The sequence below is a fragment of the Paraburkholderia steynii genome (assembly GCF_900100565.1).
Classification (GTDB): Bacteria; Pseudomonadota; Gammaproteobacteria; order Burkholderiales; family Burkholderiaceae; genus Paraburkholderia; species Paraburkholderia terrae.
Genome location: NZ_FNDI01000006.1, coordinates 300668 through 357061, shown reverse-complemented (window position 1 = coordinate 357061; position 56394 = coordinate 300668). Strand labels below are relative to the sequence as shown.

55 protein-coding genes and 1 tRNA gene (2 of these 56 only partly in view) are annotated in these 56394 nt (G+C 62.9%); 30 read left to right on the top strand and 26 right to left on the bottom strand.

Translation table 11 applies throughout. The features are described 5' to 3' along the window. A protein-coding gene (locus tag BLT65_RS14220) for an ABC transporter substrate-binding protein (protein WP_091778585.1) crosses the window boundary here: on the top strand, positions 1–203 show its 3' portion. The gene continues 832 nt to the left of window position 1, outside the view; only the last 203 of its 1035 coding nucleotides appear in the window; its start codon lies beyond the left edge, outside the window; its stop codon occupies positions 201–203. A gap of 33 nt (positions 204–236) precedes the next feature. On the opposite strand, the gene BLT65_RS14215 is transcribed toward BLT65_RS14220, so the two are convergent. Continuing rightward, on the bottom strand, positions 237–1082 hold the full coding sequence (locus tag BLT65_RS14215; protein WP_091778621.1) for a 23S rRNA (adenine(2030)-N(6))-methyltransferase RlmJ: 846 nt from the start codon (positions 1080–1082) through the stop codon (positions 237–239). 258 nt (positions 1083–1340) lie between these two features. Continuing rightward, positions 1341–2312, bottom strand: coding sequence for a potassium channel beta subunit family protein (locus BLT65_RS14210; protein ID WP_042311664.1), 972 nt, complete (start codon positions 2310–2312; stop codon positions 1341–1343). Positions 2313–2527: 215 nt separating this feature from the next. Between BLT65_RS14210 and BLT65_RS14205 the strand changes: the two genes are divergently transcribed. Together BLT65_RS14205 and BLT65_RS14200 are read left to right on the top strand one after the other, a co-directional pair. Then, on the top strand, positions 2528–3325 hold the full coding sequence (locus tag BLT65_RS14205; RefSeq protein ID WP_036004200.1) for a 3-hydroxybutyrate dehydrogenase: 798 nt from the start codon (positions 2528–2530) through the stop codon (positions 3323–3325). 37 nt (positions 3326–3362) lie between these two features. Beyond that, the gene (locus BLT65_RS14200) at positions 3363–4613 is read left to right on the top strand and encodes a DUF3734 domain-containing protein (RefSeq protein WP_091778539.1); all 1251 of its coding nucleotides are present in this window, start codon (positions 3363–3365) and stop codon (positions 4611–4613) included. A 104-nt stretch (positions 4614–4717) separates the two neighbouring features. Here the strand turns inward: BLT65_RS14200 and BLT65_RS14195 are convergent, their stop codons facing one another. Then, positions 4718–5917 (bottom strand): amino acid aminotransferase, encoded by a 1200-nt coding sequence (locus BLT65_RS14195; protein WP_091778536.1) that lies wholly within the window; start codon positions 5915–5917, stop codon positions 4718–4720. A gap of 379 nt (positions 5918–6296) precedes the next feature. On the opposite strand from BLT65_RS14195, the gene uvrB reads away from it, so the two are divergent. From uvrB to BLT65_RS14165, 6 genes are all read left to right on the top strand, one after another. Then, complete coding sequence (uvrB, locus tag BLT65_RS14190) at positions 6297–8390, top strand: excinuclease ABC subunit UvrB (RefSeq protein ID WP_091778534.1); 2094 nt, start codon at positions 6297–6299, stop codon at positions 8388–8390. A gap of 394 nt (positions 8391–8784) precedes the next feature. Continuing rightward, positions 8785–9333, top strand: coding sequence for an iron transporter (locus BLT65_RS14185; RefSeq protein WP_091778532.1), 549 nt, complete (start codon positions 8785–8787; stop codon positions 9331–9333). 88 nt (positions 9334–9421) lie between these two features. Further along, entirely contained in the window at positions 9422–9757 is a 336-nt protein-coding gene (locus BLT65_RS14180) for a cupredoxin domain-containing protein (protein WP_091778530.1), read from the top strand. 63 nt (positions 9758–9820) lie between these two features. Continuing rightward, on the top strand, positions 9821–10666 hold the full coding sequence (locus tag BLT65_RS14175; RefSeq protein WP_091778528.1) for an FTR1 family iron permease: 846 nt from the start codon (positions 9821–9823) through the stop codon (positions 10664–10666). Next, positions 10663–12072 (top strand): 4Fe-4S binding protein, encoded by a 1410-nt coding sequence (locus BLT65_RS14170; RefSeq protein WP_091778526.1) that lies wholly within the window; start codon positions 10663–10665, stop codon positions 12070–12072. The genes BLT65_RS14175 and BLT65_RS14170 overlap by 4 nt, the downstream gene beginning before the upstream one ends. A 34-nt stretch (positions 12073–12106) precedes the next feature. Then, positions 12107–12514: a GlcG/HbpS family heme-binding protein gene (locus BLT65_RS14165; RefSeq protein WP_091778524.1), complete on the top strand. Its 408-nt coding sequence runs from the start codon at positions 12107–12109 to the stop codon at positions 12512–12514. Positions 12515–12793: 279 nt separating this feature from the next. Here the strand turns inward: BLT65_RS14165 and hemP are convergent, their stop codons facing one another. From hemP to BLT65_RS14145, 4 genes are all read right to left on the bottom strand, one after another. Continuing rightward, positions 12794–13069 carry a hemin uptake protein HemP gene (hemP, locus tag BLT65_RS14160; RefSeq protein ID WP_091778522.1) on the bottom strand — a complete coding sequence of 92 codons (276 nt, stop codon included), beginning with the start codon at positions 13067–13069 and terminating at the stop codon, positions 12794–12796. A gap of 144 nt (positions 13070–13213) precedes the next feature. Next, complete coding sequence (locus BLT65_RS14155; RefSeq protein WP_042311644.1) at positions 13214–13705, bottom strand: SRPBCC family protein; 492 nt, start codon at positions 13703–13705, stop codon at positions 13214–13216. Between the two features lie 39 nt (positions 13706–13744). Then, the gene (locus BLT65_RS14150) at positions 13745–14143 is read right to left on the bottom strand and encodes an OsmC family protein (RefSeq protein WP_091778519.1); all 399 of its coding nucleotides are present in this window, start codon (positions 14141–14143) and stop codon (positions 13745–13747) included. Positions 14144–14282: 139 nt separating this feature from the next. After that, positions 14283–15155: a pirin family protein gene (locus BLT65_RS14145; RefSeq protein WP_091778517.1), complete on the bottom strand. Its 873-nt coding sequence runs from the start codon at positions 15153–15155 to the stop codon at positions 14283–14285. A 122-nt stretch (positions 15156–15277) separates the two neighbouring features. Between BLT65_RS14145 and BLT65_RS14140 the strand changes: the two genes are divergently transcribed. Next, entirely contained in the window at positions 15278–16258 is a 981-nt protein-coding gene (locus tag BLT65_RS14140) for a LysR family transcriptional regulator (RefSeq protein WP_042311639.1), read from the top strand. Between the two features lie 387 nt (positions 16259–16645). On the opposite strand, the gene BLT65_RS14135 is transcribed toward BLT65_RS14140, so the two are convergent. The 3 genes from BLT65_RS14135 to BLT65_RS14125 are packed head-to-tail and all read right to left on the bottom strand — an operon-like array spanning position 16646 to position 18582. Beyond that, entirely contained in the window at positions 16646–17065 is a 420-nt protein-coding gene (locus tag BLT65_RS14135; RefSeq protein WP_091778515.1) for an ExbD/TolR family protein, read from the bottom strand. A gap of 16 nt (positions 17066–17081) precedes the next feature. Then, a complete protein-coding gene (locus BLT65_RS14130) occupies positions 17082–17813 on the bottom strand; it encodes a MotA/TolQ/ExbB proton channel family protein (protein WP_042311636.1) in 732 nt (243 codons plus the stop codon). A gap of 43 nt (positions 17814–17856) precedes the next feature. Beyond that, the gene (locus BLT65_RS14125) at positions 17857–18582 is read right to left on the bottom strand and encodes an energy transducer TonB (RefSeq protein WP_042311689.1); all 726 of its coding nucleotides are present in this window, start codon (positions 18580–18582) and stop codon (positions 17857–17859) included. Here BLT65_RS14125 and BLT65_RS14120 point away from each other — a divergent pair. Next, positions 18491–18808 carry a hypothetical protein gene (locus BLT65_RS14120; protein WP_167306483.1) on the top strand — a complete coding sequence of 106 codons (318 nt, stop codon included), beginning with the start codon at positions 18491–18493 and terminating at the stop codon, positions 18806–18808. The two genes, BLT65_RS14125 and BLT65_RS14120, sit on opposite strands and share 92 nt — an antisense overlap. Positions 18809–18834: 26 nt before the next feature. Here BLT65_RS14120 and BLT65_RS14115 read toward each other — a convergent pair whose 3' ends face one another. From BLT65_RS14115 to BLT65_RS14090, 6 genes are all read right to left on the bottom strand, one after another. Further along, positions 18835–19071: a (2Fe-2S)-binding protein gene (locus BLT65_RS14115; protein ID WP_091778511.1), complete on the bottom strand. Its 237-nt coding sequence runs from the start codon at positions 19069–19071 to the stop codon at positions 18835–18837. Between the two features lie 239 nt (positions 19072–19310). Then, entirely contained in the window at positions 19311–20222 is a 912-nt protein-coding gene (gene murI, locus BLT65_RS14110; protein WP_091778509.1) for a glutamate racemase, read from the bottom strand. 95 nt (positions 20223–20317) lie between these two features. After that, a complete protein-coding gene (bfr, locus tag BLT65_RS14105) occupies positions 20318–20797 on the bottom strand; it encodes a bacterioferritin (protein ID WP_007590442.1) in 480 nt (159 codons plus the stop codon). 173 nt (positions 20798–20970) lie between these two features. Further along, a complete protein-coding gene (locus tag BLT65_RS14100) occupies positions 20971–22494 on the bottom strand; it encodes a fumarate hydratase (RefSeq protein ID WP_091778507.1) in 1524 nt (507 codons plus the stop codon). Between the two features lie 60 nt (positions 22495–22554). Next, a complete protein-coding gene (locus tag BLT65_RS14095) occupies positions 22555–23172 on the bottom strand; it encodes a TIGR00645 family protein (protein ID WP_042311632.1) in 618 nt (205 codons plus the stop codon). A 265-nt stretch (positions 23173–23437) separates the two neighbouring features. After that, complete coding sequence (locus BLT65_RS14090; RefSeq protein ID WP_042311630.1) at positions 23438–24337, bottom strand: DMT family transporter; 900 nt, start codon at positions 24335–24337, stop codon at positions 23438–23440. Positions 24338–24761: 424 nt separating this feature from the next. Here BLT65_RS14090 and acs point away from each other — a divergent pair, with 424 nt between their 5' ends. Further along, entirely contained in the window at positions 24762–26744 is a 1983-nt protein-coding gene (gene acs, locus BLT65_RS14085; RefSeq protein ID WP_091778505.1) for an acetate--CoA ligase, read from the top strand. On the opposite strand, the gene BLT65_RS47210 is transcribed toward acs, so the two are convergent. Continuing rightward, positions 26723–26941 carry a hypothetical protein gene (locus BLT65_RS47210; RefSeq protein WP_167306482.1) on the bottom strand — a complete coding sequence of 73 codons (219 nt, stop codon included), beginning with the start codon at positions 26939–26941 and terminating at the stop codon, positions 26723–26725. The genes acs and BLT65_RS47210 overlap by 22 nt on opposite strands. Here BLT65_RS47210 and BLT65_RS14080 point away from each other — a divergent pair. The 3 genes from BLT65_RS14080 (at position 26910) to BLT65_RS14070 (ending at position 29443) form a co-directional block, all read left to right on the top strand. Further along, positions 26910–27275 (top strand): DUF4212 domain-containing protein, encoded by a 366-nt coding sequence (locus BLT65_RS14080; protein ID WP_042311626.1) that lies wholly within the window; start codon positions 26910–26912, stop codon positions 27273–27275. The two genes, BLT65_RS47210 and BLT65_RS14080, sit on opposite strands and share 32 nt — an antisense overlap. Then, on the top strand, positions 27272–29290 hold the full coding sequence (locus tag BLT65_RS14075) for a sodium:solute symporter family protein (RefSeq protein WP_091778503.1): 2019 nt from the start codon (positions 27272–27274) through the stop codon (positions 29288–29290). The genes BLT65_RS14080 and BLT65_RS14075 overlap by 4 nt, the downstream gene beginning before the upstream one ends. A gap of 62 nt (positions 29291–29352) precedes the next feature. Beyond that, positions 29353–29443 (top strand) — tRNA-Ser (locus tag BLT65_RS14070). Positions 29444–29572: 129 nt separating this feature from the next. Here the strand turns inward: BLT65_RS14070 and BLT65_RS14065 are convergent. Further along, a complete protein-coding gene (locus tag BLT65_RS14065; RefSeq protein ID WP_091778501.1) occupies positions 29573–30493 on the bottom strand; it encodes a LysR family transcriptional regulator in 921 nt (306 codons plus the stop codon). Between the two features lie 102 nt (positions 30494–30595). Here BLT65_RS14065 and BLT65_RS14060 point away from each other — a divergent pair, with 102 nt between their 5' ends. The 5 genes from BLT65_RS14060 (at position 30596) to BLT65_RS14040 (ending at position 36468) form a co-directional block, all read left to right on the top strand. Then, positions 30596–31498, top strand: coding sequence for an HpcH/HpaI aldolase/citrate lyase family protein (locus tag BLT65_RS14060; RefSeq protein ID WP_091778499.1), 903 nt, complete (start codon positions 30596–30598; stop codon positions 31496–31498). 48 nt (positions 31499–31546) lie between these two features. Next, positions 31547–32752 carry a CaiB/BaiF CoA transferase family protein gene (locus BLT65_RS14055; RefSeq protein WP_091778497.1) on the top strand — a complete coding sequence of 402 codons (1206 nt, stop codon included), beginning with the start codon at positions 31547–31549 and terminating at the stop codon, positions 32750–32752. Between the two features lie 29 nt (positions 32753–32781). Further along, on the top strand, positions 32782–33618 hold the full coding sequence (locus BLT65_RS14050; RefSeq protein ID WP_091778495.1) for an amidohydrolase family protein: 837 nt from the start codon (positions 32782–32784) through the stop codon (positions 33616–33618). A 91-nt stretch (positions 33619–33709) separates the two neighbouring features. Next, entirely contained in the window at positions 33710–35074 is a 1365-nt protein-coding gene (locus tag BLT65_RS14045; RefSeq protein WP_091778493.1) for a short-chain fatty acid transporter, read from the top strand. A gap of 38 nt (positions 35075–35112) precedes the next feature. Next, positions 35113–36468 carry a 2-hydroxycarboxylate transporter family protein gene (locus tag BLT65_RS14040; protein ID WP_091778491.1) on the top strand — a complete coding sequence of 452 codons (1356 nt, stop codon included), beginning with the start codon at positions 35113–35115 and terminating at the stop codon, positions 36466–36468. A 97-nt stretch (positions 36469–36565) separates the two neighbouring features. Here BLT65_RS14040 and BLT65_RS14035 read toward each other — a convergent pair whose 3' ends face one another. After that, entirely contained in the window at positions 36566–37333 is a 768-nt protein-coding gene (locus tag BLT65_RS14035; RefSeq protein ID WP_091778489.1) for an SGNH/GDSL hydrolase family protein, read from the bottom strand. Between the two features lie 126 nt (positions 37334–37459). On the opposite strand from BLT65_RS14035, the gene BLT65_RS14030 reads away from it, so the two are divergent. Next, a complete protein-coding gene (locus BLT65_RS14030) occupies positions 37460–37831 on the top strand; it encodes a DUF2591 domain-containing protein (RefSeq protein WP_042311601.1) in 372 nt (123 codons plus the stop codon). 57 nt (positions 37832–37888) lie between these two features. Here BLT65_RS14030 and BLT65_RS14025 read toward each other — a convergent pair whose 3' ends face one another. Then, a complete protein-coding gene (locus BLT65_RS14025; protein WP_042311599.1) occupies positions 37889–38161 on the bottom strand; it encodes a hypothetical protein in 273 nt (90 codons plus the stop codon). Positions 38162–38334: 173 nt separating this feature from the next. Here BLT65_RS14025 and BLT65_RS14020 point away from each other — a divergent pair, with 173 nt between their 5' ends. Both BLT65_RS14020 and BLT65_RS14015 read left to right on the top strand, forming a co-directional pair. Next, positions 38335–38865, top strand: coding sequence for an MgtC/SapB family protein (locus BLT65_RS14020; RefSeq protein WP_091778487.1), 531 nt, complete (start codon positions 38335–38337; stop codon positions 38863–38865). A gap of 74 nt (positions 38866–38939) precedes the next feature. Continuing rightward, complete coding sequence (locus BLT65_RS14015) at positions 38940–40574, top strand: acyl-CoA synthetase (protein ID WP_091778485.1); 1635 nt, start codon at positions 38940–38942, stop codon at positions 40572–40574. Positions 40575–40600: 26 nt separating this feature from the next. Here the strand turns inward: BLT65_RS14015 and BLT65_RS14010 are convergent, their stop codons facing one another. Next, entirely contained in the window at positions 40601–41140 is a 540-nt protein-coding gene (locus BLT65_RS14010) for an Lrp/AsnC family transcriptional regulator (RefSeq protein ID WP_035539518.1), read from the bottom strand. Between the two features lie 158 nt (positions 41141–41298). Here BLT65_RS14010 and mdeB point away from each other — a divergent pair, with 158 nt between their 5' ends. Next, a complete protein-coding gene (mdeB, locus tag BLT65_RS14005) occupies positions 41299–44013 on the top strand; it encodes an alpha-ketoglutarate dehydrogenase (protein ID WP_091778483.1) in 2715 nt (904 codons plus the stop codon). Positions 44014–44778: 765 nt separating this feature from the next. On the opposite strand, the gene BLT65_RS14000 is transcribed toward mdeB, so the two are convergent. Next, positions 44779–45168 (bottom strand): YybH family protein, encoded by a 390-nt coding sequence (locus BLT65_RS14000; RefSeq protein ID WP_091778619.1) that lies wholly within the window; start codon positions 45166–45168, stop codon positions 44779–44781. Between the two features lie 83 nt (positions 45169–45251). Further along, positions 45252–46148: an EamA family transporter gene (locus BLT65_RS13995; RefSeq protein WP_091778481.1), complete on the bottom strand. Its 897-nt coding sequence runs from the start codon at positions 46146–46148 to the stop codon at positions 45252–45254. 98 nt (positions 46149–46246) lie between these two features. On the opposite strand from BLT65_RS13995, the gene BLT65_RS13990 reads away from it, so the two are divergent. From BLT65_RS13990 to BLT65_RS13980, 3 genes are all read left to right on the top strand, one after another. Beyond that, entirely contained in the window at positions 46247–47143 is an 897-nt protein-coding gene (locus BLT65_RS13990; protein ID WP_091778479.1) for a LysR substrate-binding domain-containing protein, read from the top strand. A 168-nt stretch (positions 47144–47311) separates the two neighbouring features. Then, the gene (locus BLT65_RS13985) at positions 47312–47983 is read left to right on the top strand and encodes a TetR/AcrR family transcriptional regulator (RefSeq protein WP_042311577.1); all 672 of its coding nucleotides are present in this window, start codon (positions 47312–47314) and stop codon (positions 47981–47983) included. Between the two features lie 221 nt (positions 47984–48204). Continuing rightward, on the top strand, positions 48205–48408 hold the full coding sequence (locus tag BLT65_RS13980) for a hypothetical protein (protein WP_091778477.1): 204 nt from the start codon (positions 48205–48207) through the stop codon (positions 48406–48408). A gap of 109 nt (positions 48409–48517) precedes the next feature. Here the strand turns inward: BLT65_RS13980 and BLT65_RS13975 are convergent, their stop codons facing one another. Beyond that, on the bottom strand, positions 48518–48679 hold the full coding sequence (locus BLT65_RS13975) for a DUF1328 family protein (protein WP_007590496.1): 162 nt from the start codon (positions 48677–48679) through the stop codon (positions 48518–48520). 166 nt (positions 48680–48845) lie between these two features. On the opposite strand from BLT65_RS13975, the gene BLT65_RS13970 reads away from it, so the two are divergent. Then, positions 48846–49337, top strand: a complete 492-nt coding sequence (locus BLT65_RS13970; protein ID WP_091778475.1) for a 2-thiouracil desulfurase family protein — start codon at positions 48846–48848, stop codon at positions 49335–49337. Between the two features lie 24 nt (positions 49338–49361). On the opposite strand, the gene BLT65_RS13965 is transcribed toward BLT65_RS13970, so the two are convergent. Together BLT65_RS13965 and BLT65_RS13960 are read right to left on the bottom strand one after the other, a co-directional pair. Continuing rightward, entirely contained in the window at positions 49362–50012 is a 651-nt protein-coding gene (locus BLT65_RS13965; RefSeq protein WP_091778473.1) for a LysE family translocator, read from the bottom strand. 86 nt (positions 50013–50098) lie between these two features. Beyond that, entirely contained in the window at positions 50099–50914 is an 816-nt protein-coding gene (locus BLT65_RS13960) for an AraC family transcriptional regulator (protein WP_091778617.1), read from the bottom strand. A 504-nt stretch (positions 50915–51418) separates the two neighbouring features. On the opposite strand from BLT65_RS13960, the gene BLT65_RS13955 reads away from it, so the two are divergent. Beyond that, positions 51419–54301, top strand: a complete 2883-nt coding sequence (locus BLT65_RS13955; RefSeq protein ID WP_091778471.1) for a bifunctional glycoside hydrolase/polysaccharide deacetylase family protein — start codon at positions 51419–51421, stop codon at positions 54299–54301. Continuing rightward, positions 54291–56394, top strand: the 5' portion of a protein-coding gene (locus tag BLT65_RS13950; RefSeq protein ID WP_091778469.1) for a tetratricopeptide repeat protein. 1877 nt of this gene lie beyond the right edge of the window; the window shows 2104 of its 3981 coding nt (coding positions 1–2104); it begins with the start codon at positions 54291–54293; its stop codon lies off the right edge, out of view. The genes BLT65_RS13955 and BLT65_RS13950 overlap by 11 nt, the downstream gene beginning before the upstream one ends.

The window sequence follows — 56394 nt, the reverse complement described above, 5'->3', positions numbered from 1 at the left end:
TCAACGACAAGGCGCTGTACATCGAGGCCTTCCACAACGTCCGTGAAGCCTATTCGCCCGATGGCCTGATGCCGGCCGACGGACCGCCAACGGCATTGCGCGCGCTTGCTTCATTCGATACAAGGCTCGATGCGTCGAAGGTCGATCTGAAGGCGACCTATACGAACGACTTCGCTCGCAAGGCGGCCGAGCAGGTCAAGTAGCCGCACGCCCGTTGGGCCGGCCCAACGGGCCGCTCAATCGCCGCGATGCTCGACCTTGAACTGCGCGGCCTTGTCCTGGCCCAGCACCTCGACGAGCCACGGCAGCGTTTCCTTCAGCATCTTCGCCAGCGTGTAGGGCGGATTCAGAATGAACATGCCGCTGCCGAAGAGCCCAAAGCCGTCGGTAGGCGGGCTGCTGACGGTCAGCGAAACATGCAGCCAGTTCTTGTCCTGCAGCCGCTTCAGCTGGTCGGGAAAGCGCTGCGATTCCGGTCGCGCGACTTGCGGATACCAGACGGCATACGTTCCCGTCGCAAACCGCTTCAGACTTTCTTCGACGCAATTCAGCGTGCGCCCGTAGTCGCGCTTGTCTTCATACGACGGATCGACGAGCACGAGCGCGCGACGCGGCGCCGGCGGCAGTAGCGGCTTGATGCCGTCGAACCCGTCGCCCGAGAAGAGCATCGCGCGACGGCCCGCGTCGCGGAAGTTGTGACGCAGCACGTCGATCTCGGTGCTGTGCAACTCGAACAGACGCATGCGGTCCTGCTCGCGCATCAGACGCCACGCGAGATAGGGCGAGCCCGGGTAGTAGCGCAATTCGCCATCGGCATTCAGCGCGGACACTTCATCGACATATTCCGCGAGCATGGGCGGCAAATCCTTGCGATTCCACAATTTCGCAATGCCCGTTTCGAACTCCCCGGTCTTGGTCGCGTAGCCTTCCTTCAGCGAATAGACACCTGCGCCCGCGTGCGTGTCGATGTACCAGTACGGCTTGTCCTTTTGTCCGAGGTAGCGCAGTAACTGCACGACGACAGCGTGTTTCAGGACGTCGGCGTGATTGCCTGCGTGGAAAGCGTGGCGGTAACTGAGCATGGCAATGAAGGCGCTAGTGAAGAAGCGAATTACGCGGTCGCCGTGCGGGACGAATGCCGATGAAAACACTGCGCAAAGCGCATTGCCTCGGCTTTCGGCCGCGCGGCCGCAGAGTCAAACGTTGGGGCTGCGTATTGTACGCGAGGTGCGCGAGCGGCCCGACCCGCCCGCCGCCGTCCGTTTGTCGCCAACTCGCCGCCCATTCGCCGCGACAGGCCGCATGCATCACTCGTACGGCCCGCGCAGCGTCTCCAACGGTCACTGATAAGCGTCGCCGACGATCGCTTCGATCTTCTCCTTGAGTTCCGGCGTAATCTGCGCGGCTACGTCCTGCGCCTTCATGTTTTCCGCGATCTGCTCGACACGCGACGCGCCAGTGATGATCGTGCTGACGTTCGGATTCGTCAGGATCCACGCGAGCGCCAGTTGCCCGATGGTGCAGCCGAGTTCGTCCGCGACCTCTCCAAGCTTGCCGACTACGCTGTTCTTGCCGGAGTCGGTCAGCTCCTTGCGCAGCCAGTCGTAGCCCTGCAGTTCCGCGCGGCTGCCGGCCGGCACGCCGTTGCGATACTTGCCCGTAAGCAGACCGGAAGCGAGCGGGCTCCAGGTCGTAAGGCCGAGACCGATGTCTTCGTAAAGCCGGCGATACTCCTGCTCGACACGCTTGCGATGGAACAGGTTGTATTGCGGCTGCTCCATCACGGGCTTGTGCAGATGATGCCGCTCGGCGATCTCGTATGCCGCGCGAATTTCATCGGCGCTCCATTCGGACGTGCCCCAGTAAAGTGCCTTGCCGCGCGTAATCATGTCGCTCATCGCCCACACGGTTTCTTCGACGGGCGTGTTCGGGTCAGGACGATGACAGAACACGAGATCGACATAATCGAGCTGTAGGCGCTTGAGCGAGTGATCGATCGCATTCAGCAGATACTTGCGATTGAGCGTGTGGTACTGGTTGGGCGCTTCGTTGAGCCCCCAGAAGAACTTGGTCGAGACGATGTAGCTCACGCGCGGCCAGTTCAGTTCTTTCAGCGCTTCGCCCATGATCTGCTCGGACTTGCCGCCCGCGTAGACTTCGGCGTTGTCGAAGAAATTCACGCCCGCGTCGCGCGCGGCCGCCAGCGATTCCCGCGCGGCGCGCCGGTCCACCTGATTGCCGTAAGTCACCCATGAGCCAATGGACAGCTCGCTGACTTGCAGGCCGGAACGGCCGAGACGTCGGTAGTTCATCCAGATCTCCTTTTGTGAATGTCGTAGCCGGAACCCCACACATTAATCCGAATCGGGAAGACGTGCCTTTGGGTGTGTAGTTCGCGTAGCTTCATGCACAATAGCGGAGTCGGCCGCAGTGCAACAATAGACCGGACGGCATATGCCATTCGGCCAGCTTTACGATGGCTGCGCGCCATGTTGTCATTGCTCAATCAACTGCATGGAGGTTCTGGATGTCGTCATCTAACGATAGTCTGAAAGGCAAGGTTGCCGTCGTCACGGGCGCGGCGAGCGGCATCGGCAAGCAGATCGCGTTGACGCTCTCGGCGGCGGGCGCGGCCGTCGCGATTGCGGACCTGAACCAGGACGGCGCGAACGCCGTCGCCGAAGAGATCAACAAGGCGGGCGGCAAGGCGCTCGGCGTCGCGATGGACGTCACGAACGAAGACGCCGTCAATCAGGGCATCGACAAGGTCGCGGCCGAACTCGGCTCAGTAGATATCCTGATTTCAAACGCCGGCATTCAGATCGTTAATCCGATCGAGAACTACTCGTTCTCGGACTGGAAGAAGATGCAGGCCATCCACGTCGACGGCGCCTTCCTCACCACGAAAGCCGCGCTCAAGCACATGTACAAGGACGATCGCGGCGGCATCGTGATCTACATGGGCTCCGTACACTCGCACGAAGCGTCGCCGCTGAAGTCGGCTTACGTGACGGCCAAGCATGCGCTGCTCGGCCTTTCGCGTGTGCTCGCGAAGGAAGGCGCGAAACATAACGTGCGCTCGCATGTCGTATGTCCGGGCTTTGTGCGTACGCCGCTCGTCGACAAGCAGATTCCCGAGCAGTCCAAGGAACTGGGCATCAGCGAGGAAGAAGTGGTCAAGCGCGTGATGCTCGGCGGCACGGTGGACGGCATCTTCACCACGGTCGAAGATGTCGCGCAGACGGTGCTGTTCCTGTCGTCGTTCCCGACGGCCGCGCTCACGGGGCAATCGTTCATCGTAAGCCACGGCTGGTATATGCAATGAACGCGCAATAAACGCGTAATAAGCGAGGAGGGTGATGATGGCGCAACGCGATTCACAACCGAGTGTGAAGCGGGCACGCGCCGGCGGTGCCGGCGCGGGAGAAAGCGAGCAGGCGGGCGCGGCGCCCAGCGTTCGCGCCAGTCATCACGCGGCGCTGCCTCAGTACGAGACCGTCGCGCTGATGCTGCAAGGCGGCGGCGCGCTGGGCGCGTATCAGGCTGGCGTGTATCAGGGGCTCGACGAGGCGGGCATTCTGCCCAACTGGTTAGCGGGCATTTCAATTGGTGCGCTGAACACGGCGATCATTGCGGGCAATGCGCCCGAGCATCGCGTCGAGAAACTGCGCGAGTTCTGGGAGACCATCTGCCAGCCGGCCTATGGTCCGCCCTTGCCGGCTGCCCTCGAGCAGGCTTTCTTCAATTCAAACGACACGGTGCGCAAGGCGTTCACTGCGATGCAGGCAGTCGGCGCGCTCGTCGACGGGCAGAAGGGCTTTTTCACGCCGCGTTTTCCACCGCCGTTGCCCGCCGTTTCTGTTCCGCCGCAACTCGCGAGCTATTACGACACGACGCCGCTCAAGGCGACGCTAGAGCGGCTATGCGATTTCGACCGGATCAACTCGAAGGAAGTGCATGTTTCGGTTGGCGCCGTGAATGTACACACGGGCAACTTCGCCTATTTCGACAATACCCATAAGACGCTGAGGCCGGAGCATTTCATGGCGTCGGGTGCGTTGCCACCGGGCTTCGGAGCCGTCGAAATCGACGGCGAGTATTACTGGGACGGCGGGCTGATGTCGAACACGCCGCTGTACGAGGTCGCGCAAGCCAGTCCGCGCCGCGATACGCTCGCGTTTCAGGTCGACTTGTGGAGCGCGCTGGGCCCCGTGCCGGACAACATCACGGATGTCCAAGGCCGGATGAAGGACATTCAGTATTCGAGTCGCACGCGCCTCGTCACGGACACGATGCAGCGCACGCAGCGCTTTCGGCATGTGCTGCGCGAAGTGCTCGATCGCGTGTCGCCTGAGCACCGCAATGATCCATGGTGCAAGCTTGCCGAAGAGCTATCGTGCTCGAAGCGCTACAACATCGTTCATCTGATCTACGGCAACAAGGAATACGAAGGGCACTACAAGGACTTTCAGTTCGGCTTGTCGACGATGCGTCAGCACTGGGAAAGCGGCCTCGAAGACATCCGCAATTCGCTTGCGCAGCCGGGCTGGCTCGATATGCCCGACAACGATGCAGCCTTCGTCACGCACGACATTCACCGCGACTTGCGTTGAGCGCGTTCCTCGCGTCAACGGCATGAAAAAAGGCGCTCGAAACGAGCGCCTTTTCAATTGCAAAGAGTAAGAGACAACGCCTCGCGCCGTCTCGCTCGCAATGGTTACTTCAGGACAGCGGCAACCGCGTTAGCCACCACGTCCAGGTTGCGCGTGTTCAGCGCGGCCACGCAGATACGGCCCGTGCTGACAGCATAGATGCCGAACTCTTCGCGCAGGCGGTCCACTTGCGCAGCCGTCAGACCCGAGTACGAGAACATGCCGCGTTGCGCGTTGACGAAGCTGAAGTCGCGGTCGATGCCCGCGGCCTTCAGGCGTTCGACGAGACCATTGCGCATCGCGCGAATGCGGTCGCGCATTTCACCCAGTTCCGTTTCCCACGTCGCGCGCAATTCCGGCGAGCCGAGCACGGCTGCGACGACGGCGCCGCCGTGCGTCGGCGGGTTCGAGTAGTTCGTGCGGATCACGCGCTTGAGTTGCGACAGCACGCGCGCCGCTTCTTCCTTGCTGCCCGTGATGATCGACAGTGCGCCGACGCGCTCGCCATACAGCGAGAACGACTTCGAGAAGGACGACGACACGAACACGTTCAGTTCCGATTGCGCGAACAGGCGCACCGCGGCTGCGTCGGCGTCGATGCCGTCGCCAAAGCCCTGATAGGCGATGTCGAGGAACGGCACGAGCGAGCGCGCCTTCACGACTTCGACCACCTGCTTCCATTGGTCGACCGTCAGATCGACGCCCGTCGGGTTGTGGCAGCACGCGTGCAGCACGACGACCGTGCCCGCTTCGTAGCTGTTAAGCGCGGACAGCATGCCCTCGAAGTTCACGCCTTGCGACTTCGCGTCGTAGTACGGATACGAGACGACTTCGAAGCCGGCGCTTTCGAACAGCGCGCGGTGGTTTTCCCAGCTCGGATCGCTGATCGCGACCTTCGATGCCGGATTGACGCGCTTCAGGAAGTCCGCGCCGATCTTCAGCGCGCCCGTGCCGCCCAGCGCCTGTGCCGTGACGACACGGCCAGCCGCGATCAGCGGCGAATCGTTGCCGAGCAGCAGTTTCTGCACGGCTGCGTCATAGACGCCGATACCTTCGATGGGCAGATAGCCACGCGGCAGTGCCGCTTCGATGCGTGCCTTTTCTGCTTCACGCACAGCGCGCAGCAGAGGAATCTTGCCTTCTTCATTGGTATACACGCCAACGCCAAGATTGACCTTGGTGGTGCGCGTATCTGCGTTGAAAGCTTCGTTCAGGCCCAGGATCGGGTCGCGGGGAGCGAGTTCGACAGCGGAGAACAGAGACATGATGATTCGGCAGTAGTGAAAAGAGGGACGACTTCGGATGCTGCTAGGAACCGTATGCACCGTATGGCGACCGGGTTCGGCAATTGCGGCGGAAAGTCCTGGTGCAGGTTCCGGCGACGCTTTCGACCGACGGCCGCGCTGGCGCGCAACGTGCCATTGTAACGAATCTCGCCGGGGTTTTTGACATCGGCAGGGCCCGCGGGTCGATTAATTTGCAATGAAAACAGCGATCTGGCGATGTTTTCATGCCGCGTTCGCATCAATCCGGACGCGCCAGCGGACGTGCGCCGGCTGCGTCCTGGGCGTCCGGCGAGGCGTCAGCCCGCCTGTTCGCAAAACGCTAGAATAGTCGTTTGCTCCCGGCCGAGGTGCCGCTTCCATGTCCGAACATCATCTGAGTGAAGTCCACGACGCTCTCGACGAATCCAAATTCGTGACGTTCGAGGGCTCCCCGTTCCGGCTCTATCAACCGTATCCGCCCGCAGGCGACCAGCCGACGGCCATCGACACGCTCGTCGAAGGCGTCGAGGACGGTCTGTCGTTCCAGACGCTGCTCGGCGTGACGGGTTCCGGCAAGACCTTCACGATGGCGAACACTATCGCGCGGCTGGGCCGGCCGGCCATCGTCTTCGCGCCGAACAAGACGCTCGCCGCGCAGCTGTACTCTGAGTTTCGCGAGTTTTTTCCGCGCAATGCCGTCGAATACTTCGTCTCGTACTACGACTATTACCAGCCGGAAGCGTACGTTCCGCAGCGCGATCTGTTCATCGAAAAGGACTCGTCGATCAACGAGCACATCGAGCAGATGCGGCTGTCCGCGACGAAGAGCCTGATGGAACGGCGCGACGTCGTGATCGTCGCAACTGTGTCGGCGATCTACGGTATCGGGAATCCGTCGGAATATCACCAGATGATTCTGACGCTGCGCACGGGCGACAAGATGGGGCAGCGCGACATCATCGCGCGTCTGATCGCGATGCAGTACAACCGCAATGAAGCCGACTTCGCGCGCGGTTCATTCCGCGTGCGCGGCGATACGATCGATATTTTCCCCGCCGAGCATGCGGAAATGGCGGTGCGCGTCGAGTTGTTCGACGACGAAATCGATACGTTGCAGCTCTTCGATCCGCTCACGGGCCGCGTGCGTCAGAAGATTCCGCGTTTCACCGTGTATCCGTCATCGCACTATGTGACGCCGCGTGAGACGGTCATGCGCGCCGTCGAGACGATCAAGTCCGAACTGCGCGACCGGCTCGAATTTTTCTACGGCGATGGCAAGCTCGTCGAAGCGCAACGGCTCGAGCAGCGCACGCGCTTCGATCTGGAAATGTTGCAGGAACTGGGTTTCTGCAAAGGCATCGAGAACTACTCGCGGCATTTCTCGGGCGCCGCGCCCGGCGAGCCGCCGCCGACGCTCGTCGACTACCTGCCCGCCGACGCGATGATGTTCCTCGACGAATCGCACGTGCTGATCGGCCAGTTGAACGGCATGTACAACGGCGACCGCGCGCGCAAGGAAAATCTCGTCGACTACGGCTTCCGGCTGCCGTCCGCGCTCGACAACCGGCCGCTCAAGTTCAACGAGTTCGAGCGCAAGATGCGCCAGGTCGTGTTCGTGTCGGCGACGCCCGCCGACTACGAGAAGAAGACGGCGGGGCAGGTGGCCGAGCAGGTCGTGCGCCCAACAGGCCTCGTCGATCCGGAAATCGAGGTGCGACCGGCGCGCACGCAGGTCGACGACGTGCTGGGCGAGATCAACGAGCGCGTGAAGGCGGGCGACCGCGTGCTCGTCACGGTGCTGACCAAGCGCATGGCCGAGCAACTGACGGAGTTTCTCGCCGATCATGGCGTGAAGGTGCGCTATCTGCACAGCGACATCGACACTGTCGAGCGCGTCGAAATCATTCGTGATTTGCGCCTGGGCACTTTCGACGTGCTGGTCGGGATCAACCTGTTGCGCGAAGGGTTGGACATTCCCGAAGTGTCGCTCGTCGCGATTCTCGATGCCGACAAGGAAGGTTTCCTGCGCGCCGAGCGCTCGCTGATCCAGACCATCGGCCGGGCCGCGCGTAACGTAAACGGCAAGGCGATTCTCTACGCGGACAAGACTACGGATTCAATGAAGCGCGCGATCGACGAAACCGAGCGGCGGCGCGCGAAGCAGATCGCGTTCAATACGGAGCGGGGCATCGTGCCGCGCGGCGTGGTCAAGCGGATCAAGGACATCATCGACGGCGTCTACAACGTCGATGAAGCGCGCGCCGAACTGAAGGAGCAGCAGGTTCGTGCGAAGTTCGAAGACATGTCCGAAAAGCAGATCTCCAAGGAGATCAAGCGGCTTGAGAAGCAGATGATGGAGCACGCGAAAAATCTCGAATTCGAAAAAGCGGCTCAGGTGCGAGACCAGCTGGCGTTGCTGCGCGAGCGGGTATTCGGCGCGAATGTCGGAGATCATCTGACGGGCACGGACTAGCTTCCGTCCACGTTTCCGCCGTTGCGGAAAGGCTACGAGGCGCGGCGCTTTGCCGCCGCGCATGTCGCTCCATGTCTCACTCCTTGTTCAGCCGCGACTCCATCGCGGCGCCTTGCCGCAAACACCACGAAAACTGCGCTTAAGCTTCGCGTAAGACCCTGTCGCAGCAAGGCTTTCGACGCTTTCGCATTTGTTTCTCCCTCCGAACAGTGATAAACTGGTTCAAGTATTGAGAATGGTTCGCATTACCGTTCGTTACTGCTTTCGCACTTGCGTTGGCGCATCGGACAATTCGCGAAAGACGTGAAGACCACGCGCTTGCGAGACCTCTTCAACGCGCCTTTCCGAGTACGGCTTTTCGTTGCTTCAGTCTAAAAAAACCAAAGGAGTTTCAATGCGCGTTTCGTCAATCTTTAGCGGCGGAGTAGCTGCCCTCGCTGCCGTTGCCGCGATGTCGGCGTCGGCCGCTGAATATCCGATCGGCAAGCAGCAGATCCGCGGCGGGATGGAAGTTGGCGCCGTCTATCTGCAACCGATCACGATGGACCCGGAAGGCATGATGCGCAAGGCGTCGGATTCCGACGTGCATCTGGAGGCCGACATCCATGCAGTCAAGAAGAATCCGACTGGGTTCGCAGAAGGTGACTGGATGCCTTATCTGCAAGTTCACTACGAACTGACGAAGCCGGGTTCGAGCTACGACCAGAAGGGCGACCTGATGGCGATGGTTGCCGACGACGGTCCGCACTACGGCGACAACGTCAAGCTCGCCGGCCCGGGCAAGTATCACCTGAAGCTGATCGTGGAACCGCCGATGCAGGAAGGCCACATGGCGTTCGGCCGTCACGTCGACAAGGAAACGGGCGTGGGCCCGTGGTTCAAGCCGTTCACGCTCGAATACGACTTCACGTTCGCGGGCATCGGCAAGAAGGGCGGTTACTGATCGGTATCGATCGCATCGCGATCCCTGATGCCGCGACGAGCGGCAATGAGCGGCGCGTGAGAGCGCGCCGCATTTTTAGGAAGGGTGCATGAGAGTCAATAAGAAGCTTGCCGTTCTCGCGATGGCGGCATCGTTCTTCGGCGTGGCGCACGCCGCCGAGGAAGCCGTGACGTTCAAGCTCGAAATGACGGACGGCAAGCTGACGCCGGCGCGTATCGAAGTGCCTGCGGGCAAGCGCATCCGGATCGAAGTGAAGAACACGGGTAAGGGCGCGGCGGAATTCGAAAGCGTCGAACTGCGCAAGGAAAAGGTTCTGGCGCCGGGCGCCGAATCGGTGGTCGTGATCGCTCCGCTCGATCCCGGCACCTACAAGTTCTTTGATGATTTCCATCAGCAGGCGCAGGGCGTGATCGTCGCCAAATGACGTCGCGGCAGCACGAGCCGTAACACGGACGCGCGGCGTCCACTGAAGTGGTTGGAGGTTTCGATGGGTCAGGTAGTGTTCATCGTTTGGCGAGAAAGCGTCGAGGCGCTGCTCGTCGTCGGCATTCTGTACGCGTGGCTGAAGAATGGCGACGAACAGGCGCGTCACGGTCTGCCGTATCTGTGGGCGGGCGTCGCAGCAGGCATTCTGGCCGCGATCGGCCTGGGCGCCGCGCTGGTCGGGTTCACCGAAGTGCTGTCGGGCGATGCGCAGGATTATTTCCAGACCGCGATGGTGCTGGTCGCCTGCGTGCTGATCGTGCAGATGGTGATCTGGATGAAGTCGCACGGGCGCACGCTCAAACGCGACATGGAACAGTCGCTAAAGAAGAGCACGCAGAGCGCGAACTGGTGGGGCGTTGCCGTGCTCGTGGCGCTGGCGATCGCACGCGAGGGCAGCGAGACGGTGATTTTTCTGTACGGCCTCGGTTTCGGCCAGTCGGGTCACGTGGGCATGAGCCAGATTCTTGCCGTGCTGCTGGGCCTCGGTCTCGCATTCGTCACGTTCTACCTGCTGCAACTGGGCGGCAAGATCTTCTCGTGGCGGCTGTTCTTCCGCGTCACGGAAATCATGCTGCTGTTCCTCGGCGCGGGCCTGTTCCAGACCGGCGTCGACAAGCTGATCGACAAGGAAATCCTGCCGACCATCGCTGACCGCATATGGAACACGTCGATGATTCTCGACGACTCCAGCACGTTCGGCTCGCTGGTCGCGACGCTGACGGGTTATCGCGCGCATCCGGCGTTGATGAACCTGATCACGTACGCGCTGTACTGGGTCGTCGTGTGGTATCTGATCCGCCGTTCGAAGCGCGTTCCCGCGCAACAGACGGCAGGGCGCGCGGCATGACGACGGCAGTCGCAAATCGCCGCAGCCGGCTTGCAGAAGCCGGCAACTGGATGCAGCGCCACGGCGCTGCCATCCGCGGTATTCAGTGGGTCGTCGTTGCCGTCTACGCTTTCCTGATTCTCGTGCCCGCGTTCACCGAACTGCCGGGCGACACCGCGCATCTGTGGAACAACCTGACGCTCGCGGCGCAGTTCGTGTTCTGGGGCATCTGGTGGCCGTTCGTGCTGCTGTCGATGGTGATGCTCGGACGCGTCTGGTGCGGCGTGCTGTGTCCCGAAGGCGCGCTCGCGGAGTTCGCGAGCAAATACGGACGAGGCTGGGCGATCCCGCGCTGGATGCGCTGGGGCGGTTGGCCTTTCGTCGCCTTCGGTTTGACGACGATCTACGGCCAGATGGTCAGCGTCTATCAGTATCCAAAAGCGGTCTTGCTGGTGTTAGGCGGATCGACCTTTGCCGCGATGATCATCGGGTTGCTATACGGTCGAGAGAAGCGCGTCTGGTGTAAATACCTGTGCCCCGTCAACGGGGTTTTTTCGCTTTTGGCGCGCCTCGCGCCGTTCCACTACAAAGTCGACGAAGACGCGTGGCGCCGGTCGTACAAGGAAGGCGAACACGGTCACCGCGTGATCCCGATCAACTGCGCGCCGCTCGTGCCGTTGCGCAACATGAAGGGCGCCTCTGCCTGCCATATGTGCGGCCGCTGCAGCGGGCATCGTGACGCGATCGAATTGACGTGGCGCAAGCCGTCGACGGAAGTGGTGAACCTCGGCGACAAGCAGGCGAGCGCCTGGGACACCGCGCTGATCCTCTACGGCCTGCTCGGCATCGCAATCGGCGCCTTTCACTGGACGGGCTCGCCGTGGTTCATCGACATCAAGCAGTCGCTCGCGACATGGCTCGTCGATCACGACATCATGTGGCCGCTCGACACGAACGCGCCGTGGTTCCTGTTTACACACTATCCGGAACAGAACGACGTGTTCTCGTGGCTCGATGGCACGATGATCATCGCCTACATCCTTGCGACGGGCGTGGTCTACGGCACGGTGCTGCTCGCGTTGCTGGCGGGCGCGACGCGCACGCTGGGACGCTTCGACATGACGCGCCTGCATCATCTTGCGCAAGCGCTGATTCCGATTGCGGGCACGGGCGTGTTCCTCGGCCTGTCGGCGACGACGCTGTCGCTGCTGAAGGCCGAGCATGTGCCGCTCGACTGGGCGTCGGACGTGCGCATCGCGATTCTCGTGATCGCGAATGCATGGAGCGCGTGGCTCGCGTGGCTCGTGACGCGCCGCTACACGGCGCGGGTTTTCCAGCGCGCGCTGTCGGTGGTATGGTTCATGGCAGCACTGGCCGTCGTCGATAGCGCGTGGTGGCTGATGTTCTGGTACTGGCCGGCACATTGATCGGCGGCGCGCCGCGTACCCGAGCGAGGCGCCCGTGAGAACCAAACCCGTATTGACCGACGAAGACGTCAGCAAGATGGCCGCCGCAGCGCAAGCGCATGCGGCGGCGAATCACTGGACCGTAACGATCGCGATTCTCGACGACGGCGGTCATCTCCTTCACCTGCACCGAATGGATGGCGCGGCACCCGGCACGGTCGACATGGCGACCGCGAAAGGGCGCACGGCCGCGCTCGGACGCCGCGAAACCAAGGTCTACGAAGACATCATCAAGCAGGGGCGCATCGCGTTTCTGAGTGCGCCGCTCGCCGCATTCGTGGAAGGCGGCGTGCCTATCGTCGTGGAAGGCGAGACGGTGGGCGCGATCGGCGTGTCGGGCGTGAAATCGGAGCAGGATACGGCGATTGCACGCGCGGGCATTGCCGCGCTCGAACTGCGCTGAAGGTTCTGCGCGGGCCGCAAAAGACAAAAGCCGTGCAGATGTAGTCATCTGCACGGCTTCTCGCTTCTGTCATTGATGAACGTTGCGCGATTCATACACGCACACGTCGCGGTGAGAACCAAAAAAACGGCCTGGCTTGCTTCGACGGCTGGCTTGGTGTCTGCACGAAGGGGTCTAGATCTCGCGTGCAAGCCGTCGTGGCTGGCTAGTGCCCAACACCTCTCTGGGAGGTGGTCCCCACAATACCCTGTACTAAAACAATCTTTACTGCGGCATTCGTTACTTCGTCAGAATCAGTTTGCCCAGTCGCGTTGCGCGCAACTGATACGTCTCACCGTTGTGCATGATGCTCACATGGCTGCGGCCCTGAAGCAGCGCATCGCTACGCAGCACGCGCTCGGACGTTTCTGCCGTCGTCGGCGCTGCGTCATTGCCATTGGCCGCATGGCGTTCTGCAGGCGCCGTCGTCACGGATTTGGCGGGACGACTGGTCGTCAGTGCCGCTGCCGCGGGGCGGCGCAGGCTAAGCGTGGAAGAGCGTGTCATGTTCGTCATGCTTGCCGTTGGTGTTCGTCGATTCGTTAGATTGATTCTAAATGATAACCATTCCCATTTACAAGGTTTCCAAATTAATCGGTTTGACGTTTCGATAGGCGAGGGGATTTTGCGCCGCCTGAAGGCTTTGGCGGCGCGCGGGATTTAGTGCAACTGGTCAGGCGTATTGCGCGCGCTGACGTACTGGCGGATCAGGCGGACCGTATCGATGTCCGACTCGCGATAGGCCGATTTCACGATCTCTTCCGTTTGATGCGCGTCCGGGTCGACGTTTTCGTCGGCGGACGGCAGGCTCGTCCTGTACTCGAAGCGCAGGAAGAGTTGCAGCTCGTCGGGCTGCTCGATGGTCATCGTCAGCGAGCCGCCGACGTAATCGGCCGTCGCGCTGATGTCGTAGCGCACGCTTTTTTGCGGCGTGAGCGTGACGTGATCGCGCACGGTCGCATGGCCGTAATGCAGCTCGCGCTCCATCGTGCTTTCCGTGCGCGACAGGATCGCGCAGCTGTCGAGGCCCATCACGAACAGCTGCGGCTGCTCCGCGCGCAGCACGAGCCCTTCCCACAGCTGTTCGCGCGTCAGCGATTCGACGAGCGGGTTGAGCGGATCGTTGATCTGAATGAGATGTTCGAAGTTCAAGACGACAGCTTCCTCTTAAAGCTCAATATTCACGCAATGTCACGCAACGGCCAGGCCCGTGCGGATCGAGATCGGATTGCTCAGGATCTTATGCACGGGACATGCATTGGCTATTTGCAGGAGTCGTTCCTGCTGTTCGTCCGACAGATTGCCCGTCAGGACGATCTGGCGGTCGATCGCCGTGCCGTCACATTCTTTCTGCATCGACAGTGTCACGCGCACTTCTTCGAGCGGCCAGCCTTTACGCTGCGCGTACATCTTCAGCGTAATCGACGTGCATGCGCCGAGGCTCGACAGCAGCAGGGAGTTCGGCGTCGGGCCGCGATCGCCGCCGCCCAGCGACTCGGGCTCGTCGGCGAGCCATGTGTGTGTGCCGTCGTCGAACAGCACCTGGAAATCCGTCGAGCCGATGTGTGCGGTGACCTTCGTGTCTGCCATGCGCGCTCCTGTGCGGGACGTTGAGTTGGAACAATAGCGCCGCGCGACGCATGACGCGGCGCGCGGCTCGAACCGCTATTGTGAACGAATTTGCTGCGATTCGCGGTTGAGTGCCTGCCGCGAAAAGCCGTATGGACGACTAGTGCGTGATCTGTCCCATGCGGCCGGCCTGATAGTCGATGACAGCCTGACGGATTTCGTCTTCCGTATTCATCACAAACGGGCCGTAACGGACGACAGGCTCGTTCAGCGGCACGCCGCCGAACAGCAGCACCTCGAGCGGTTCAGTGCCGGCGGCGATCGTCACCGTGTCGCCGTCGTTGTCGAACACGATCATCTGCTGCGCGTCGATTTCGAGCCGCTCGTCGCTATACAGGCCTTTTCCCGACAGCCCGTAAGCGAACACGCGATAGTCGCGCGGAACGGGATGCACAAGCTGCGCGCCAGGCTGCAGCGTGAAATGCTGATAGAGGATCGGCGTGCGCGTTTCGATCGCGGCCTTCACGCCGAGCGCCTCGCCGGCAATCACTTTCACGCGCACCTTGCCGTCGGCGGATGTCGCGACGGGAATCCCCGCCGACGGCATTTCCTGATAGCGCGGCGCGATCATCTTGTCGCGCTTGGGCAAGTTCACCCACAGCTGCAGGCCATGCACGCGGCCTCCTGTCGCGATGAAAGAAGGGTCGGGCATTTCGCTATGCACGACGCCCGCGCCCGCCGTCATCCATTGCACATCGCCCGCGCGCAGCGTGCCCGAGTGGCCCGCCGAATCCTTGTGACCAAACTGCCCTTCGAGCACGTACGTGACCGTCTCGAAGCCGCGATGCGGATGATCTGGCGCGCCTTTCGCCTCGCCGGGCGCGTAGTCGACGGGGCCCATTTCGTCGAGCAGCAGAAACGGGTCGAAATCCATCAGCATGCGGGTCGGAAACGGGCGGTGGACGACGAAACCGCCGCCTTCAACCGTGCGTACGGAAGGATACGTGCGTTCGATCGTGCGGGTCGCGCTCATCAAAATCACCTCGAAAATTGGGGAATAGCGTTATTTCTGAAACATAGGGCTATTATATGGACCGTTTTGGGCCGTGATAGGCCGTCTATCGCAATGGATTGTTCTGCTAGTGAAACGATGACATGAAGATCGATTCGCATAACCTGAATGACCTGATGTATTTTTCGCAGGTCGTCGAACACGGCGGGTTCTCCGCCGCCGAACGCGTGCTCGGCATTTCGAAGTCGCGCCTGTCGCGCCGGCTGACGGAGCTGGAGGCGTCGCTGGGCGTGCGTCTCTTGCAGCGCTCGACGCGCAAGCTCGCGCTGACGGAAGCAGGGCAACTGTTCTACCAGCACTGTCAGGCGATGCTCTCCGAGGCGCAGGCGGCCGTCAACGTCGTGCAGCAGTTGCGCTCGTCGCCGCGCGGCACGGTGCGCGTGAGCGTCCCCGTGACGATCTCGCAGACCATCATGTCGCAGATCATGCCGGAGTTCATGCACCGTTTTCCGGAAGTGCGGGTCGTGATGCGCGTAACGAATCGCGTGGTCGATCTGTTCGAGGATTCGATCGACGTCGCGCTGCGCGTGCGCTCGGAGCCGCCCGAAAACGCGAATATCGTCGTGCGGCCGTTGTGGCGCACACAGCAGATGCTGGTCGGCGCGCCGAGCCTCCTGAGCCAGAACGCGCCGCCGCTCGAGCCCGCGGACCTGAAGCGCTTCGAAACGCTCGATACGCCCACAGGCGACGGCCGCCACGTCTACAACCTGATCGCGCCCGACGGCACGCGCCACGCGCACGACCATGAACCACGCCTCGTCACTGCCGACCTGATGATGATCCTGGAAGCGGCGCTCGCGGGCGTCGGCATCGCGGCGCTGCCGGAAATGATGTATGGCGCGGCGCTGCGCAGTGGCCGCCTGTCGCCCGTGATGGCGGGCTGGACGCTACCGTCCCCGCAGTTGTACGCCGTCTTTCTGTCGCGGCAGGGCATGGTGCCCGCCGTGCGGACCTTCGTCGACTATCTCGTCGAGATGCTCGATCCCGACGTCGGCAAGCATATTCAGCAGGAATGCCCGGAGCGCGATGCGAAAAATCTGCGGCTGAAAGCGGCTGTTGCATGACCCGCCAGGCGCGTACTTTCACGCACACGCAGGAAGTGAAATACCTTTTCGCCATGCAAGCGCGGCCGGCGATGGATACTTTCAATGGCCGCGGGCTTGAATGGAAAAGCCCACGGGCTTATATTGAAATCCCTTCGCTAAGGAGTGTCCTATGCGAAAAATCACGGCCGCTTTGATAGCGAGCCTGATAGGGCTGACAGCGTTGTCCGTGTCGACCACGGCTTTCGCATGTGGTGATCAGGTCCAAAGCACAAGCAATGGTAAATGATCCCACCGCCCGAAGGCGCCGAGTGCGCATGAAAAAAGGCCTTCATCCGACGATGAAGGCCTTTTACTTTTAGCCCTCGGAAAACAGGGCTCTCGTTCGAACGGAAGAGGGCGGCACGCTCAGTGTGCCTTCGGTTCCGTGACGAAACCGATCTTCGTCAGGCCGCCCGCCTGGGCCGCCGACATCACCTGCGCCACCTTCTCGTACGCGACCTTGCGGTCCGCGCTCAGATGCAGTTCCGGTTGCGGCTCCTGCTGCGCAGCAGCGGCGATCTTCGCCTGCAGCATGTCGTCGGAGATCTTCTGTTCGTCCCACATCAGGTTGCCGTCGGCATCGATCGCAATCGTCACCTGCGCGGGTTTTGTGTCTTCCTTCTGGCTGCTCGCGTGCGGCAGATCGATCTTCACCGCATGGCGGATCACGGGGATCGTCACCATGAACACGATCAGGAGAACCAGCATGACGTCGACGAGCGGCGTCATGTTGATTTCATTCATGAGGCCGTCGTCATCGTCGCCGGCGAAAGGGCTCATTGCCATCGCTATGTCTCGCTATTTAGTTGGCGCGGGTCGCGAGCCGAAGACCGTCTCCGCGCTTCGACGACGACAGGCGGGCGCCCGTGACGAAGAACGCATGGAGGCCGTGTGCAAAGCGGCTCAGCTTGCTGACGATGCCCTTGTTGGCACGCGTCAGCGCGTTGTAGCCGAGCACGGCGGGAATCGCGACGAACAGACCGAAGGCCGTCATGATGAGCGCTTCGCCTACGGGGCCGGCGACCTGATCGATCGACGATTGACCCGCTGCGCCGATCGACAGCAACGCGTGATAAATGCCCCACACCGTGCCGAACAGGCCGACGAACGGCGCGGTGCTGCCGATCGACGCCAGCACCGCAAGGCCGCTCTGCATACGCGCGACGCTTTCGTCCATCGTGTCTTTCAGGCAGCGCGTGACCCAGTCCGACACGTCCATACGGTCGTGCAGATGCGGCTGCGTCTGATGATGGTGATCGGCGGCTTCCTGGCCCGACAGCGCGAGCGCGAGGAACGGGTTCTCGGCCGGCGACGACGTGTCGCGGCCGAGCTTCTTCATGCCGTCGGCGAAATCGTCCGAATGCCAGAATGCCTTTTCGGCGTTCTTCGTCAGGCGGTTCAGGCGCATCACGTTCCAGCTCTTGACGACGATCACGCTCCACGACAGCACCGACATGATCAGCAACGCCACCGCGATGCCGCGTGTGACGAAATCCCCTTGTGCCCAGACGTGGGCAATACCGTAGTTCTGCATGGCAATTCCTTTTTTCTTTGAAATTCTGGTCAGCTGATCAAGGTCAATTGTTCAGGCTGAAGTCGAACGGCTGGACGGCGGGCACGCGAGTCGGCTCGCCGTCCACCAGATACGGTTTGCACGAACTGGAACGAATCGCGTCGAGCGCGGCCTGATCCAGGCGATCGGAGCCGCTGCTCTTCTTCAGTTCGATGTTTTCGATCCGGCCCGACGCCGACAGAATGAACTGCACGACCGCGCGGCCCGTTTCGCCGCGGCGACGCGACATCGCCGGATAAGTCGGCTCGACGATGCTGCAGTTCAGATGCGACGCGTCCTTGGGCGCGGTGATCGACATCACCGTTTTCGCCGCGGGAGCGGCCGGCGCGGGTGCAGCAGGTGCCGGCGGCGCGGGCGGAGCCGGCTCGGGCGCGCTGATTTCGTGCTGCGATGGCGCTTGCGCGACGGGCATCGGAGTCGGCGTGGGCTTCGGAGTCGGGCGCGGCTGCACCTTCGGCTTGACCTTCTGGATGGGCACGGGCTTCGGCGGCGGCGGGGCCGATTCGATCGCGACAGGCGCAGCGGCAGGGGCCGGCGGCGGCAGCAGCTCCGCTGTGATCGTACGCGGCGTTTCGACCGGCAACGGTGTAACCGTACGCACCGTGAACGCAATAGCGAGCGCGATGACGTGAAGTCCGATGACGATCCCCGTCACCGTGGCGATACGCGGGTTGATTCGGGCGGAAGCGTCCGGCGCGAAGCCGGTTGGGAGAGAAGGCGTGGCCTGCATGGTTAGCGTGGCGGCGCGCCGGCAATGCAGCACGTCATGCAAAACAGCGTCATGTTCGGAATATCAGCAACGAAATACAAACGGTGGTCAGAAAACCGATCAGCAATTCCATCTCGAACTCCTCGAAGAATGGCGTCGCTGGCTGGTGTCGGACTGGCTTGCTGACGGCGGAAACGAAAGAATTACAGCGCCCGATAATGGCACGCTTTTCGAAGCACTTTCTTGAAATGCGTCAAAGGCCGGGAATGGACTTCAGGCGGCCTTGCGTTCGTAGAACGTCAGCGGCGCCGTTTGCGTGTGATGCTCGACGCCGCAGCGGCTCGCGCAGACGCCGCATTGCGCCATCACGTCCCGAACGGACTCCTCGCACTTGCCGCAGCACATGGCGACGCCTAGCTCGAACTGAAGCTCGTCGAATGAATCGACGCCTTCGGCGATCGTTGCACGGATTTTCCGGTCGGACACTGACTTGCACACGCAGACAATCATGACAGCTCGCGATAGCTAACGTTAATGCGAATTATTATCATTTTGTTTGGGCGGTTTGGCAAGCCTCCCAGGCAAAATTTTGTAACAAAACCAGCCTGTTAGAAGGGTTTCGTCCGGCGCCGCGCGATCGTTCAAGTGGCGGTGGGGCGTTGTGGGGGCGGGTTTCCGTCGCTCGGCGGCGTATTTGATGCGGTGGCGACGCATGGAAACCGTCGGCGGCACGGCATCGTCCGCCAGCCTCAGGCGGCGTGCGAATCCGGCGTGATCGTACGGCGCGACGGAATATGCACGCGCTCGACGGGCGCATCGATGTCGAGTAGCGTCGCCGCGAGCTGTTTGAGGTGCGCGCCGTCGCTGGTCGAGCAGAAGCGCGGCTGCGGCACGGCGTCGCGCGCAGGCGCACGCAGCCCTTGCTGGTCGAGCACGCGCTCCAGTTGCCGGGCGATCGCGACGCTCGTGTCGATCAGCGTCAGCCGGTCGCCGGCGATATCGCGGATCGCCGCATCGAGAAACGGGTAGTGCGTGCAGCCGAGCACCAGCGTATCGGCGCCGGCGTCGAGCATCGGCTGAAGGTAGCTTTCGATCAGCGCGCGCAATTCGGGCGAGCCGATGTCGCAGCGCTCGACCGCCTCGACGAGGCCGTGGCCCGGCTGGCACAGAAAACGGCAGTCACTGGCGTAGCGTTCGAGCAACCCTTGGAAGCGGGCGCTGCGCAGCGTCACGCGGGTCGCCAGCACGCCCGCCACGCGCGATTTCGACTGCAACGCCGCGGGCTTCACGCCCGGTTCGACGCCGATCAACTGGATAGGCAATTTTTCGCGCACAAGCGCGATCGACTGCGCGGTCGCCGTGTTGCAAGCGACCACCAGCGCCTTCGCGCCCTGCGCGACGAGCCATTCGCCGATCGCAAGCGTGCGGTCGGCGATGAAATCGTCGTCGCGCTCGCCGTAGGGCGCATAGAGCGAATCCGCGACGTAGATCAGCGCTTCGTCCGGCAGTTGCGAGCGGACCGCGCGCAGCACCGACAATCCACCGAGACCCGAGTCGAAGATGCCGACGGGCGCGCGCGGATCGAGCGAGGTGAGGGGCCGAATCGAAGCGGAAGTAGCGGAGGCGGGGGACGAAGCGGTCATGGTTTCGACGGAAGCCATATAAGAGAATCCGCGCAGCGCGTGTGAACGAACGTTGCGCGGATCGGACCGCAGAAGTGTATCAGGAGTGGGGACGCTCCCAGTTGGGTGTCGTCTTATTCTTCCTGCGAGCCCATTGCCGACTGCTGGTAGTTCTGGATGCCGACCTTGTCGATCAGGTCGATCTGCGTTTCGAGCCAGTCGATATGTTCTTCGGTGTCGTCGAGAATCGTCGTGAAGATTTCGCGCGAGATGAAATCACGCACCGACTCGCAATAAGCGATGGCTTCCTTGCACGTACCCTGCGAGATGGTTTCGAGCTTCAAATCGCATTCGAGAATTTCTTTGGTTTCTTCGCCGATCAGCAGCTTGTGCAGATCCTGGAGATTCGGCAGGCCATCGAGCATGAAAATGCGTTCGATCAGCAAGTCGGCGTGCTTCATTTCACCGATCGATTCGTCGTACTCATGCTTGCCCAGCTTCTCGAGACCCCAGTGCTTGTACATCCGCGCGTGCAGGAAATACTGGTTGATTGCGGTCAGTTCGTTCTTCAACTGGGCGTTCAGATATTCGATGACTTTTTTATCGCCTTGCATGACGTTTCCTCTTCAAGAGCTGGGTTTTCCAACAACAATAAACGTCTGAAAACTAAAAGCCAAGGACGAATATGGTTGTTGAGAATCATTCACGCAATTTAATTTGTATTTCGCGTGAATAATAAAAAAGCCGGGACTATAACGTCCCGGCTTCGGTAAAACAAAGAAAATCGTTAAGCAGTGGCGACGGGAATCTTACCGATCTTCGCTTGCCATTCCTTCGGTCCCGTTTGATGAACCGACGTGCCGTTCGAATCGACGGCGACCGTCACGGGCATGTCCTGCACGTCGAATTCGTAGATGGCTTCCATGCCGAGATCTTCGAACGCGAGCACCTTCGCGCTGCGGATCGCCTTCGACACGAGATACGCCGCGCCACCCACAGCCATCAGATATGCAGCCTTGTGCTTCTTGATCGCCTCGATCGCGACGGGGCCGCGCTCGGCCTTGCCGATCATCGAGATCAGGCCGGTTTGCGCGAGCATCGTTTCCGTGAACTTGTCCATGCGCGTCGCGGTGGTCGGGCCTGCCGGGCCGACCGCCTCGTCGCGGACAGGGTCGACGGGGCCGACGTAGTAGATCACGCGGTTGGTGAAATCGACGGGCAGCTTTTCACCCTTCGCGAGCATGTCGGCGATGCGCTTGTGCGCGGCGTCGCGGCCCGTCAACATCTTGCCCGACAGCAGCAGCGTCTGGCCCGGCTTCCACGATGCGACTTCTTCCGGCGTCAGCGTGTTCAGGTCGACGCGCTGGCTCTTCTCGGTGTCCGGTTCCCACTGCACCTTCGGCCATGCGTCGAGCGACGGCGCTTCGAGCTTCGCGACGCCCGAGCCGTCCAGCGTGAAGTGCGCGTGGCGCGTGGCCGCGCAGTTCGGGATGATCGCGATCGGCTTGGATGCCGCGTGCGTCGGCGCGGCCATGATCTTCACGTCGAGCACGGTGGCGAGACCGCCGAGACCTTGCGCGCCGATGCCGAGCGCGTTGACCTTCTCGTGCAGTTCGACGCGCAGTTCTTCGATCCAGCCCTGCGGGCCGCGCGCGATGACGTCCTGAATGTCGATCGGGTCCATCAGCGATTCCTTCGCCATCAGCATCGCCTTTTCAGCCGTGCCGCCGATACCGATGCCGAGCATGCCGGGCGGGCACCAGCCAGCGCCCATCGTCGGCACGGTCTTCAGGATCCAGTCGACGATCGAATCCGACGGGTTCAGCATCGCGAACTTCGACTTGTTCTCCGAGCCGCCGCCCTTGGCCGCGACTTGCACGTCGACCTTGTCGCCCGGCACGATCTCGTAGTGGATCACAGCCGGCGTGTTGTCCTTCGTGTTCTTGCGCGCGCCTTCGGGCGGGCTCACGATCGACGCGCGCAGCACGTTGTCCGGGTTCAGGTAACCGCGGCGCACGCCTTCGTTGATCATGTCGGTGACGGACATCGTCGCGCCATCCCAGCGCACGTCCATGCCGACCTTCACGAACACTGTGACGATGCCAGTGTCCTGGCAGATCGGGCGCTTGCCTTCGGCGCACATGCGGCTGTTCGTCAGGATCTGCGCAATCGCGTCCTTCGCGGCCGGGCTCTCTTCGAGTTCGTACGCGCGGCCAAGCGCTTCGATGTAGTCGAGCGGATGGTAGTAGCTGATGTACTGCAGCGAGTCCGCAATACTCTGGATCAGGTCTTCCTGTTTGATGACGGTCATGGCTAGGCTCAGTGGGGCAGTGTCGCGTTCGTTATCGCGGCCGCTTGACGACGCGGCCGGTCAGACGCGTTCATGGGAGTGGGAAATCGTTGTGTTGTTGCCGTGCGCAGCGGCGCCGCGCGCCGCGGGCTCATGAAAATGCTCCGGGTGCGTGTGCGTGGTCAACCGGTCGACGAACGCCATCACCAGCGCCGACACGAGGAACGTGACGTGGATGATGACCTGCCACATCACGGCCTGCTGCGTGTGCTTGTCCGGGTCGATGAAGGTCTTCAGCAGATGAATCGACGAGATGCCGATCAGCGCCATCGACAGCTTCACCTTCAGCACGCCCGCGTTCACGTGGTCGAGCCATTCGGGCTCGTCGGGATGACCTTCCAGGCCGAGGCGCGAGACAAAGGTTTCATACCCGCCGACGATCACCATGATCAGCAGGTTCGAGATCATCACCACGTCGATCAGGCCGAGCACGACCAGCATGATGTTGGTTTCGTCGAGCGTCATCGCGTGCGTGACGAGGTGCCACACTTCCTTCGCGAACAATACGACGTAGACGCCTTGAGCGACGATCAGGCCGAGATACAGCGGCACCTGCAGCCAGCGGCTCATGAAGATCACGGAGGGCAGAAGGCGCATGCGGCGCGGCTGGCCGGACAGAGTGGGGCGCGGAGCGGTCATGTATGGTCGACGTAGTGTTGGCGCTTCTTGGTGACGGATACGGCGGGCAAGGGCGCGCTCGCTTCGACGGCGGCGGATCACGTGAAAAGCGAACGACCGGCAGTCGGCGGCACGGCGGTGAAACCGGCCGGCAAGGCGCGCTGGGCGCGATATTGTACAGCGTGATCCGTGACAGCCATGTCGAAGCGGGCACCCGGGCACTTATGCAGGCGCAAGGCAGCACGGCGCCGCGGCGCGCCATGTCTCGCTTCCTTTTGATTTCATGTCACGAAGCGACGGGCGGCACGCGCCGTGCCTTCAGGCTCGCCAGAGCGATGCCCGCGACCACGCAGGCGAGCGCGATGCCATGCGCGAGCGTCGGCCGCTCGTCGAGGAACACGATCCCGTAGATCGCGGCGGCGACGGGCAGCACCGCGCTGAACACGCCGGCGAGACTGCCCGGCACATGGCGGATGCCCTTCATCCACAGCCAGAACGAGAAGATGCTGGCCGACAGGCCGTACCAGAGCACCAGCGCCCAGATGCCGACGTGTACGCTCGTGTAATGGAAGGCGAACAGCGACGACACGCCGAGTGGCAGCATCAGCAACAGGCCGAACAGATGCGTGTACGCGCAGATGTCGATGGGCGCGAGGGTCTGCGTGAGCCGGCGCGACAGGATCACATAGAGCGATTCGCAGCAAACCGCGCCGAGCACCATCAGGTTGCCGGCGAACGAACTTTCACTCGATGCGCCCGGGGCGGCGCCCGCATGCGCGAGATTGATGACGACCACGCCGGCGATCGCCAGCGCAATCGACGCCAGCGCGCGGCGATCCGGCTTTTCCTTGAGGAAGATCCACGAGAACAGCGCGACCACGGCGGGAATCGTGCTCGTGATGACGCCCGCCGCGACGGCGCTGGTCCGATGCACGCCGTTGAGCATCAGCAGCGTAAACCCGAATGTGCCGAACAGAGCCTGCAGGAAGAGATTGAGCCATTCGCCCGCTTTCACGCGGCGCAGCTTGTTCACGCGCAGGAGCGGCCATAGCACGGCCATGGCGATCACAAAGCGCAGCAGGGCAAAGAGGGGAACGGGAACGAACGCGACAATCGACTTGCCGATGCCGACGTTGCTGCCGACGAGTAGCATCGCGGCGATGAGGAACAGTGAGTAGCGGTTCAAGCTGGAATCCGGACGACTAGATCAGTTAGCATTGTAAAAGGGCGCTAACATCGCCGCATAGTGAGCCTTGCACTCCGCTTGCAGCGCCGCACTCCGAGTCGCCGCACCTGGTGTTTAGCCTGACACACGCTCGACCCGCACGTAAGAACGCGGTAAGTTGCAACGCTTATCGTGGGAAGTGATCGAAGCTGATGAAAACATGTGGCGCGCCCGACGTGCGACGCCGCAGTTGTCATTCGCCGAATCGCTGTGTGCTCATCGCTGCCGATGCGCACGAGGGTGGGAGACACGCCGCGACCATGATGCGCGGCGCCACGATGACGGGTATGACGATATGGAGCGACGCGCTGCGCCGGCCACGGCTGGCACGCATCGCGCGCGCACCCGCAAGGATTGACGTTTCATCTTCACCAAGGGGTAGTCGATGTCTGCGATTGAATCGGTTCTTCAAGAACGCCGCGTGTTTCCGCCTTCCGCCGAAGTGACGGCGCAGGCTACTGTGTCCGGCATGGACGCGTACAAGGCGCTCGTCGCCGAGGCCGAGCGCGATTACGAAGGCTTCTGGGGCAGGCTGGCGCGCGAGACGCTCAGCTGGAAAAAGCCCTTCACGAAGGTGCTCGACGAATCGAACGCGCCTTTTTACAAGTGGTATGAAGACGGCGAACTGAACGCGTCGTACAACAGCATCGACCGTCACGTCGAAGCGGGCAACGGCGAGCGTGTCGCGATCATCTTCGAAGCCGACGACGGCACCGTCACCAACGTCACGTACAACGACATGCTGCAACGCGTGTCGCGCTTCGCGAACGCGCTGAAGAAGCGCGGCATCAAGAAGGGCGATCGCGTCGTCATCTACATGCCGATGTCGATTGAAGGCATCGTCGCGATGCAGGCATGCGCGCGGATTGGCGCGACTCACTCGGTCGTGTTCGGCGGGTTCTCGTCGAAGTCGCTGAACGAACGTCTGGTCGATGTCGGCGCGGTCGCGCTGATTACGTCCGACGAGCAGATGCGCGGCGGCAAGGCGCTGCCGTTGAAGAACATCGCCGACGAAGCACTCGCGATGGGCGGCTGCGAGGCCGTCAAGAGCGTGGTCGTCTATAAGCGCACGGGCGGCAAGATCGGCTGGGACGACCAGCGCGATCTGTGGATGCACGAGATCACCGCGAGCGAATCGGATCAATGCGCGCCGGAATGGGTCAGTGCGGAGCATCCCCTCTTTATTCTTTACACGTCCGGTTCGACGGGCAAGCCGAAGGGCGTGCAGCACAGCACGGGCGGCTATCTGCTGTGGGCCGCGCAGACGATGAAGTGGACCTTTGACTGGAAGCCCACGGATGTCTTCTGGTGTACGGCCGATATCGGCTGGGTCACGGGTCACAGCTACATCACGTATGGGCCGCTTGCGCTCGGCGGCACGCAGGTCGTGTTCGAAGGCGTGCCGACGTATCCGAACGCGGGCCGATTCTGGGACATGATCCAGAAGCACAAGGTCACCGTGTTCTACACCGCGCCGACTGCAATTCGTTCGCTGATCAAGGCAGCCGAAGCCGACGCGAAGGTGCATCCGAAGAGCTACGACCTGTCGACGCTGCGCATCATCGGCACGGTCGGCGAGCCGATCAATCCGGAAGCGTGGGTGTGGTACTACGAGAACGTGGGCGGCTCGCGTTGCCCGATCGTCGATACGTGGTGGCAGACGGAAACGGGTGGCCACATGATCACGCCGCTGCCGGGCGCGACGCCGCTCGTGCCGGGTTCGTGCACGCTGCCGCTGCCGGGCATCATGGCCGCGATCGTCGATGAAACGGGTCAGGACGTACCGAACGGGCAGGGCGGCATTCTCGTCGTCAAGCGTCCGTGGCCGGCGATGATCCGCGCGATCTGGGGCGACCCGGAGCGCTTCAAGAAGAGCTATTTCCCCGAAGAGCTCGGTGGCACGCTTTACCTCGCGGGCGACGGCTCGGTGCGCGACAAGGACACCGGCTACTTCACGATCATGGGCCGTATCGACGACGTGCTGAACGTGTCGGGCCACCGTCTCGGTACGATGGAGATCGAGTCGGCGCTGGTGGCGAATCCGCTGGTGGCGGAAGCGGCCGTGGTCGGCCGCCCCGACGAGACGACGGGCGAAGCGGTGTGTGCCTTCGTCGTGTTGAAGCGCTCGCGTCCTGAAGGCGAAGAGGCCGCGAAGATCGCGGCGGAACTGCGCAACTGGGTCGGCAAGGAAATCGGTCCGATCGCGAAACCGAAGGACATCCGTTTCGGCGACAACTTGCCGAAGACGCGTTCGGGCAAGATCATGCGTCGCCTGTTGCGCTCGCTCGCGAAGGGCGAGGAGATCACGCAGGATGTGTCGACGCTGGAGAATCCGGCCATTCTGGATCAGTTGGGCGAATCGCGCTGATCGCGCGCAAGCGCGACGACGTAAAGACTTGAAGCAGCAAACGGCGCATCCGATAAGGGTGCGCCGTTTTTTCGTACGCTTGAGATGTCGTCTTGAACCATCGCGCGAAATCGTTGCGCGGACAACCCCGATTGTCGATGCAACACCTTTTTGATAAATAGGCGCATGGCCGCGCCACACCACACATCGCGATTCACGATCAACCCCGTGCCCGAGCCTCCGCCCGTGACGGCGGCGATGGCGCGCGCGCACGCGCGCTACTGGCGCTTCAACGTCATGCTGATCGTCGCGTTGATGCTGATCGGCTTCTTCGTGTCGTTCATCGTGCCGCTTATTGCGCGAAACCTCGAGCACGCACGCTTTGCGGGCTTCAGCCTGCCGTTCTACATGGGCGCGCAAGGCGCGATTCTCGTGTACCTGCTGTTGATCGTCGTGTACATCGTGCTGATGCAACGCGCCGACGCGGCGCTTCTGCGCGCGCTCGCAGCCAGCGCGGCCGACGACTTCGCCGAGCGCGCAGCCGACCGATGAAGCTCGCGCATCGGCTGATCCGCTCGTATTCGCTCTACACGATCGGCTTTTTGATCTTCATCTATCTGCTCTGGCGCATCGAGGCGGCCAACGGGCCGGGCACGTGGATCGGTTACGTGTTCCTGTTCGTGCCGATTGCGGTGTACGCAGTGATCGGCCTGCTGTCGCGGACTTCCGATCTCGTCGAATACTACGTGGCGGGGCGGCGCGTGCCGTCCGCGTTCAACGGCATGGCGACGGCGGCGGACTGGCTGTCGGCGGCGTCGTTCATCGGGCTGGCGGGCACCTTGTACGCAACGGGCTACGACGGTCTCGCGTACATGATGGGCTGGACGGGCGGCTATTGCCTCGTCGCGTTTCTGCTCGCGCCGTACGTGCGCAAGCTCGCGCGCTACACGATTCCCGATTTTCTCGGCACGCGCTTTTCGAGTAATGCAGTGCGCGGTCTCGCGGCGTTATCGGCGATCCTGTGCTCGTTCGTTTATCTCGTTGCGCAGATCCAGGGCGTCGGGCTGATCGCGACGCGCTTTATCGGCGTCGACTTTGCGATCGGCATTTTCTGCGGGCTCGCGGGCATTCTGGTGTGCTCGTTTCTCGGCGGCATGCGCGCGGTGACGTGGACGCAGGTTGCGCAGTACATCATCCTGATCGTGGCGTTCCTGATTCCTGTGTCGATGATTGCGCACAAGGACGGGCTCGGGTGGGTGCCGCAACTCAACTACGGACGCCTGATGGAGCGCGTCGAGTCGCTCGAGCGCCAGGTGCGCGATGCGCCGTCGGAGCAGTCGGTACGCGACGACTACCGGATGCGCGCCGCGCTGATCCAGACGCAGATCGACAGCCTGCCGCAGTCGTATATCGACGAGAAGGGCCGCCTCACCGTGCAGCTCGACGATTTGCGGCGGCATAACGGACCGTTGCGCGAGATCGCCGATCTGGAGCGGCGCATCGCCCGCTTTCCGCGTGATCCGGCGACGGCGCAGATCGTGTGGGCGCAGCAACGCGACGAGATGATGCAGCGCGCGGCGCCACCCGTGCCGATGCATGAGCCGTTTCCCGCCGTGAACGAAGAAGAGCGACGGTTGCATCTGCGCAATTTCCTGTCGCTGCTGTTGTGCCTTTCGCTGGGGACGGCGAGCTTGCCGCATATCCTCACGCGCTACAACACGACGACGTCGGTCGCGTCGGCGCGGCGCTCGGTTGGCTGGACGCTGTTTTTCGTCGCGCTGTTCTATCTGACGGTGCCCGTGCTCGCCGTGCTGATCAAGTACGAGATTCTGTCGAATCTGGTCGGGCATCGGTTTTCCGACCTGCCGCAATGGGTGATGCAGTGGCGGCATGTCGAGCCGTACCTGCTGAGCATCGCCGATGTGAATGGCGACGGCATCGTGCGCTGGAGCGAGATCCAGATGCAGCCGGACATGGTCGTGCTCGCCGCGCCGGAGATAGCGGGGTTGCCGTATGTGATGTCGGGGCTGATTGCGGCGGGTGCGCTGGCGGCGGCGCTTTCAACCGCCGATGGCCTGCTGCTGACGATCGCCAATGCGCTTTCGCACGATGTGTACTACCACATGGTCGATCCCGAGGCGTCGAGCCAGAAGCGGGTGACGATCTCGAAGATCCTGTTGCTTGGGGTGGCGCTGTTTGCTTCTTATGTGGCGTCGCTGAATACGGGGAATATCCTGTTTCTGGTGGGGGCGGCGTTTTCGCTGGCGGCGTCGAGTCTTTTTCCTGTGCTCGTGCTTGGGGTGTTCTGGAAGCGGACGACGCGCCTGGGCGCGGTGGCAGGCATGGTGGCGGGGCTGGTGGTGTGCATCTGGTACATCGTGTCGACGTATCCGTTCTTCACGCAGCTGACGGGCTTTGTCGGGCCGCGCTGGTTCGGTATCGAGCCGATCAGCTCGGGCGTGTTCGGCGTGCCGGCGGGGTTCCTGGTGACCGTGCTCGTGAGCCTGGTGGACCGGAAGCCGGATGCGTATACGCGAGCGCTGGTGGACTACATCCGCCATCCGTGATGGCTGGCCTTTCGGACGGGGTGGCAATGGCGGCGGAATCTGCTATAATGCGCCTCCCCGCCGGAGAGATGGATGAGCGGTTTAAGTCGCACGCCTGGAAAGCGTGTATAGGTTAATAACCTATCCGGGGTTCGAATCCCCGTCTCTCCGCCACAATTCAATACTGAAACCCTGTTAAGCCGATGGCTTGCGGGGTTTTTGTTTTTTGGCTCATGTCGCTGGACCGTATGTCCCGTCGAACCCGTCACGAGAGCCAACAGCCCGTTCGCGACGGCAAGATCTTCAACTTACCGAACGACGCCGCGTCTTCCTCCCAACGCCTCCGCTATCCCCATACCCCAGCACCCCATCGGCACACTGCAAAAACCCCTTGATCAACCGCCCACGCGGCGACGTCTTATGCCACAGCACACCGAACCGCCTCGGCTCCGTCGGAGTCGGCAGCGCGAGCCTCGCGACCTTTAGTGTCGTCGTCAGCGGCGACACGATATCGGGCACCAGCGACACGCCGAGTCCCCGATCGACCATCATCGCAATCGCCATCAGCGAATTCAGTTCGAACACCTCACGCGGAACGATCCGAGCCGACCGCAGATATTGATCCGCCTGCTTGCCGCCGCCGAGTGAGCGGTCATAGCGGATAAACGGCTCGCGCCGCAGCAGTTCATGCGGCTCCTCATCCTTCAACCGCGCCGGCGCGAGCACGACAATCGGTTCCTCGCGTAGCAGATGCCAGTCATACGCCTTCGGCAGCGCAAACGCAGGATGCAGACAGACAGCAACGTCGAGGTCGCCACGTTGCAAGGTCTCATACAGTTCCATCGACGTCCCCGCGCGTATCAGCACGTTCGCCTGCGGAAACGCGCGCGCGAACGCGGCCAGCACGTCCGGTAACAACGACAGCAGCGCCGTCGTGATCGTACCGATGCGCAATTCGCCCGCAGCTTCGTCTTCAAGCGCGAACGCCTTCAACTCCGCGAATTCACGCACAAGGTTCCTCGCGCGCGCGATCACGCGATGACCCGCTTCCGTCGGAATCACCGTGCGCCCCGCGCGCACGAGCAGGGGCACGCCGAGTTCGCGTTCGAGCGCCTGCACCTGCTGCGCGATCGCCGCAGGCGTCACGCCGACGCGACGCGCCGCCTCAGCCATCGATCCTGTATCCACGACCAGCAGCAGATTGCCGAGAAAGTTGAAGTCCATGACGATAGATATTCTATGGTTTGAAGATAGGCACAGATAGTTTATCTAAAACCTGTCTCTCCGTAGACTGGTTGCCAGCCAATAAGCAACTGGAACGGAGACATGAGAAGCAAGCTGTTCGTGCCGGCATCGCGCCCGGAACTGTTCGCCAAGGCACTCGCGAGCGCGGCCGATGCCCTCTCGTTCGATCTCGAAGATGCCGTCTCACCGGAGCGCAAGCCGCAAGCGCGCCTCGCGCTGCGCGAGCTGTTGCGCGACAGTGCGGTACGCGAGCATCGCAAGGTGCTGATCGTGCGCGTCAATGCGCTCGATACGCCGTTCTTCTCTGCCGATCTCGACGCCGTCGTGCAGCCCGGTCTCGACTACCTGAATCTCCCGAAACCCGAAAGCGCGGACGACGTGCGCGCCGCTGCCGCCGCGCTCGAACAGGCCGAGCAGGCAAATGGCGTGAGCGTGCCCGTGCGCTTGCTGCTCAACATCGAATCGCCGAAAGCGTTGCGCCACGCCGCGGAACTCGCCGCCGCGCATCCGCGCGTCGCCGGTTTGCAACTCGGGCTGGGCGATCTGTTCGAGCCGCTTGGCATTGCGCGTCGCGAGCAGGCGGCCATTCAGCAGGCGATGTTCACGCTACGCATCGCAGCAGGCGAGGCGAACGTCTTCGCGTACGACTCGGCGTTCGCCAACATCAAGGACGAAGCGGGCTTCCGCGCCGAAGCGCAGCTTGCGCACGCGATGGGCTTCCTCGGCAAAAGCTGCATCCACCCGAGCCAGATCGCGCTGGCCAACGACGTCTTCCGTCCGTCCGACGCGGACATCGCGCATGCGGTGCGCGTCGTCGAAGCAGCACGCGATGCACAGAGCAAAGGCCTGGGCGCATACGTCGTCGACGGCAGGATGATCGATCCGCCGTTTTTCGAACGGGCACGCGCGCTCGTGCAGCACGCCGCGCGTCTCGAACTGCTGACGGGCGAGCAGCGTGCCGTTGTCGGCAGCACGGCTTTGTAAAGCAACGCACTCTCGTTGCACACACATCGAATCGAGTTGGAGAAACAGATGCAACAACCATCGCAATCAGCCGACGCACGACAGCAGGGACCGCTCGCCGGCTTGCGCGTGCTAGACCTGAGCGCCTATATCGCGGGGCCGTACGGTTGCACGCTGCTCGCCGATCAGGGCGCCGAGGTCATCAAGATCGAGCCGCCTTCGGGCGACAACCTGCGCAAGTATCCTTCGACGCTCGAAGCCGAAAGCCGCGCCTTTCTCGGCGTGAACCGCAGCAAGCGCGGCCTTGCGCTGGACCTGAAGCAGCCCGAAGCGCTCGACGTGATGATGCGTCTCGTGAAGACGGCCGACGTGCTCGTACACAACTTCCGGCCGGGCGTGCCGGAGCGTCTCGGGATTGGTTACGAGCAGTTGCGCGAGGTCAATCCGCGGCTGATTTATTGCGCGGTGACAGGGTATGGCGAAACGGGCCCCAACCGCGACAAGGCGGGCTACGACCAGGTCCTGCAAACGATGACAGGCATCTGCTCGCTGCAAGGCCATCATGGCGGTCCGCCTGAAATCGTCTATGGCTCGGTGGTCGACTACTATGCGGCCGCGCTGGTCGCGGCGGGCGTGTCGTCCGCGCTGTTCGATCGCGAGCGCAGCGGCGCGGGTCAGTACGTGGGCGTGTCGTTGCTGCGCAGCGCACTGGCGATGCAGTCGGCCCGCATGATCTGGGCAGACGACGAGCCGAAAGAGACGGGCCGCGACATGCGCTCGGGCGGCATCACGGGTATTCATCCGACGCGTCAGGGCTATCTGTATCTGTCGGCGAACACGCCGCATTTCTGGCAGGCGCTGTGCGAGAAAACGGACCTCGAGGAGCTTGCGGAGAATGAACGCTACGACACGGTGCGCAAGCGCGCACTGCATTGCGACGAAATCGTTCCGAAGCTCCGCGCAGCGTTGCAGGTTCGCTCGGCGCTCGAATGGGAAGCGCATTTCGGCGACGCCGTTCCGTGTGCCGCGGCTCGCGGCATCGAAGACATGTTCGACCATCCGCAGGTGCTCGCCGAAGACATGGTGACTGACTTCGCGTATCCGGGTGTGGGCCGGTATCGCGGCTTCAAGCATCCGATCCGTTTTGGCGCGACGCCGTTGCCCGAACCGTTCGCGGCTCCCGCGTTCGGCGAGCATTCGGACGCGGTGCTGCGCGACGCGGGATGCTCCGACGCGGACATCGAAAGTCTGCGCGAGAAGCGCGCGGTGCTGTAGAGATCCGCAAAAAGAAGAAGGAGACACGCATGGACTTACATCGGCACACGCCACCAGGCGCTTGCGATTCGCACATTCACATCTATAACCGCGCGTTCCTCGCGCATCGCGACGCAGCAGGTTTTGTCGATGCAGCGGATGTCGCCGCGTATCGCGAAGTGCAGGCGCGGATCGGCACGCAGCGCGTGGTGATCGTGACGCCGCGCATCTATGGCACCGACAACGCCGTGACGCTCGATGCGATTCGCCAGTTCGGCATCGCGAATGCGCGCGGCGTCGCCGTCGTGCGCCCCGATGTGACGGACGCCGAGCTTGAAACGCTGCACGCGGGCGGCATTCGCGGCATCCGCTTCACGCTCTATACGCCGGCAAACGCCGTGGTCGGCTTCGACATGGTCGAGCCGCTGGCAGCACGCGTGGCGGAACTCGGCTGGCAGGTGCAACTGCATTGGACGGCTGCGCAGATCGTCGAGCACGAAGCGCTGCTCGCGCGTCTCCCATCGACGATCGTGTTCGATCATTGCGCGCGCCTTCCATTGCCCGATGGCGCGGCGCACGCGGCGTTTCCCATCGTGCGCCGTCTCGCCGATGCAGGGCGCGCGTGGATCAAGCTGTCCGGCCCATACCTCGATTCGATCGAAGGGCTCGACCGTCGCTATGCCGATGCAGCGCCGACAACACGTGCATGGATCTCGGCCGTGCCGGACAGGCTGGTGTGGGGCAGCGACTGGCCGCACGTGACGGAGAAGCACAAGCCCGACGATCCCTTGCTGCTCGATCTGCTCGGCGAATGGACCAACGATACGGCCACGCGCGATCGCATCCTCGTCGACAACGCGGCAACGCTATACGGATTCGGCAACTGAGCACCTTGCACTGAAAAGTCCTGAAGAGACGACCCGCCGATCACACAAAGCCCAAACGACGCGCGGGCACATTCAAAACCGGAGACACGTGATGAAATCCACCGTTGCGCCATCGTCAGTGCGCAAGACCCGCTTCACCGAGGCGACGATCGGCCTGTTCGAGCGCACCATCCCCGATCCATTCGTGCTCGCGATCCTCATCACAGCGATCGTCGCAGCGTTGTCGGCGATGTTTGCGCCACATGCGTCGTTGGGCAAGCTGGTCGGCGGCTGGTACAAGGGCTTCTTCGACATCCTCACGTTCGCGTTTCAGATCACGCTGGTGCTCGTCACGGGTCACGCATTCGCTCACGCGCCCATCGTGCAACGCGTGTTCAAGGCACTCGTTTCCGTTGCTCGCACGCCCGTGCAAGCCGCCACGCTGACGTTCGTGCTCGTGGCCGTTGCGTCGTTTTGCAACTGGGGTCTGGGGCTGGTCGTTAGCGCATTGCTGGCGCGTGAAGTCGCGAAGCGCATGCGCGTCGACTTCGCGTGGATCGTCGCGGCGGGCTTCTCGGGATGGGTCGTGTGGGCAAGCGGCATCTCCAGTTCGATTGCGCTTGCGCAGTCGACACCGGGCAGCGCGATGAACGTCGTGCAGAAGATCACGGGCGAGGTGCTGCCGTTCAGCGCGACGGTATTCACGGGTTTCAATCTGGTGCCGACCATCGCGATGCTGCTCGCGATGCCGTTTGTTCTCGCATGGCTCAAGCCGCGCGACGAAGATGCCGTGCTGCTCGATACGCAGAAGCATCCCGATGCGCCACCGCGTGAGAAGCCCACAGGCAAGCTGAGTTTCGCGCGCTGGATCGAATATTCGTGGCTCGGCTCGGCGTTCATCGGTGCGACGGGGATTGCGCTGCTGGTGCTCGCGCAGTCAGAACACATCGCGTTTTCCGGCGTCAACGCGGTGATCTTCGTGATGTTCATTGCGGGCGTGATCCTGCACGGCTATCCGCTAGCGTACGCCGATGCCGTCAAAAACGCCGCCCGGCAGACGGGTTCGATGATGCTGCAATACCCGCTGTACGGCGGAATCATGGGCATGATGGATGCGACCGGTTTGCCGAACGTCATTTCCCATTTCTTTATCGCTATTTCCAACGCGCATACGCTGCCGTTCTGGAGTTACGTCTGCTCGCTGATCGTCACGTTCTTCATTCCGAGCGGCGGCGGCCACTGGGCAGTGCAAGGGCCGTTCGTCGTGCCTGCCGCCGTCGCGCTGCATGCGTCCGTCCCCGCGACGACGATGGCCGTCGCAATGGGCGAGCAGGTGTCGAACATGATGCAGCCGTTCTGGGCCGCGCCCGTCGTCGCGATGGCGGGCATCGGCGTGCAGCGCGTGCTCGGCTTTACCGTGATGACGTTTATCGTCGGCGCGCTCGTGTATGGCGCCGCATTGCTGCTGCTCGTATGAGCGGGGCACCCGTCGAAACAATGAACGGAGACCATCCAATGAAATCATCGACGCAAGCCGCGTTGGGCGCTGCTTCGAGCAGCGAGGGGCAAGCGCCGCATGCCGTCATCGAATGGTGGTGGCGCGTGTTCGACCTACGCATCGGTTCGTTGCCATTGCCCGTCTATGTGCTGATGCTGGGCGTGCTCGGCGCGATGGCGGCGAAAGGCAAGCTCGCAGCGGATCTGCCGACGGGCATCGCACTCGTCGCGGTCGGCGGCTTCACCTGCGCCGAACTGGCGAAGCGCATTCCGTGGATTCGCCACATCGGGGCCACGTCGATTTTTGCGGCCTTCATTCCGTCGATGCTGGTGTACTACAAGCTGATGCCCGAGCCCGTCGTCAAGGCAGTGACGACCTTCACGAAGACTTCGAATTTTCTGTATCTGTTCATCGCGGCGATCATCGTCGGCAGTGTGCTCAGCATGGACCGTCAGATGCTGATCAAAGGCTTCGTGCGCATCTTCATTCCCGTTGCGGCGGGCTCCGTCGCCGCGGCGCTGGTCGGCACCGCAGTGGGGACCGCGCTCGGGCTCGATGCGCGCCACGCGTTGTTCATGGTCGTCGTGCCGATCATGGCGGGCGGCGTCGGCGAGGGCGCGCTGCCGTTGTCGGCGGGTTACGCGCAGATTCTGGGCGTCGAGCAGGGGCCGCTGTTCGCGCAGGTTCTGTCGGCGGTGATGCTCGGCAATATCGCGGCGATCTGTTGCGCGGGCTTGCTGAGCTATCTCGGCACGCGCCGGCCCGAATGGACGGGCAACGGACGTTTGACCAAAGCAGACGGCAGCGATGAAGACATCACGCAACGCCCGGCGTCGTTCGAATTCGACGTCGGCTCTGTCGCGGCGGCGGGTTCGACGGCCATCGCGTTCTATCTGCTTGGTGTGCTCAGTCATCAACTGTTCGGCTGGCCCGCGCCCGTCGTGATGCTCGTGCTGGTCGTCGCGGCGCAGCTGTTCCAGGTCGTGTCGCCGCGCGTGCGAGGCGGCGCGCGTTTCATGTACGGCTTTTTCTCGACGGCCGTGACGTATCCGCTGATGTTCGCGATCAGCGTCGCCATGACGCCGTGGGGCGAAATCGTCACGGCGTTTCATTGGGTCAATATCGTCACGGCGGTTTCGACTGTGCTCACGCTGACGGTGACGGGCTTCCTGGTTGGCAGGCTGGTCGGCATGTATCCCGTCGAAGCCGCTATCGTCAATGCAACGCATAGCGGGCTCGGCGGGACGGGGGACGTGGCGATTCTCACGGCAGCCAACCGGATGGAGCTGATGCCGTTTGCGCAGATTGCGACGCGTATTGGCGGCGCGTTGACGGTGATGGCAGCGTTGGGGGTGTTTGCGTACTGGCGATGATCCCGTGCTTCGCGTTTATCGAGCCGTCGAATTCAGCACGATTCGACGGCTTTTTATTGTGGTCGTATCAAAGCACGAGAAGATTGGTCGAATGCGATCACTCGACCAGCTTCGCTACGATCGGCTCGACGACTTCTCGCTGCCGCTCGGCCTTGAGCCGATACAGCGCATCGGTTGGATGCACGCCGTCGATCAGCAGCGAACGCCAGTCATGCATCGCGCCGATATACGCGTACTGCCGGATCAGCGCGAGCCGGTAATGCTTCGCCATTTCATCGACGACAGCGACATAACGCGGCACGATCTTCTTGTTCACGGAATAGTCGACCGGGTTCGGTTCTTCGAGTACGACGATCCGGCCCGCGCCCTGCGACTCTTCGATGAAGCGCATCAGGTGCGCGCGAAACGCGGAAGGCGGCTCCTTGACGTGATTGTCGGCGTCGTTGAGCGCGAAATTGACGATCACGATATGCGCCGGCGACGTCGCGACCCATCGCGCGTACGGCTGGCTATATCCGTTGAGGCCTTTCTCGCGATCGACGAGCGTCGCGCCCGGCACGCCGTTGTTCTGCACAATCACATGCGGGCCGAAGCGGGCCCGCAACGCGGCCTGAAGCAGGGCGGGCGGATTATCCGGCGTTTGCCAAGACTTGTTGAAACCGTCCGACGTTTGATAGCCGAACATCGTCGAATCGCCTTGCGCGTCGATGATGATCGGCCGGTCCGCCGTGGCCGCCCTGTGCGCCGGGCCAGCGGCGGCATCGGCCTGGATCGCGGCGATGCCGAGCAGCACGGCCGCCAGCGCGTGCGAGCGCCTATGCGACGGTTTTGCGCGCAGACTTGCCTGTCGATAGTCGAACGTCATGGTGCTCCGCAATTGAGTTGGACGTCAGTCGCCGCGAACGGATCTTGCGGCGTCACAAAGCGCAACACGAACTTGATGCACAATCGATGCTGCGTTCAGCACATACGATCTCCACGAGGAGCAGAGATGAGAGTTTCAGAGCTGGAAGGCGCGTTACTCGATTACTGGGTCGCCCGGGCCGACAATCTGCCGAAGCCGCGCGTCGACGACGGCTTCTGCTGGATCGAGGAGCCCGCCTGCGACGGCGATCCCGCTGGCGCGCTCGAAGCCGCGTTCGCGCCGTCCTCGGACTGGGCGCAATGCGGCCCGATCATCGAACGGGCGAGAATCCATCTCGTGCCGGCCGCGGCGGGCGATCGCGTGTCATGGACGGGGTCGGTTCCGGCCGGCGCGAGCACCATCGAGCAAGTGGGCGAATCGCCGCTGATTGCCGCGATGCGCGCGTTCGTCGCGAGCCATTTCGGCGACACGGTCGCGGACGAAGCCGGCACGCACTGAGCGGCGCCTTGATGTTCACCATATGGCGCACCACGCGGCGCGCCATTCAACGCTTCATCAGACGCACTCGAACACCACTTCGACGCTCTGAGTGCCTGCGCCGCGCACACCGGTCGTGTGGATCTCGACGGTGTGTAATTCCTTGTTCTGTTCGCGGCAATACGCCTTTGCATGCTTGATCCCCGCGTTGCGGACGCTATTCCACGAAATCAGGCTGATGCGCCCGTGACTCGTGATCGAGAGGTAGCCATTCTGCTTTCTGTCCACGCCCGATACCGCGGTACACGCGGCAAGCACGCCAATTCCGGCGAGCAGAATGCACTTCTTCATAGTCCTCCCTCGGTTGGCGCATTGTCGCGGGCGAGGGCCGCAACAGGCAACTGAAAAAAACGTTAGTGGGGTTCAGTGTGTCGGGCCCGCTATCCGGCGCCATGCGATGACATTACATTATGCTTTCTCGCTACGGCGTAGCGCGAGCGTTGCTGTGTCGAAAGGAGGAGGGCATGGGCGGATGGTGGCATGAAGTCTGGTTGACCGTAGCCCGGGAATTCTCGGATCTGGACGACGTCAAGGCGATCACGCAAGTTGTGATACGCCTTGGACTCGCGTTGCTGCTGGGCGGCGCGCTGGGCTTCGAGCGCGAAATGGCGGGGCGCGACGCGGGCTTGCGCACGCACATGCTGGTCGCGACGGGTTCGGCGCTGTTCGTGCTCGTACCGTTGCAGGCGGGGTTTTCGCAGGACAACATGAGCCGCGTGTTGCAGGGCCTCGTATCGGGTATCGGCTTTCTGGGCGCGGGCGCCATCATCAAGCTCAGCGCGGAGCGGGAGGTGCGCGGACTGACGACGGCCGCGAGTCTCTGGCTTGCTGCGGGCGTCGGCGTCGCGACGGGACTCGGGCGCGAAGCGACCGCGATTCTCAGCACGGTGATCGCGCTCGTGATCCTCGGCGGCGTGCGGATGTTCAAGCCGCTCGTGCCGCCCCACACGGATAACAAGCCTGAACAGGACGAGCCGTCGAAGCGTGTCGAGTGAGGCGAGCACGCGCCGTAGGCTTTGCTTGCGGAGTAGCATGAGCGGGCACGTACCCAATACTTAGGAGACACCGGATGCTTCCCGCCGCTGACAGCTACGACGCCCTCGTCGCCGCGTTTGAATGGCGCATTCCGCCGCAGTACAACATCGGCATCGATGCGTGCGACAAATGGGCCGACGGCAGCGGCCGCCTTGCGTTGATCTGCGAGACGCGCGACGGGCAAGCAACGCGCTACACATTCGACGAACTCAAGTCGCTGTCCGACCGTTTCGCCAACGCGCTGCGCAGAAGCGGCGTGAAGAAGGGCGATCGTGTCGGCATCTTTCTCGCGCAATCGGTGGAAACGGCGCTCGCGCATCTCGCCGTCTACAAGTGCGGCGCGATCGCCGTGCCGCTCTTCGCGCTGTTCGGTCCCGACGCGCTGCAATACCGCTTGTCCGACAGTGGCGCCGTTGCGCTCGTCACGGACCTCGGCGGCGCGCAGAAAATCGCCTCGGTGCGTTCGAGCCTGCCCGAATTGCGTTCGATCTTCTGCGTCGACACCGACCATACGGATACCGCCTTGCAGGTCGAATCGTTCTGGTCGGCGTTGAACGAATCGCCCGCCGCCTTCGACGCGGAGCCGACCTTAGCCGACGATCCCGCCGTCATCATCTACACGTCCGGCACGACGGGCAAGCCGAAGGGCGCGTTGCATGCGCATCGCGTGCTGCTCGGCCATCTGCCCGGCGTCGAGATGCCGCAAGCGTTCTTCCCGAACGACGCGCGCCTGATGTGGACGCCCGCCGACTGGGCGTGGATCGGCGGGCTGTTCGATGTGCTGCTGCCGTCGTGGCATCACGGCGTCGCCGTGCTGGCGCGGCGCTTCGAGAAGTTCGACGGCGAGGCCGCGTTCGACCTGATGCAGCGTCACGCCGTCACGCATGCGTTCCTGCCGCCGACGGCATTGAAGATGATGCGCGCCGTCGAACATCCCGAGCGCTGGGCACTGTCGCTGCGCGCGGTGGCGAGCGGCGGCGAATCGCTTGGCGCGGAGCTGATCGAATGGGGACGGCGCGCGCTCGGCGTGACGATCAACGAGTTCTACGGGCAGACGGAGTGCAACGTGGTCGTGGCATCGTGCGCGACGTTGTTCGAGCCATGCTTCGGTTCGATCGGCAAGGTGGTGCCGGGCCATCGCGTAGCGATCGTCGATGACACGGGGCACACGGTGCCGCGAGGCGAGCCCGGTAACATCGCGATCCACGCGCCCGACCCGGTGATGTTCCTCGGCTACTGGCGCAACGAAAGCGCCACGCGCGACAAGTTTCGTGGCGACTGGCTGCTGACGGGCGACATGGGACTGATGGACGCGGATGGCTTTATCCGCTTCGTTGGCCGCGACGACGATGTGATCACGAGCGCCGGTTACCGGATCGGTCCCGCGCCGATCGAAGACTGTCTGCTGCGTCATCCCGCCGTGCGGATGGCGGCTGTGGTCGGCGCACCCGATGCGCAGCGCACGGAGATCGTCACCGCGTTCGTCGTGCTGAACCCCGGCTATCAGCCGAGCGACGCGCTCGTGCAGACGCTGCAGGAGCACGTGAAGACGCATCTCGCCGCGCACGAGTATCCGCGCGCGATCCATTTCGTCGACGCGTTGCCGATGACGGCGACGGGCAAGGTCATCCGGCGCGAGTTGCGCGAGCGCGTGACGCCGCCGCGCTAATCAATCCGGCGCGCGGGTGGTCCAGATCACGCCCACTCACGCGGCGCATCGTCCTCCGTCGACAGCGTCAGGCCCGCGACGGGCAGCGGCAACGCCGTCTTGTAGCGCACCTGCTTGAGCGCGAAGCTCGAGCGGATGTTCGACACGCCCGGAATCTTCGTGAGCCACTGCACGATGAACCGTTCCAGGCTCTGCATATCGGGCACGACGACGCGCAGCAGATAGTCGGCGTCGCCCGTCATCAGATAGCACTCCATCACCTCGGGGCGTTCGCCGACTTCCTGCTCGAAGCGGCGCAGCGCGTCTTCGACCTGCTTTTCGAGGCTCACCTGAATGAACACGTTGATGCGCAGGCCGAGCGCCCCGGCGTCGAGAAGCGTGACCTGCTGACGGAACAGGCCGAGCTTTTCGAGCGCGCGCACGCGGTTGAAGCAGGGCGTCGGCGACAGATTGACGGCGCGCGCCAGCTCCGCGTTGGTGATGCGCGCGTTCTGCTGCAACTGCTGCAGGATCGCGATGTCGATGCGGTCCAGCCGCCGCGCGGCCGGTTTTGCGTCTGAACTCATGGTGTAAATATTCCGCGTAAGGTCGACTTGCCAGAATAAATACACTATCTGAAAGCGCTGACGCAAGCAAAAGAGACGCACATTTTGCGGATGCATGGGTAAGCTGATTACACGTTTTCGAGTCGTCTTCACGTACGTTTTTCAGCCGGAGTTGTGCCATGACGGACTTATCGAGCGGTGCCCGCCCCGTTCTTGCCCTCACTCAAGCTCGCATCGACAGCGATCCGCAGGAGACGGCCGAATGGCTGGCTGCGCTCGATGGCGTCGTCCAGCACGTCGGCCTTGAACGTGCGCAATATCTGTTCGACCGGCTGGCCGCGCATGCGCTGGGCAACGGCGTCGCGACGGCGCGCGCGAATGTCACGCCGTACGCGAATACGATTCCCGTCGATCAGCAATCACCGTATCCGGGCGATCTCGACACTGAAGAAAAACTCGCCGCTGCATTGCGCTGGAACGCGCTCGCGATGGTGGTGCGGGCCAATCGCGCGTATGGGGAACTGGGCGGCCATATCGCGAGCTATGCGTCGGCGGCTGATCTGTTCGAAGTCGGCTTCAATCATTTTTTCCGCGCTTCGAATGAGCTGCATGGCGGCGATCTCGTCTACTTCCAGCCGCATTCGTCGCCGGGCGTGTATGCGCGCGCGTTCCTCGAAGGCTTTCTCGACGAGACGCATCTCGAACACTATCGCCGCGAGATCGCGGGGCCGGGCTTGTGTTCGTATCCGCATCCGTGGCTGATGCCGGACTTCTGGCAGTTCCCGACGGGCTCGATGGGCATCGGTCCCATCAACTCGATTTACCAGGCGCGCTTCATGCGCTACCTGCAAAACCGCGGCCTGCAGAAGACGGAAGGCCGCAAGGTATGGGGCTTCTTCGGCGACGGCGAGATGGACGAGCCGGAATCGATTGGTGCGTTGTCGCTGGCGGCGCGCGAAGGGCTCGACAACCTCGTGTTCGTGATCAACTGCAATCTGCAGCGGCTCGACGGCCCAGTGCGCAGCAACGGCCGCATCATCGACGAACTTGAAGCGCAGTTCACGGGCGCGGGCTGGAACGTCATCAAGGTCGTGTGGGGCTCGGACTGGGATGCCCTGTTTGCGCGCGACCGCACGGGCGCCTTGCTGCGCGCATTCGCGCACACGGTGGACGGCCAGTTCCAGACCTTCTCGGCCAACGACGGCGCCTACAACCGCGAGCGCTTCTTCGGGCAAAACCCGGAGCTTGCCGCGCTCGCCGCGCATCTGAGCAACGATGATATCGACCGCTTGCGGCGCGGCGGCCACGACGTGCGCAAGCTGCACGCTGCGTATGACCGCGCGTTGAAGCACAGCGGCCAGCCCACGGTGATTCTCGCGAAGACGATGAAGGGCTTCGGCATGGGCGCGATCGGCCAGGGGCGCATGACGACGCACCAGCAGAAGAAGCTCGACGTCGAGCAGTTGAAGGCGTTTCGCGATCGCTTTCGCCTGCCGTTGTCCGATAGCGACGTCGAGCAACTCAAGTTCTACAAACCAGCGGAAAACAGCCCGGAAATGCAGTACCTGCATGCACGCCGGGCTGCCTTGGGAGGCTATCTGCCCAGAAGGCGGAAAGCGGCATCGCAGACACCGACCGTGCCTGCGATGTCTTCCTGGGGACAATTCGCGCTGGACGCGAACGGCAAGGAGATGTCGACGACGATGGCGATCGTGCGGATGCTCGGCAGCCTGTTGAAGGATGCGTCGCTTGGGTCGCGCGTCGTGCCCGTCGTCGCCGACGAGGCGCGCACCTTCGGCATGGCCAACCTGTTCCGCCAGGTCGGCATCTATTCGCCGCTCGGCCAGTTGTACGAGCCGGAAGACATGGGCTCGATGCTCTACTACCGCGAAGACACGGGCGGGCAGATTCTCGAAGAGGGCATTTCGGAGGCGGGCGCGGTGTCGTCGTGGATCGCGGCGGCGACGTCGTACAGCGTGCATGATCTGCCCATGCTGCCGTTCTATATCTACTACTCGATGTTCGGCTTCCAGCGTATCGGCGACCTGATCTGGGCCGCAGCCGATCAGCGCGCGCGAGGCTTCCTGATCGGCGCGACGGCGGGCAAGACGACGCTCGGCGGCGAGGGCTTGCAGCATCAGGACGGCACGAGCCATCTGGCGGCATCGACGGTGCCTAACTGCCGGGCGTACGATCCCGCGTTTGCCTATGAAGTGGCGATGATCGTCGACGAAGGCATGCGCGAGATGATCGGGCGACAGCGCGACGTGTTCTATTACCTGACCGTCACGAACGAGAACTACGCGCAGCCTTCATTGCCTGCGGCTTCTTTTGATCGCGTGCGCGAAGGCGTGCTGAAGGGTATGTATCCGCTGGATGTTTCTTCGCTGGAGACCGCGCAGGTCCAGTTGCTGGGCTCGGGCGCGATACTCGGCGAAGTGCAGGCGGCCGCTCGCATGTTGAAGGACGACTGGAACATTGACGCCGCCGTGTGGAGCGTGACGAGCTTTACCGAGCTGCATCGCGATGGCGTCGCGTCGGAGCGCGCGGAGCGTCTGTTCAGCGATGCAGACACCGCGATGCCGTATGTGACCTCTGCGCTTGCTGCATCGCGCGGTCCGGTGATTGCCGCAACCGACTATGTGCGAGCCGTGCCCGAACTGATTCGCGCGTACGTGGCGCGTCGTTACGTGACGCTCGGCACCGATGGGTTTGGGCGCAGTGATACGCGCGCGGCGCTGCGGGCGTTCTTTGAAGTGGATCGCGCGTCGATTGTGATTGCTGCGTTGAAGGCTCTCGCCGATGAAGGCGCGATTGCGCGTGAGATTGTTGAGAAGGCGCTGGCGCAGTACAACTGTCATGGCGGTGATAGGGCGGCGCCTTGGGAAAGATGATGTTTCTTGAGTAGCGGACTCGTTCGATGTGCCTCTGCGCTGGATTAGTTGGTCTGGCTTTTGCGCTGGCATCCGCGATTACGTTAGCGTGCTTCACGCGTCGCCCCTGTGCGGGGCGGCACCTACTTTTCTTTGCCGCCGCAAAGAAAAGTAGGCAAAAGAAAGCGGCTCACACCGCCAATTCTTGTTTTTGCCTGAGGGCCCCCACAGGGTCTTACGCTTCACACGGCAGCATTTCTGTTCGCGTTCGTTGCCAACGCTTCGAATGATCACCTCACCCACTTCAAATACCCGCACACGTGCTAGCGGCAGCAAATGGTTTCTGCAGCCTAGGTGGCAAACTGTGTGTAGGTTGTTGCGTCGTATAGCTCGGCGCTCTTACATGGAGGCGCGCGCTATCGGTCCGAAGTGAGGCATGTGGAGTACTACGGCCTACACACAGTTTGCCACCTGGGCGGCGGTCGACTATCTGACAAGGCATGCTGTAACGCGGGAGCGTGAAGCGGGTGAGGCGCAGTGCAAGAGCGCTGGCAACAAACATGAGTCACGTGATTGCCGTGTGAAGCGTAAGACCCTGTAGGGGCCCTCAGGCAAACACAAGAACTGGCGGTGTGAGCCGCTTTCTTTTGCCTACTTTTCTTTGCGGCGGCAAAGAAAAGTAGGTGCCGCCCCGCACAGGGGCGACGCTTGAAGCACGCAGGCAATACGCGGATGCCAGCGCAACAGCAAAATCCGAAAATCAAAAAATGAAAAACCAAAAAACGCTTATCCCTGCACCACAAGCAAATTCGCATCCCGCGCAAGCAACCAGCGGCCATCGGTCTCCTTGCGCAGAATCGTGAGCGTATTACCGGCGTGCCGCACGGGCGGCGCAGAGCCATCCTTCTGCGTAATCGAAACTTCGAGTTGCGACCGCAGAAAAGCCCAGTCCCCCAGCACCTGAAGCTCCAGAATCTCGCTCTTACCGTCGACATCGACATTCTTCTGTCCTTCGGACGCCGCCATGAACGCGGCCTTTCCGAACGGCTTCTGCCCTGGCACCATGAAAATCGCGTCGTCGGTCATCAGGCTCAGCACGGTTGCCGTGTCGCCCGCCTTGCTGGCGGCGAGCCAGGTATCGATCAGTTGGCGAATGGCGCGTTCGTCGTCGGTCATGATGTGTTCCTTGCAGGTCGGCATACGATCCGTCGATTGTAGACGGCTCACATGTCGCATCATTCGGACCCGACCCGCGCGGTTCACTTCGACGTGACGATCACGCCAACGCTAGCGCTCACGACGAACAGCGTGCCTGCCAGTTGCAGCGCTGTCATCGGCTGATTCAGCACGATAAAGCCCGCCGCCGCACCGATGGCCGGCTCGACGCTCATCAGAATTCCGAACGACGCCGCAGGCATGTGGCGCAGCGCGATCATTTCAAGCGCGTACGGCAGCAGCGGAACGAGCACCGCAAGGCCCGCGGTGGCGGCCAACTGCATCGGCGCAATGTGCAGGCCGTGCTCGATGAGGCCGAAGGGCGTCGCGACGAGCGCTGCCGCGATCAGCGACACGGAGAGCCCTTCCAGCCCAGCGAACAGCGCGCCCGTCTTCTTCATCAACACGATATAGCTGCCCCAGCCGCACGCTGCGCCCACCGCGAGCAGCATGCCAACAGGCTCGCCGATCCATCCCGAACGATCATGCGCGAGCAGCAGCACGCCCGCGACGGCGAGCAGCGGCCACAGCAGCGCGCGCAGGCGCCGCACGCCGAGCGTCGCGACGGTCAGCGGGCCGAGAAAGTCGATCGCGACGGCAAGGCCGAGTGGAATGCGCTCGATCGCCGAAAAGAAACATAGCGTCATGCCCGCCATCGCCACGCCGAGCACGCCCGCCGCAATCCAGTGCGCACGCGAGTAGCTGCGCAGCTTCGGACGCACGACCAGCGCAAGGATCACAGCGGCCCACGCGAGCCGCAACCATGTCGTGCTGAACGCGCCGAATGCGGCCATGGTCGGCGCGGAGAGGGCGGCGCCGAACTGCACGCACGACATCGACAGCAGGCCGAGCAGCGCAGCCATGCCGACATGGCGTTTCGGCGCGGTAGATGGCGGCGCGGTGTCAAAGGAAATCGGTTCGGCAAGCGTGGAATTTTTCATGGGTTTGAGCGGGCACACTACAGACAGGCCCATCATATCGACGAAACGAGGGTTAAGATAAGCTGATATTTCTTATGCCGCTATCACGGACGCTAATAATGCGCGACTTCGACAGCAGCCTTCTCAGAGCCTTCGTGACGGTCGCCGAAACGGGCGGGATCAGCGCGGCCGCCGTGCGTCTCGCGCGCACGCAGGCGGCTGTCAGCATGCAGTTGCGCCGGCTGGAAGACGACATCGGCCAGCGGCTGCTGGACCGCACCCCGCGCGGCGTACGGCTGACGGACGCCGGGCATCGACTGCTGCCGTATGCGCACGCGATTCTCGGCGCGGGTGAAGACGCGCGGCGCGCGCTCGAAGTCGGCGACGTGGCGGGCACCGTGCGCCTCGGCATGCTCGAAGACGTTGCCGTGGGCCGCCTGCCGCGCGCGTTGCGGCGCTTTTCGGCCGCGCATCCGCAGGTCGCGCTGGAGATCGTCGTCGATGCGAGCGCAGCGCTGTCGCGGCGTCTCAACGACGGCGCACTCGATGTGCTCGTCGGCGATCCCGCGATGGTCGACGCGACGCCGCTCGTCACGTGGACGCAGCCGCTCTTCTGGGTCGGCGCGCGCGGTTATCTTGCCGACCCGCAATCGCCGTTGCCGCTCGTCGCGTTTGGCGGAGCGTGTCTGTGGCAGCAGCAGGTGATGACGGTACTGCGGCGTGCGGGCATCGCGTGGCGCGTCGTCTGCACGAGCACGAGCCTGCCCGCCGTGCAGTCGGCTGTCGAGGCTGGGCTGGGCGTATCGGTGCTGCTTGACGGCAATATCCGTTACGACACGATGCGCGTGCTGGGCGCCGCCGACGGCCTGCCGGAGCCGCCCGCCGCCGACCTCGGCCTGTTCGTGCGGCAGGCGGCGGGCGCGCAGGAAGCCGCCGTCGACGCATTGCGGACCTTCCTCTGCGAAGCGCTCGATCTCGACTTCATCGAGCGCGCGTCTAGAGCGCCACGCCGGTGATAGGCGGCGAGCCGCGTGATAACCTCGCTGCGGCGGATCGTGCATCGTTTTCGCGTCATGGCGTTTCATGATCGGCATGATTGATGCAAACTGCTTGCATCGAGGTTCGATGGAACATCACGTTGCACACCCAACGATCTTCAACCTTCATTGATTCACGGAGTTTCTTTGCCCACGACTCACCCGTCGCGTCGGCAGCCCAAGCAGGCGCGCGCCGAATTCGCGCTCGACAGCATTCTCGAAGCCGCCGCCCGCACGCTCGAATCCCATGGCAAGGCAGGGCTGACGACACAGCGTGTCGCCGATACGGCAGGCTTCAGCATCGGTGCGATCTATCAGTACTTTCCGAACAAGGAGGGGTTGATCGAAGCGCTCGCGCGGCGCGAGCTGGAACGCCTCACGGCGATGATGAAGGAAGCGCTCACGCAGCCCGCGCCGTTCGGCACGGGCCTGAACGCGCGCCGCATGATGCGCGCGACGGCGGCGTTCATCGGCGACCGTCCGCGCCTTTACAGCATCCTGCGCGCCGAATGGGCGGATGCCGCGCCCGATACGGCGATCGGACAGGGCATGCTGCGCTACTTCGAACTGATCGCGGGTACGCTGAACCGCGAGAACCCGGATCTCGGCAAACGCATCAAGCGCGACGAAGCGCGCTTCGTGCTGTTTCGCGCGATCTCCGGCGTCCTGCTCGCAACGGCGCTGGAACGGCCGCATTACTTCGGTACCGATGCGTTCGAAGACGAAATGGTCCGGCTGATTCTCGGCTTCCTGAACTACGATCTCAGTCCCGACATTCCGCGACTGGCGCCGGAGGATGATAGTTTTACAAGCGCGTGAAAGTTATGAGGTTTCCTCGTATACGCAACGGCGGGCTTGCGGGGGATTTTTCCTGGATGTCATATTGTGCGTCCGAGGGCTGCAAGCGCTCGCCGATTCCAATGGGTCATCCGGATGGCGAGCGTATAGTGGCCTCCTGAAGGACATATCAATTCGACACCGCCGCGACGGACACACGACGACACAGTCGGTCCGCGCGGACGGTGCGACCGGGGAAAGGCATGAACCATCACCAGCTTGAGTCCGCTCTCGACCATCTCGAGCATGTATTGGCGCGGATTTCCGGCACGGATCACATACCGCTGTCGTACTGGCGCAAGCGCATCGACGACGTGTCGGCCGCCGCGCGTATTCCCGCTCAAAAGAACCGCGCACGAAGGCTGGATGAGGCGCTGAGCGCGCTGGAGTCGCGCGGCGGGGCGTAATGCTATCGGGAGGAAAGTATTGCAAGCGGACGCACTATAAATTGCACGTCCGCCGGCAAGGTCCATCGCTTCGCTAACGCGTGAAGACCCAAAAGACCCGCGCGCAGCCCTAACGTCTGATCACGCCCATGAGCAGCGTGACGAGAAAGATCACAATAAAGATAAAGAACAGCACCTTCGCTATTTCGGCAGCGCCAGCGGCGATGCCGCCAAACCCGAAGATTGCCGCGATAATGGCGATGACGAAAAAGATGGCAGCGTATCGAAGCATGGAAGCCTCCACCAAAGGATTGCTGGACAGGTCGATCCGATGATCGACCCACGCGCGGGAACCGCATCGACAGACACAGGCGCCGCCGTCACGGCATGGAGCAACACCCGTGCCTATCGGGCAATGATCAGACGCCTGCGGCGCACTGAAACCCAATCGTCCCGTTATGGAAAGGATACTCGTTAGCGCGTGCCTCGCCGGTTTGCCGGTGCGATACGACGGTTCCGCGAAGACGCTCGCAAGCGTGCTGCTGCAGACGTGGCGTGATGAAGGGCGGCTCGTCGTCGTGTGTCCGGAAGTGGCGGCGGGCTTCGGCACGCCGCGCCGTCCCGCCGAAATCCAGTTGCGCCGCAACGGACGCGATGTGCTCGACGGTACGGCCAGCATTTGCGATAACGCTGGCGCGGACGTCACAGCGCTTTTCATCGACGGCGCGCGCCACGCGCTTCAGCAGGCGCTTGCGCATGACTGCCGCTACGCGCTGCTTGCCGACGGTAGTCCATCGTGCGGCAGCAGCTTTATCTATGACGGCACGTTTTCGAGCGTTGCGCACGACGCATCCGGCGTGACGGCCGCGTTGCTGGAGCGGCATGGTATTCGCGTGTTCGCGCCCAATGGGATCGATACGCTTGCAGCATTAATCGATAACAATCGATGACGCAGAGTCATTGGTACAACGACTTCATAGCCACTCGCGCGCGAGCATCGTCAGCACGCTCGCTGCGATCGTGAGCAGCACGACACCCGTGACGCGTTCGATCGCGGCGCTGTGCCTTGTGAAGCGCGCGACCACCGACGGATGCCCGATTCCCATCGCGACGAGCAGATCCCAGCCGAACACGGCAGCGAACATCCATACGCCGTACACGATCTGTGCGCCGAACGGCGCGTCGCGGGCCGCGAGCAGGGCAAACAGGCTTGCGTAAAAGAGCGCGTTCTTCGGATTGAGGATCGCGGATGCGAAACCCATCGCGAAAGGTGTATGCCACGCACCTGTCTGCGGCGCTGGCGAGCCGTCCTGCACATGCGCCGCAATCGATGCCGCCCTTGCATGCCGAAGCATCAATACGCCGAGGTAGAACAGATAAGCGCAGCCCGCTGCCTGCACGAGCGCGAAGGCGATCCCATGCCGATGCAGCGCTGCAAAGCCGCCGACGGCGAGCGCGATGAACACGCCGTTTGCGCAGGCAATGCCGAAGCACACGGCGCCCGTCTTGCGCCAGCCGCGCAACAGCGCACTGCGCGCGATCAGAAAAAAATCCGGGCCGGGACTGAGCAACGCAAGAAGATGCGCGCCTGCGACCATCGCGAATTGCTGAAGAGAAAGGCCCATCTCGACTCCTTATGTGTGACGGGAGTCTGCTGGACAGGCGAACGAAGATATTGAAGAAAAGTGCGCGACGCGAAGCAGAAGGGTGCTTACGACACGGCAGCGCGGCGGTAAGCGCCCGGCGTCATCGCGACGCGCTCCTTGAAGGCGCGCTGGAAATGCGCTTGATCCGCGAAACCAAGCTCATGCGCGATGGCGGTGAGCGCTTGTCCGTGACGCAACAGACGCCGCGCCGCGTTGATACGCAGATCGAGCTGATACGCATGGGGCGACATGCCCGTCGCGGCACGGAACGCTCGAATGAACGCATAGCGGCTCATGCCCGCCATCTGCGCGAGTTGCGCAATGGGCAGGCGCTCGCCGTACGCGTCATGCAGAAGGCCGGTGATGCGCGCGAGGCGCTCGGCTGCGATGCGCGGCACGGGCAGAACGTCGCGCGCCTCGCCGAGCCACGAACGTTCGCTGACGAACAGGATCAGCGCCGCTTCCTTCTCGGCGCTATCCGCGTTCGAGAACAACTGCCGGTTGAGCGCGCAGTAACGCAGGTACGCTTCGCGGTTCTCGTTGATCGACGGACGCGCAAGCACGGCATCGGCGTCCGCGCTGCCGTTTTCGCGCAGCACCGCGCTCGCCCACGCGACGTCGAGATGAAGCATCTGATAACTCCACTCGCTCTCCGTATCGGGATTGCACGAGTGGACCCGCATCGCAGGAATCAGCACAAGACTGCCCGGACCGAGGCGCGCGCGGTCGTCACCGCACGCGTAGTTGCTGTGCCCGCTGTCGACGGCGCCGATCGATAGCGTCTCGTGCGTATGCGGCACATAGCACGCGCGCGAATGAGAAGCGAGCCGGCTTTCGACGAACGGCAGCTGCGGATCGCACCAATAACGTTGATCGTTCATGTGCCCGATGATCGCATGAACGTGTGCGCCGACGCGAGTTGCAATGCGTTGCAACCGCGAAATCGTTTGCGCGCCTTTCAATAGCGAAATATTGGGCTTTTAAAATGGCCGCATCCTGCATGAAATGCCGGGTATTGCGCTGGCGTCGAATTGAAAAATAATGAAAAGTGTATATGCGTTCGCTATTATCTGTTTAACGTTTGCGAGCCTTTCTCAGATTAATGCGGTATCGATTGTGCCCATCGTTTAAGCGTTTTTAGTCGCGTGATCTTTTTGCGACACCCGTCTTTTTTGACGTTGGACGCGTTAGAATTCGCGCCGATTCACAGAGATAGCGCTTCATATCCTCTGATCTTTCCAGTCTGCAGATTTTCATCCGCATGTGGCGGATGGCCAGTATTTAACATTTGGTCATCCAATGCTGCCGTAGGGACATAAATCCCGGGGAAAACCGGCGCTTTAAAGCCGGTCGGTAAAAAAGTAATAAACCGAAGAAAAAATCGTATGCCAGTGGGGATTCAATCGATATTCGAAGCGCGACCGGCGCTCGACGGGGTAATGCAAGGCGATAAGCCGCGAATGGACAGAACGATGATGGCGCAACCGCGCGCTCTCGTTCGTGCGCTCGCGCACGCTCGCATGGTTGCGCTCACGGCGACAGCCGCGCTTGCGCTGCACGGCGTCGCCGCGCATGCGCAGACGCAGGCACAAGCTCCGGCGTCCACTCAGTTGCACGCGCAAGCATCGAGCGGTGTCCAGGCGCCGCACGTCAATCTCGCATTCTTCTATGGCTCGCGCGTGCCTGTTGGCGAGTTGCAGGCGTTCGATGCCGTCGTGATCGATCCCGCCAGCGGCTTCGATCCTGCCGCGCATCCGCTGCGTCATACCGTGTGGCTTGCGCGCACGCATGCCGATGCCGCGCAAGGCACGCCCGACGCATTCGTCGCTGCACAGATCGAACCGCTCTGGCAGCGCGGCTATCGCGGCTTCCTGCTCGACACGCCGGCGGCCATTGCAGCTGTCGATGCGATCCGCGCTGCGCATCCCGACGCGCGTCTCGTGATCGGCGGCGACGCGGCGTTGCAAGCCGCGTTGCCGTATTCGAAAGCGCTATATGCGGTGATCGGACCTTCGATCGTGCGCGACGCAGCGAGCGGAAACGTCGCGGCAGGCGAGCGCGACGCGCGCATCGCCGCCGCGCAACAGTTCACGCAAACGACGGGCGTGCCCGTGGTATCGATCGAAACCTGTCCCGCCGACGACCGTGCCTGCGCGCGCGCAACGGCCGCGCAGGTGCTCGCCGCGGGCGTCACGCCGTATGTGACGAACGCGTCGCTGAACGTGGTCGGCATCGGCGCGATCGAAGTGCTACCGCGCAAGGTGCTGATCGTGCAGGACAGCGACGAAGACCTGCCGCTCGACGAAACGCCCGGCGTGCGCGATCTCGCGACGCCGCTCAACTATCTCGGCTACGACGTCGAATACGCGAACGTCCACGAGCCGCTGCCCGAGGGCATCACGCCGGACCGCTATGCGGGCGTCGTCGCGTGGCTGCAGGGCGACGAGACGCCGAACAGCGGCGCGTGGCGCGCGTGGGTCGATGCGCGCCTCGCGGCGCACGTGCCGATGGTTTTTCTCGGCCAGTTCGGTTTCGATGCGGCAGAAGACGAAGGGCGCGCGCTTGATCTGCAAGCCGTGGCGGGGCCGTTCGCGGACAAGATCGAAGTCGTCACGCGCGATCCGATGGTCGGCTTCGAAGTCGATCCCAAGCTCGGCACGCGCGACCTGACGGGCGTTCAGGTTGGCAGCGCGAGCAAGTCGTTGCTGCGCGTGAAGAGCGGCGAAGCGACGCTCGACCAGATCGCCATCACGCCGTGGGGCGGCTTCGCGATGAGCCCGTACACGGTGGTCTCGCTCAACGGCATCGGCCAGGAGCGTTGGGCTATCCAGCCGATCGAGTTTCTGCGTCAAGCGTTGCGTCTGCAACCGATGCCGTCACCGAGCGTCACCACGGAAAACGGCCGGCGTCTTTTCATGTCGCATGTGGACGGCGACGGCTTTGCGTCGCGCGCGGAATTTCCCGGCGCCGACTATTCGGGCGAAGCGCTGTTCCAGCAGATATTCACGCGCTACAAGGTGCCGATGACGCTGTCGGTGATCGAAGGCGAAGTGGGGCCGAAGGGCCTGTATCCGCAGATCTCGCCGCGACTCGAAGAGATCGCGCGCAAGATGTTCGCGCTGCCTTATGTGGCGATCGGCACGCACACGTATTCGCATCCGTTCGAGTGGGAGAACGTCGACGCGAAGACGGGAGAGCGCATCGATCGCGGCGGCGGCGACACAGCCTTCTCGCTGAATATCCCGAACTACACGTTCAATATCGACCGCGAAGTTACGGGCTCGATCGACTACATCAACTCGCGTCTCGCGCCCCCGGGCAAGAAGACGACGATCCTGCAGTGGCCGGGCAACTGCGAGCCGCCTGCGATCGTCGTGCGTAAGGTCTATGCAGCGGGCGTCGACAACGTGAACGGCGGCGACACCGTGATCACGAAGAGCGCGAACAGCTGGACCAATATCGCGCCCATCGGCGTGCTGAAGGGGCCGGGCGCGTATCAGGTGTACGCGCCGAACCAGGACGAGAACGTCTACACGAACGACTGGCTCGGCCCGTTCTACGGCTTCACGCGCGTGCTCGAAACTTTCGACATGACGGACAAGCCGCTGCGCTTCAAGCCGATCGATATCTACTACCACATGTACAGCGGCACGAAGGTCGCGTCGCTGCGCGCACTCGACCAGATTTTCGCGGCCGTGCTCAAGCAGCCGGTGCTGCCCGTGCATATGACGGACTACGCGCACAAGGTGCTCGACTGGCGCTCGTTCGCTGTCGCGCGCACGGTGCAAAGCGAGGCGTCGAACGCGAAGTCGAGCGACTGGATCGTGCGCGGCAACGGCGAAGTGCGCGAACTGCACTGGCCGCTGACGACCTCGCCCGATCTGCACGCGTCGCGCGGCGTGACGGGCTACGCGGCGGGACCGGACGGCACGTACATCCACATCACCGATGGCGCGGCGCGTGTGTCGTTCGACCGGTCCGGCGCACCGGCCCCGGGTGCGCTGTCGAAAGCGGATGCGCTGCCGTACATCGCCGAAGCGAATGGCTTCGTGCGCGATTTCAAACGCGACGGCAAGAACATGTCGTTCGAGTTCGGCAGCTACTACCAGCCGTTCGTGAAGCTCGCGAATGCACAGACGTGCAGCGCGACAGTGGCGGGCCGCGCGGTGCCGCTGCAACGCGACGGAGCCTACGTCCGCTTCGACACGCCCGCGCTCAATGCGCTCGAAGCCCACTATCAGCCCGTCGAGATCCGCTGTGAACGATAAAACGAACGACAAACGTCCCCGTATCGTTCCGACGTGGCTCGTCTACACGCTCACGGGCGTGGTGCTCGCGACCATGTACGGCGTGTCGCCGCGCGGCGGCTTGCGCCAGCGCGTCGCGTCCGTCGGTGCGCCGAGCGAGTTGAGCGTCGCGTACCTGGAAGCGTGGTCGAAGGTGCGTCCCGACAACGAGGAATTCCTGTCGTTGCTGGGCGCGCAATATCTGTATCTGGGACGCACCGACGACGCCGAGCGCATCGCCACGCGCATGCAAGCGCTCGGCACCGACGACATGATGCGCAGCGCGATGATGCTGCATCTGTCGGTGACGGAGCAGCGCACCTTCGCGATTCCCGAAGAAGACCCGCGCCGCGCGCCCGCGCTCGAAGAGCTGCGCGCGCGTCTGACGCAGGCTGCGAAGCTGCCGTGGGCGCCGAAGGATCTGGAGTGGCTCGCGCAGCGTTCGGCCGCCGTCGGCATGCCCGATCTCGCGGCGCATCTGTATGCGCGTCTGTCGGCCAACGATCCCGACGGACGCACGAAGTGGGACACGCAGATCACGCGTTACGCGCTGCAGGTCGGTGACTACCACGCAGCCGCCGATGCATGGTTCCGTCAGGAAGCCGTGGCGCAGACGCGCGACGAGCAGCGCCGTTGCTTCGTCGCGGGCGTGCGCACGCTGCAGTCGGGCAATCTGCTCGACGACGCACTGACGGCCGCCGACGCGCATCTCGGCAAGCTCGCCGACGATCCCGCGACGCTCATCGTGTTGCTCAATCTCGCGCGCGCGGCGAATCGTCCGGATGCAGTCGACCGGTACGCGAAGCTGCTGGCGAAGTACGCGCTCGCCGAGCCGTCGTCGCCGCTGGCCGAGCATGTGCGCAGCGTGGCGCAAGCGGGATATGCGTATATGGATGGTCCCGTCGCGTATCGGCATGGCGGCTCGCTCGTCAGCCTGCGTGCCGCCATGCGCGAGGCAGCGGCGCAAGAGCAGGGCGAAGTGCGCGTGATCCGCGTTGCCACGCAAGCAGCGCCAGTAGCACCCGCAGCGCAAGTGCCGCAAGCCGCAAGCAGCGTGAACAGTGTTGACGCATCCGCAGTCCGCTCGGACCCGAGCGTCGCGAACGTCGTGTTTCAGGCCTTCGTCGAATCGGGCGATCTGGCGAGCGCACAGAAGGTCGCCGCGCAGCAGGTGCAGCGCGATCCGCGTTCGGTGGAATGGGTCAAGCGTCTCGCGCAGGTCGCCGAATGGAATCGCGATCCGTCGCTCGCGCTGAAGTCCTGGCTCGACTATGCGCAACTGTCGAATGATCAGGTTGGCTGGCAGAACGTGCTGCGCATCGCGCCGATGCTCGACGACGACGAAGCCTATCTGACGGCACTCGTCCACGAAGCGCGTGCGAAACCGAACGACCTGAAGCTGATCGACAACGTGACGGCAACGTACGAACGTCTCGGCCGTCCCGACGATGGCCTCGCGTTCCTGCGCTCGCTGCCGCGCGCGACGAACGCCGATGCGATCGATCAACGCATCGGCCAGCTCGCAGAGCGCGCGGGTCATGACGATCAGGCGCTCGCGACGTATCGCGCGGTGCAGGCGCGTCATCCGAACGACGCGAATGCGGCGCTGCGCACGGCGAGCGTGCTGTACCGGCAGGGCGACTATCGTGCGTCGCTGGCCGCGCTGAAAACGGCGCGCGCGGGCGCGAAAGACAGCGACGAGGACTTCTGGCGTAACTACGCCGAACTCGCGCGTCTGCTGCAACGGGACGACGACGCGAACGAAGCGTATTTCCATCTGATCGCGAGCGGCGCGGCGACGCCCGAAGACCTCGGCGACATGACGTACTTCTACGACCCGTATCCGATCGATGCAGGCCGTGTCGCCGAATTGCGTTATCGCCGCGATCACACGGTGCGCGCGTTGCAGGACGCGATCTTCTACTACACCGACGCGCAGGCGATGGACCGCATCGCGACGCTGCTCGCGAGCCTCACGCCCGACGAGCTCAAAGCGGCCGAAGCCTCGCCCGCACTGCTCGGCGTGCGCGCCGAATACTACCGCCTCATCAACGAACCGCAGAAGGCGCTCGCCG

Bases quoted from the DNA above. Each gene is read 5' to 3' on its own strand.
- BLT65_RS14215 (WP_091778621.1), bottom strand. From the start codon at position 1,082: ATGCTCAGTTACCGCCACGCTTTCCACGCAGGCAATCACGCCGACGTC.
- BLT65_RS14210 (WP_042311664.1), bottom strand. From the start codon at position 2,312: ATGAACTACCGACGTCTCGGCCGTTCCGGCCTGCAAGTCAGCGAGCTG.
- BLT65_RS14205 (WP_036004200.1), top strand. From the start codon at position 2,528: ATGTCGTCATCTAACGATAGTCTGAAAGGCAAGGTTGCCGTCGTCACG.
- BLT65_RS14200 (WP_091778539.1), top strand. From the start codon at position 3,363: ATGGCGCAACGCGATTCACAACCGAGTGTGAAGCGGGCACGCGCCGGC.
- BLT65_RS14195 (WP_091778536.1), bottom strand. From the start codon at position 5,917: ATGTCTCTGTTCTCCGCTGTCGAACTCGCTCCCCGCGACCCGATCCTG.
- uvrB (WP_091778534.1), top strand. From the start codon at position 6,297: ATGTCCGAACATCATCTGAGTGAAGTCCACGACGCTCTCGACGAATCC.
- BLT65_RS14185 (WP_091778532.1), top strand. From the start codon at position 8,785: ATGCGCGTTTCGTCAATCTTTAGCGGCGGAGTAGCTGCCCTCGCTGCC.
- BLT65_RS14180 (WP_091778530.1), top strand. From the start codon at position 9,422: ATGAGAGTCAATAAGAAGCTTGCCGTTCTCGCGATGGCGGCATCGTTC.
- BLT65_RS14175 (WP_091778528.1), top strand. From the start codon at position 9,821: ATGGGTCAGGTAGTGTTCATCGTTTGGCGAGAAAGCGTCGAGGCGCTG.
- BLT65_RS14170 (WP_091778526.1), top strand. From the start codon at position 10,663: ATGACGACGGCAGTCGCAAATCGCCGCAGCCGGCTTGCAGAAGCCGGC.
- hemP (WP_091778522.1), bottom strand. From the start codon at position 13,069: ATGACGAACATGACACGCTCTTCCACGCTTAGCCTGCGCCGCCCCGCG.
- BLT65_RS14150 (WP_091778519.1), bottom strand. From the start codon at position 14,143: ATGGCAGACACGAAGGTCACCGCACACATCGGCTCGACGGATTTCCAG.
- BLT65_RS14145 (WP_091778517.1), bottom strand. From the start codon at position 15,155: ATGAGCGCGACCCGCACGATCGAACGCACGTATCCTTCCGTACGCACG.
- BLT65_RS14140 (WP_042311639.1), top strand. From the start codon at position 15,278: ATGAAGATCGATTCGCATAACCTGAATGACCTGATGTATTTTTCGCAG.
- BLT65_RS14135 (WP_091778515.1), bottom strand. From the start codon at position 17,065: ATGGCAATGAGCCCTTTCGCCGGCGACGATGACGACGGCCTCATGAAT.
- BLT65_RS14130 (WP_042311636.1), bottom strand. From the start codon at position 17,813: ATGCAGAACTACGGTATTGCCCACGTCTGGGCACAAGGGGATTTCGTC.
- BLT65_RS14120 (WP_167306483.1), top strand. From the start codon at position 18,491: ATGACGATCCCCGTCACCGTGGCGATACGCGGGTTGATTCGGGCGGAA.
- BLT65_RS14125 (WP_042311689.1), bottom strand. From the start codon at position 18,582: ATGCAGGCCACGCCTTCTCTCCCAACCGGCTTCGCGCCGGACGCTTCC.
- BLT65_RS14115 (WP_091778511.1), bottom strand. From the start codon at position 19,071: ATGATTGTCTGCGTGTGCAAGTCAGTGTCCGACCGGAAAATCCGTGCA.
- murI (WP_091778509.1), bottom strand. From the start codon at position 20,222: ATGGCTTCCGTCGAAACCATGACCGCTTCGTCCCCCGCCTCCGCTACT.
- bfr (WP_007590442.1), bottom strand. From the start codon at position 20,797: ATGCAAGGCGATAAAAAAGTCATCGAATATCTGAACGCCCAGTTGAAG.
- BLT65_RS14100 (WP_091778507.1), bottom strand. From the start codon at position 22,494: ATGACCGTCATCAAACAGGAAGACCTGATCCAGAGTATTGCGGACTCG.
- BLT65_RS14095 (WP_042311632.1), bottom strand. From the start codon at position 23,172: ATGACCGCTCCGCGCCCCACTCTGTCCGGCCAGCCGCGCCGCATGCGC.
- acs (WP_091778505.1), top strand. From the start codon at position 24,762: ATGTCTGCGATTGAATCGGTTCTTCAAGAACGCCGCGTGTTTCCGCCT.
- BLT65_RS14080 (WP_042311626.1), top strand. From the start codon at position 26,910: ATGGCCGCGCCACACCACACATCGCGATTCACGATCAACCCCGTGCCC.
- BLT65_RS14075 (WP_091778503.1), top strand. From the start codon at position 27,272: ATGAAGCTCGCGCATCGGCTGATCCGCTCGTATTCGCTCTACACGATC.
- BLT65_RS14065 (WP_091778501.1), bottom strand. From the start codon at position 30,493: ATGGACTTCAACTTTCTCGGCAATCTGCTGCTGGTCGTGGATACAGGA.
- BLT65_RS14060 (WP_091778499.1), top strand. From the start codon at position 30,596: ATGAGAAGCAAGCTGTTCGTGCCGGCATCGCGCCCGGAACTGTTCGCC.
- BLT65_RS14055 (WP_091778497.1), top strand. From the start codon at position 31,547: ATGCAACAACCATCGCAATCAGCCGACGCACGACAGCAGGGACCGCTC.
- BLT65_RS14050 (WP_091778495.1), top strand. From the start codon at position 32,782: ATGGACTTACATCGGCACACGCCACCAGGCGCTTGCGATTCGCACATT.
- BLT65_RS14045 (WP_091778493.1), top strand. From the start codon at position 33,710: ATGAAATCCACCGTTGCGCCATCGTCAGTGCGCAAGACCCGCTTCACC.
- BLT65_RS14040 (WP_091778491.1), top strand. From the start codon at position 35,113: ATGAAATCATCGACGCAAGCCGCGTTGGGCGCTGCTTCGAGCAGCGAG.
- BLT65_RS14035 (WP_091778489.1), bottom strand. From the start codon at position 37,333: ATGACGTTCGACTATCGACAGGCAAGTCTGCGCGCAAAACCGTCGCAT.
- BLT65_RS14030 (WP_042311601.1), top strand. From the start codon at position 37,460: ATGAGAGTTTCAGAGCTGGAAGGCGCGTTACTCGATTACTGGGTCGCC.
- BLT65_RS14025 (WP_042311599.1), bottom strand. From the start codon at position 38,161: ATGAAGAAGTGCATTCTGCTCGCCGGAATTGGCGTGCTTGCCGCGTGT.
- BLT65_RS14020 (WP_091778487.1), top strand. From the start codon at position 38,335: ATGGGCGGATGGTGGCATGAAGTCTGGTTGACCGTAGCCCGGGAATTC.
- BLT65_RS14015 (WP_091778485.1), top strand. From the start codon at position 38,940: ATGCTTCCCGCCGCTGACAGCTACGACGCCCTCGTCGCCGCGTTTGAA.
- BLT65_RS14010 (WP_035539518.1), bottom strand. From the start codon at position 41,140: ATGAGTTCAGACGCAAAACCGGCCGCGCGGCGGCTGGACCGCATCGAC.
- mdeB (WP_091778483.1), top strand. From the start codon at position 41,299: ATGACGGACTTATCGAGCGGTGCCCGCCCCGTTCTTGCCCTCACTCAA.
- BLT65_RS14000 (WP_091778619.1), bottom strand. From the start codon at position 45,168: ATGACCGACGACGAACGCGCCATTCGCCAACTGATCGATACCTGGCTC.
- BLT65_RS13995 (WP_091778481.1), bottom strand. From the start codon at position 46,148: ATGAAAAATTCCACGCTTGCCGAACCGATTTCCTTTGACACCGCGCCG.
- BLT65_RS13990 (WP_091778479.1), top strand. From the start codon at position 46,247: ATGCGCGACTTCGACAGCAGCCTTCTCAGAGCCTTCGTGACGGTCGCC.
- BLT65_RS13980 (WP_091778477.1), top strand. From the start codon at position 48,205: ATGAACCATCACCAGCTTGAGTCCGCTCTCGACCATCTCGAGCATGTA.
- BLT65_RS13975 (WP_007590496.1), bottom strand. From the start codon at position 48,679: ATGCTTCGATACGCTGCCATCTTTTTCGTCATCGCCATTATCGCGGCA.
- BLT65_RS13970 (WP_091778475.1), top strand. From the start codon at position 48,846: ATGGAAAGGATACTCGTTAGCGCGTGCCTCGCCGGTTTGCCGGTGCGA.
- BLT65_RS13965 (WP_091778473.1), bottom strand. From the start codon at position 50,012: ATGGGCCTTTCTCTTCAGCAATTCGCGATGGTCGCAGGCGCGCATCTT.
- BLT65_RS13960 (WP_091778617.1), bottom strand. From the start codon at position 50,914: ATGAACGATCAACGTTATTGGTGCGATCCGCAGCTGCCGTTCGTCGAA.
- BLT65_RS13955 (WP_091778471.1), top strand. From the start codon at position 51,419: ATGCCAGTGGGGATTCAATCGATATTCGAAGCGCGACCGGCGCTCGAC.